Source organism: Rhodococcus sp. IEGM 1307 (assembly GCF_030056915.1).
In the GTDB taxonomy this organism is placed as follows: Bacteria; Actinomycetota; Actinomycetes; order Mycobacteriales; family Mycobacteriaceae; genus Rhodococcus_F; species Rhodococcus_F opacus_D.
This window is the reverse complement of record NZ_JASHKW010000016.1, coordinates 1-57,671: the sequence shown is the minus strand read 5'-3', so window position 1 is coordinate 57,671 and position 57,671 is coordinate 1. Positions and strand designations below refer to the sequence as shown.

The 57,671-nt window shown below is 63.3% G+C and carries 47 protein-coding genes and 6 pseudogenes (1 of these 53 running past the window's edge); 32 read left to right on the top strand and 21 right to left on the bottom strand.

Annotated elements, in window-relative coordinates; genetic code table 11:
- Window positions 1–1,375: the 3' end of an FAD-binding and (Fe-S)-binding domain-containing protein gene (locus tag QM841_RS27665; protein ID WP_179443382.1), read on the top strand. It extends 1,484 nt beyond the left edge of the window; the window shows 1,375 of its 2,859 coding nt (coding positions 1,485–2,859); its start codon lies off the left edge, out of view; the stop codon is at window positions 1,373–1,375.
- Window positions 1,376–1,459: 84 nt separating this feature from the next.
- Here QM841_RS27665 and QM841_RS27660 read toward each other — a convergent pair whose 3' ends face one another.
- Window positions 1,460–2,560, bottom strand: a complete 1,101-nt coding sequence (locus QM841_RS27660; protein WP_095870039.1) for a zinc-binding dehydrogenase — start codon at window positions 2,558–2,560, stop codon at window positions 1,460–1,462.
- A gap of 560 nt (window positions 2,561–3,120) precedes the next feature.
- On the opposite strand from QM841_RS27660, the gene QM841_RS27655 reads away from it, so the two are divergent.
- The 7 genes from QM841_RS27655 to QM841_RS27620 all read left to right on the top strand — a co-directional run bounded on the left by QM841_RS27655 (window position 3,121) and on the right by QM841_RS27620 (window position 12,635).
- Window positions 3,121–4,155 carry an ABC transporter substrate-binding protein gene (locus QM841_RS27655; RefSeq protein WP_095870040.1) on the top strand — a complete coding sequence of 345 codons (1,035 nt, stop codon included), beginning with the start codon at window positions 3,121–3,123 and terminating at the stop codon, window positions 4,153–4,155.
- A gap of 4 nt (window positions 4,156–4,159) precedes the next feature.
- Window positions 4,160–5,101, top strand: a complete 942-nt coding sequence (locus QM841_RS27650; RefSeq protein ID WP_095870041.1) for an ABC transporter permease — start codon at window positions 4,160–4,162, stop codon at window positions 5,099–5,101.
- A 3-nt stretch (window positions 5,102–5,104) separates the two neighbouring features.
- Window positions 5,105–5,908, top strand: coding sequence for an ABC transporter permease (locus QM841_RS27645; RefSeq protein WP_241031764.1), 804 nt, complete (start codon window positions 5,105–5,107; stop codon window positions 5,906–5,908).
- Window positions 5,898–7,040, top strand: coding sequence for an ABC transporter ATP-binding protein (locus QM841_RS27640; RefSeq protein ID WP_095870042.1), 1,143 nt, complete (start codon window positions 5,898–5,900; stop codon window positions 7,038–7,040). Before QM841_RS27645 ends, QM841_RS27640 begins: the two co-directional genes overlap by 11 nt.
- 82 nt (window positions 7,041–7,122) lie before the next feature.
- The gene (locus QM841_RS27635) at window positions 7,123–8,247 is read left to right on the top strand and encodes an aromatic ring-hydroxylating oxygenase subunit alpha (protein WP_095870043.1); all 1,125 of its coding nucleotides are present in this window, start codon (window positions 7,123–7,125) and stop codon (window positions 8,245–8,247) included.
- Between the two features lie 128 nt (window positions 8,248–8,375).
- A complete protein-coding gene (locus QM841_RS27630; protein ID WP_095870044.1) occupies window positions 8,376–9,308 on the top strand; it encodes a PDR/VanB family oxidoreductase in 933 nt (310 codons plus the stop codon).
- A 1,662-nt stretch (window positions 9,309–10,970) separates the two neighbouring features.
- On the top strand, window positions 10,971–12,635 hold the full coding sequence (locus QM841_RS27620) for a CocE/NonD family hydrolase (RefSeq protein WP_164060177.1): 1,665 nt from the start codon (window positions 10,971–10,973) through the stop codon (window positions 12,633–12,635).
- 580 nt (window positions 12,636–13,215) lie between these two features.
- On the opposite strand, the gene QM841_RS27615 is transcribed toward QM841_RS27620, so the two are convergent.
- From QM841_RS27615 to QM841_RS27595, 5 genes are read right to left on the bottom strand one after another with little or no spacing between them, the layout of a single operon-like run.
- The gene (locus QM841_RS27615) at window positions 13,216–14,328 is read right to left on the bottom strand and encodes an alpha/beta hydrolase (protein WP_283334544.1); all 1,113 of its coding nucleotides are present in this window, start codon (window positions 14,326–14,328) and stop codon (window positions 13,216–13,218) included.
- 27 nt (window positions 14,329–14,355) lie between these two features.
- On the bottom strand, window positions 14,356–15,381 hold the full coding sequence (locus QM841_RS27610) for a zinc-dependent alcohol dehydrogenase family protein (RefSeq protein WP_164060175.1): 1,026 nt from the start codon (window positions 15,379–15,381) through the stop codon (window positions 14,356–14,358).
- A 25-nt stretch (window positions 15,382–15,406) separates the two neighbouring features.
- Complete coding sequence (locus tag QM841_RS27605; RefSeq protein WP_283334543.1) at window positions 15,407–16,174, bottom strand: SDR family NAD(P)-dependent oxidoreductase; 768 nt, start codon at window positions 16,172–16,174, stop codon at window positions 15,407–15,409.
- 25 nt (window positions 16,175–16,199) lie between these two features.
- The gene (locus QM841_RS27600) at window positions 16,200–16,709 is read right to left on the bottom strand and encodes a cyclophilin-like fold protein (protein WP_095870050.1); all 510 of its coding nucleotides are present in this window, start codon (window positions 16,707–16,709) and stop codon (window positions 16,200–16,202) included.
- Window positions 16,710–16,746: 37 nt separating this feature from the next.
- A complete protein-coding gene (locus tag QM841_RS27595; protein ID WP_283334542.1) occupies window positions 16,747–18,003 on the bottom strand; it encodes an MFS transporter in 1,257 nt (418 codons plus the stop codon).
- A 168-nt stretch (window positions 18,004–18,171) separates the two neighbouring features.
- On the opposite strand from QM841_RS27595, the gene QM841_RS27590 reads away from it, so the two are divergent.
- A complete protein-coding gene (locus QM841_RS27590) occupies window positions 18,172–19,089 on the top strand; it encodes a helix-turn-helix transcriptional regulator (protein ID WP_095870052.1) in 918 nt (305 codons plus the stop codon).
- 36 nt (window positions 19,090–19,125) lie between these two features.
- Entirely contained in the window at window positions 19,126–19,797 is a 672-nt protein-coding gene (locus QM841_RS27585; protein ID WP_164063596.1) for an SDR family NAD(P)-dependent oxidoreductase, read from the top strand.
- A gap of 63 nt (window positions 19,798–19,860) precedes the next feature.
- Here the strand turns inward: QM841_RS27585 and QM841_RS27580 are convergent.
- Both QM841_RS27580 and QM841_RS27575 read right to left on the bottom strand, forming a co-directional pair.
- Window positions 19,861–20,368: pseudogene (locus tag QM841_RS27580) on the bottom strand (protein kinase domain-containing protein); the annotation flags it as partial.
- Between the two features lie 125 nt (window positions 20,369–20,493).
- Window positions 20,494–20,790, bottom strand: a pseudogene (locus QM841_RS27575) (transposase); the annotation flags it as partial.
- A 65-nt stretch (window positions 20,791–20,855) separates the two neighbouring features.
- Between QM841_RS27575 and QM841_RS27570 the strand changes: the two are divergent.
- A pseudogene (locus QM841_RS27570) lies at window positions 20,856–22,269 on the top strand (IS30 family transposase).
- Here the strand turns inward: QM841_RS27570 and QM841_RS27565 are convergent.
- From QM841_RS27565 to QM841_RS27545, 5 genes and pseudogenes are all read right to left on the bottom strand, one after another.
- Window positions 22,166–22,886 (bottom strand): annotated as a pseudogene (locus QM841_RS27565) (IS3 family transposase); the annotation flags it as partial. The pseudogenes QM841_RS27570 and QM841_RS27565 sit on opposite strands and share 104 nt — an antisense overlap.
- Window positions 22,887–22,909: 23 nt before the next feature.
- Window positions 22,910–23,959 carry an IS110 family RNA-guided transposase gene (locus tag QM841_RS27560; protein ID WP_120661645.1) on the bottom strand — a complete coding sequence of 350 codons (1,050 nt, stop codon included), beginning with the start codon at window positions 23,957–23,959 and terminating at the stop codon, window positions 22,910–22,912.
- 214 nt (window positions 23,960–24,173) lie between these two features.
- Window positions 24,174–24,481, bottom strand: a pseudogene (locus QM841_RS27555) (transposase); the annotation flags it as partial.
- A gap of 86 nt (window positions 24,482–24,567) precedes the next feature.
- A complete protein-coding gene (locus QM841_RS27550) occupies window positions 24,568–24,786 on the bottom strand; it encodes a hypothetical protein (RefSeq protein ID WP_283334541.1) in 219 nt (72 codons plus the stop codon).
- 107 nt (window positions 24,787–24,893) lie between these two features.
- Window positions 24,894–26,119 (bottom strand): IS3 family transposase gene (locus QM841_RS27545; protein ID WP_283334608.1). Its coding sequence is split into 2 segments (ribosomal slippage): window positions 24,894–25,807 and window positions 25,807–26,119, totalling 1,227 coding nucleotides; the frame shifts between segments, so codons are not numbered across the junction.
- A gap of 937 nt (window positions 26,120–27,056) precedes the next feature.
- Between QM841_RS27545 and QM841_RS27540 the strand changes: the two genes are divergently transcribed.
- Window positions 27,057–27,194 (top strand): hypothetical protein, encoded by a 138-nt coding sequence (locus QM841_RS27540; RefSeq protein ID WP_283334540.1) that lies wholly within the window; start codon window positions 27,057–27,059, stop codon window positions 27,192–27,194.
- A gap of 241 nt (window positions 27,195–27,435) precedes the next feature.
- On the opposite strand, the gene QM841_RS27535 is transcribed toward QM841_RS27540, so the two are convergent.
- Window positions 27,436–28,260, bottom strand: coding sequence for a pentapeptide repeat-containing protein (locus QM841_RS27535; RefSeq protein WP_257014859.1), 825 nt, complete (start codon window positions 28,258–28,260; stop codon window positions 27,436–27,438).
- Window positions 28,261–28,517: 257 nt separating this feature from the next.
- Window positions 28,518–29,012, bottom strand: coding sequence for an N-formylglutamate amidohydrolase (locus QM841_RS27530; RefSeq protein WP_095870057.1), 495 nt, complete (start codon window positions 29,010–29,012; stop codon window positions 28,518–28,520).
- Window positions 29,013–29,224: 212 nt separating this feature from the next.
- Here QM841_RS27530 and QM841_RS27525 point away from each other — a divergent pair, with 212 nt between their 5' ends.
- From QM841_RS27525 to QM841_RS27510, 4 genes and pseudogenes are all read left to right on the top strand, one after another.
- The gene (locus QM841_RS27525) at window positions 29,225–29,395 is read left to right on the top strand and encodes a hypothetical protein (RefSeq protein ID WP_179443379.1); all 171 of its coding nucleotides are present in this window, start codon (window positions 29,225–29,227) and stop codon (window positions 29,393–29,395) included.
- A 223-nt stretch (window positions 29,396–29,618) separates the two neighbouring features.
- A pseudogene (locus QM841_RS43490) lies at window positions 29,619–29,693 on the top strand (DUF2510 domain-containing protein); the annotation flags it as partial.
- 67 nt (window positions 29,694–29,760) lie between these two features.
- On the top strand, window positions 29,761–30,339 hold the full coding sequence (locus tag QM841_RS27515) for a DUF2510 domain-containing protein (RefSeq protein ID WP_257014870.1): 579 nt from the start codon (window positions 29,761–29,763) through the stop codon (window positions 30,337–30,339).
- Between the two features lie 826 nt (window positions 30,340–31,165).
- On the top strand, window positions 31,166–32,905 hold the full coding sequence (locus QM841_RS27510) for a zinc-ribbon domain-containing protein (RefSeq protein ID WP_283334539.1): 1,740 nt from the start codon (window positions 31,166–31,168) through the stop codon (window positions 32,903–32,905).
- A 695-nt stretch (window positions 32,906–33,600) separates the two neighbouring features.
- On the opposite strand, the gene QM841_RS27505 is transcribed toward QM841_RS27510, so the two are convergent.
- The 6 genes from QM841_RS27505 to QM841_RS27480 form a co-directional block, all read right to left on the bottom strand.
- On the bottom strand, window positions 33,601–34,362 hold the full coding sequence (locus QM841_RS27505; RefSeq protein WP_283334538.1) for an SDR family NAD(P)-dependent oxidoreductase: 762 nt from the start codon (window positions 34,360–34,362) through the stop codon (window positions 33,601–33,603).
- Window positions 34,363–34,381: 19 nt separating this feature from the next.
- Window positions 34,382–36,178 carry an acyl-CoA dehydrogenase gene (locus tag QM841_RS27500; protein WP_283334537.1) on the bottom strand — a complete coding sequence of 599 codons (1,797 nt, stop codon included), beginning with the start codon at window positions 36,176–36,178 and terminating at the stop codon, window positions 34,382–34,384.
- Between the two features lie 25 nt (window positions 36,179–36,203).
- Entirely contained in the window at window positions 36,204–36,935 is a 732-nt protein-coding gene (locus QM841_RS27495; RefSeq protein WP_283334536.1) for an SDR family NAD(P)-dependent oxidoreductase, read from the bottom strand.
- 39 nt (window positions 36,936–36,974) lie between these two features.
- Window positions 36,975–38,195, bottom strand: a complete 1,221-nt coding sequence (locus QM841_RS27490) for an acetyl-CoA C-acetyltransferase (RefSeq protein ID WP_283334535.1) — start codon at window positions 38,193–38,195, stop codon at window positions 36,975–36,977.
- Window positions 38,196–38,828: 633 nt separating this feature from the next.
- Entirely contained in the window at window positions 38,829–39,584 is a 756-nt protein-coding gene (locus QM841_RS27485; protein WP_095870064.1) for a TetR/AcrR family transcriptional regulator, read from the bottom strand.
- Between the two features lie 96 nt (window positions 39,585–39,680).
- The gene (locus QM841_RS27480; protein ID WP_283334534.1) at window positions 39,681–40,136 is read right to left on the bottom strand and encodes a VOC family protein; all 456 of its coding nucleotides are present in this window, start codon (window positions 40,134–40,136) and stop codon (window positions 39,681–39,683) included.
- 550 nt (window positions 40,137–40,686) lie between these two features.
- Between QM841_RS27480 and QM841_RS27475 the strand changes: the two genes are divergently transcribed.
- The 16 genes from QM841_RS27475 to QM841_RS27400 all read left to right on the top strand — a co-directional run.
- Window positions 40,687–41,493 carry an NAD(P)-binding domain-containing protein gene (locus QM841_RS27475; RefSeq protein ID WP_283334533.1) on the top strand — a complete coding sequence of 269 codons (807 nt, stop codon included), beginning with the start codon at window positions 40,687–40,689 and terminating at the stop codon, window positions 41,491–41,493.
- A complete protein-coding gene (locus QM841_RS27470; RefSeq protein ID WP_283334532.1) occupies window positions 41,490–43,502 on the top strand; it encodes an oxidoreductase in 2,013 nt (670 codons plus the stop codon). The genes QM841_RS27475 and QM841_RS27470 overlap by 4 nt, the downstream gene beginning before the upstream one ends.
- 52 nt (window positions 43,503–43,554) lie before the next feature.
- Window positions 43,555–44,013, top strand: coding sequence for a MaoC family dehydratase (locus QM841_RS27465; protein WP_061045877.1), 459 nt, complete (start codon window positions 43,555–43,557; stop codon window positions 44,011–44,013).
- A 281-nt stretch (window positions 44,014–44,294) separates the two neighbouring features.
- Window positions 44,295–46,325, top strand: a complete 2,031-nt coding sequence (locus QM841_RS27460) for an oxidoreductase (protein ID WP_349307421.1) — start codon at window positions 44,295–44,297, stop codon at window positions 46,323–46,325.
- 38 nt (window positions 46,326–46,363) lie between these two features.
- Window positions 46,364–47,290, top strand: coding sequence for an MBL fold metallo-hydrolase (locus QM841_RS27455; protein WP_283334530.1), 927 nt, complete (start codon window positions 46,364–46,366; stop codon window positions 47,288–47,290).
- Window positions 47,291–47,357: 67 nt separating this feature from the next.
- Window positions 47,358–48,791 carry a phenylacetate--CoA ligase family protein gene (locus QM841_RS27450; protein WP_283334529.1) on the top strand — a complete coding sequence of 478 codons (1,434 nt, stop codon included), beginning with the start codon at window positions 47,358–47,360 and terminating at the stop codon, window positions 48,789–48,791.
- Window positions 48,792–48,945: 154 nt separating this feature from the next.
- Window positions 48,946–49,740, top strand: a complete 795-nt coding sequence (locus QM841_RS27445) for an SDR family NAD(P)-dependent oxidoreductase (RefSeq protein ID WP_283334528.1) — start codon at window positions 48,946–48,948, stop codon at window positions 49,738–49,740.
- A 597-nt stretch (window positions 49,741–50,337) separates the two neighbouring features.
- Complete coding sequence (locus tag QM841_RS27440) at window positions 50,338–50,874, top strand: SDR family NAD(P)-dependent oxidoreductase (RefSeq protein WP_283334527.1); 537 nt, start codon at window positions 50,338–50,340, stop codon at window positions 50,872–50,874.
- Window positions 50,875–50,962: 88 nt separating this feature from the next.
- Entirely contained in the window at window positions 50,963–51,316 is a 354-nt protein-coding gene (locus QM841_RS27435; RefSeq protein ID WP_283334526.1) for an SDR family oxidoreductase, read from the top strand.
- Between the two features lie 3 nt (window positions 51,317–51,319).
- Window positions 51,320–52,150 carry a mycofactocin-coupled SDR family oxidoreductase gene (locus QM841_RS27430; RefSeq protein ID WP_283334525.1) on the top strand — a complete coding sequence of 277 codons (831 nt, stop codon included), beginning with the start codon at window positions 51,320–51,322 and terminating at the stop codon, window positions 52,148–52,150.
- Window positions 52,151–52,277: 127 nt separating this feature from the next.
- Window positions 52,278–52,640, top strand: a complete 363-nt coding sequence (locus tag QM841_RS27425) for a putative quinol monooxygenase (RefSeq protein WP_164063567.1) — start codon at window positions 52,278–52,280, stop codon at window positions 52,638–52,640.
- Between the two features lie 647 nt (window positions 52,641–53,287).
- A complete protein-coding gene (locus tag QM841_RS27420) occupies window positions 53,288–54,628 on the top strand; it encodes an MFS transporter (RefSeq protein WP_283334524.1) in 1,341 nt (446 codons plus the stop codon).
- An 84-nt stretch (window positions 54,629–54,712) separates the two neighbouring features.
- Complete coding sequence (locus QM841_RS27415; RefSeq protein ID WP_283334523.1) at window positions 54,713–55,201, top strand: MaoC/PaaZ C-terminal domain-containing protein; 489 nt, start codon at window positions 54,713–54,715, stop codon at window positions 55,199–55,201.
- 81 nt (window positions 55,202–55,282) lie between these two features.
- On the top strand, window positions 55,283–56,197 hold the full coding sequence (locus QM841_RS27410; RefSeq protein WP_283334522.1) for an SDR family NAD(P)-dependent oxidoreductase: 915 nt from the start codon (window positions 55,283–55,285) through the stop codon (window positions 56,195–56,197).
- A gap of 612 nt (window positions 56,198–56,809) precedes the next feature.
- The gene (locus QM841_RS27405) at window positions 56,810–57,115 is read left to right on the top strand and encodes a hypothetical protein (RefSeq protein WP_283334521.1); all 306 of its coding nucleotides are present in this window, start codon (window positions 56,810–56,812) and stop codon (window positions 57,113–57,115) included.
- Window positions 57,116–57,367: 252 nt separating this feature from the next.
- Window positions 57,368–57,671 (top strand): hypothetical protein (locus tag QM841_RS27400; RefSeq protein ID WP_283334607.1); only part of this gene is annotated, 304 nt, incomplete at its 3' end.

The window sequence follows — 57,671 nt, the reverse complement described above, 5'->3', positions numbered from 1 at the left end:
TGATCCCGAGAACCTGCTCAATCCCGGAATCGTTGTCGATCCCGTTCCGGTGGAGGCCGATATCCGCTACACGACGCCACTGCCCCTGGCGCGCTCCGCGGCGTTCAGCTATCCGGACGACTCGGCCGGTCTCTTCGATGCCGTGCACCGCTGCACGGGCGTCGGACGATGTGTCGCAGCGAACCCGGCACCTGACAGCGTCATCTGCCCATCCTTCCAGGCCACGAGGAACGAGAAGGACTCCACTCGCGGGCGGGCACGGGTGCTCCAAGACGCGGTGTCGGGAAAGCTCGGTCCGAACGGTTTGCAGTCTCCGGAAGTAGGCGATGTGCTGGACCTGTGTTTGGGCTGTAAGGGGTGCAAGTCGGACTGCCCGACCGGTGTCGACATGGCCAAGTACAAAGCCGAGGTGCTCAACGCTCGGTATGCCGGGCGGCTGCGCCCGCGTTCGCACTACTCGCTCGGCTGGCTGCCGTTGTGGTTGCGTCTCGCGCGTCGCCTCCCAGCACTGTTCAACGGCCTCAGCAGCGTAGAGCCTCTGCACCGGCCGCTGATGTGGTTCGCGGGTATCGACGCACGACGCTCCATCCCTCAGTTGGCCGCGTCCACCGACAGGGCCGCGTTCAAGGCTGCGGTGAAGACTGGACCACCGGGTGTCGGAAAGTACACGCCAGGTCGAGAGGTCGTTCTCTTCGTCGACACCTTCAGCTCGAGCTTCAATCCGCGGGTGGTAACAGCCACCATCGACCTTCTGAACGACGCGGGATACGCGGTCCATCTGCCCGCAAGCGAGGTGTGCTGCGGACTGACGTGGACTTCGACCGGCCAACTCGACGGAGCGCGGCGGCGGCTGCGGCGCACGGTTGACGTGTTGTATCCCTATGTACAGCGTGGCGCCACCGTGCTGGGAATCGAACCGTCCTGTACCGCCGCGCTGAGATCTGATCTGGTCGAGCTCGTCGACACCTCGGACGCGGCACAGGTGTCCTCGGCAGTGCGTACCTTGGCCGAACTACTCTCTGCGGACGCCGATTACACCCCGCCAGACCTCTCAGGCCTGGAGATCACCGCGCAGCCCCACTGTCATCACCATGCCGTGATCGGCTGGGACGCCGACCGTGCACTTCTGGAGCGAGCCGGCGCCAAGGTAACGACGGTCGGTGGTTGCTGTGGCCTGGCCGGAAACTTCGGTGCCGAACGTGACCACTACGAGGTGTCCGTAGCGGTAGCCGAGACGCAGCTCCTCCCGGCGCTGCGCACCCTCCCCCCTCAGGCCGTTGTCCTTGCCGATGGATTCTCCTGCCGCACCCAGATCGACAACCTCCACCCCGCCACCGAGGTGCTCCACCTTGCCGAGCTCCTCGCCGGCCGCTGACCTTCACTAAGGTCAGAGACAAACTCTGCCCGCCCACCGAGCCGGTGGGCGGGCAGAGTCAAGTAGTTACTCGAGCTCTGCAGATCAGTAGCAGACGACCGAGCGGAGGCCGCGTCCGACCTTCATCTCCTCGAACGCATGCGGCACGTCGCCGAGCTCGATCCGACGTCCCACCAGCTTGTCCAGGGGAAGCCGACCCGACATGTACAGTTCCGCCAGCATCGGGAAGGTAAGCGACGGGGTGGAACCGCCGTAGCTGCATCCCACGACCGACTTGCCGTTGAGGGTCACGTCGAGCAGGTTCAAAGGCAGGGCCGTACCGCCCGATGGCATGCCCACCAGAACTGCGGTTCCTGCGGCACATGTCATCGACACGCACTGCTCGGCGGTGTCCACCCGCCCCGCTGCCTCGAAGGCGTACTCGACGCCGCCGTCGGTCAACTCCCTAATCTGCTCCACGACCGTTCCGTCGGCGGCATTTATGACGTGCGTTGCACCGACCGCCTTGGCTGCTGCCAACTTCTCGTCGGACATGTCGACTGCAATGATCGGGTTGGCGCCGGCAAGTGCAAGGCCCATCACCACCGATAGTCCGACACCTCCACATCCGACAACCGCGGCGGAACTCCCCGCCGGCACTTTGCCTGTATTGAGCACCGCCCCGATTCCGGTGGTTGCAGCACACCCGATGAGTGCGGCGATCTCGAACGGAAGCTCGGCGGGGATCGTAATGGCGCCGGACTCCGGCACCACCGCGTACTCGGCAAAGCTGCCGACGTTGAGGAAGGCGTGAATGCTGGCACCTGCTCGGCGGATGCGGGTGGTCCCGTCCGCCATAACCGCGTCGTTGGCGGTAGTGTCGCGGCACGCCCACTGCCGACCGCTGACGCAGTACTTGCACTTGAGGCAGGGAGCGAACCAGGACAGTGCGACGTGCTCCCCGACTCGGTCTGGGGATACTCCGGGGCCGACCGATTCAATAATTCCGGCCCCCTCATGGCCGAGAACCGTCGGAACCTTTGAGCCCCAGTCTCCGTTGGCGACGTGCAGGTCGGAGTGACACACGCCGCTGGCCTTCAGCCGCACGCGGATCTCGCCCGGGCCCGGCGCCTGGATGTCCACGACGTCTAGTTCGAGGTTCCCTTGGGCAGTGAACACGAGCGCGTTGGCCGTAATCGAGTTCATGATTGTCCTTCGTCGAGATGGCAGTCGAGGATGACAGGGCGGGCTCCAGAGGGGATTCGGGAAACGATGGCCAACCCTTGCCAATCGTTTGGAACGATACCTGAAGGCCACGCTGCAGTCGATGGTTGAGCATCGGATTGCGTAGCGAATCAACAGCCTTGGATCTTGGGATGTCACACGCGGCTGCAGCTGCGGCAGCGCGCAAATTTCGCGCGGCGTTCGGCTCCAGGTGTCGGTTGTTGCGGACATATCTAAGGACGAAAGTGACGCGCCGGCGAGACTGAGGGCGGGGGAGCATCTGTTGCAGAACTGTTTCATTAGCTCAGCTTCAATTGCGTCCACGTAAACACTCACTCTCGGACTTGTGTGCGACACACATCACAGCTATGGTCGATACCAATCGATTGGCAAAGCGATCAGTGATGAGGATGAAAGCCGCCACACCAGGACAGGCGAGAGTCCGACCAAATTGCACTGCGATGTGAGCATCCCCCAGTAACCGCGGACGCGACGGTCACCCCACCGGCGGGCCATCCCGCAGCGTCGACAGGAGAAGAAACATGAAGAAGCCTATCTCTGCAGCAGCGTTCGCCGGGAGCGTTGCTCTACTCACCGCGTGTGGCGCGTCGCCTGGAGCGGAAGATGCGATGACATTTGTGTCGTGGGGGGGCGACGGTCAGGCGCTTCAGGAGCAGTACTGGACCGATCCGTTCGCGGAGCAGAACGGCATCACGGTGGTTCAGGACTCGCCGACCGATTACGCCAAGCTTCAGGCAATGGTGCAGTCGGGCAACGTTTCCTGGGACGTCGTACAGGTGGCTACCGACGTCGCTGTCGCCAAATGTGGTGAACTGCTCGAACCGATTGACCGGACCGTTGTCGACATGTCACAGATCGATCCGGATCTGATCTTCAGCGACTGCGGGCTGCCGGTGCTGCAGCAATCGTTCGTGATGGTCTACAACGAGGACCTATTCGGCAACAATCCACCCACCTCGATTGCGGACTTCTTCGACACCGCGAAGTACCCGGGTAAGCGGGGGATGTGGGATTATGCAGTGCCAGGACAGCTAGAGCTTGCTCTCATGGCAGACGGTGTCGCGCCCGAGAATCTCTACCCACTCGACTACGAGCGCGCGATGGCGAAGTTGGCCACATTGCGGAACGACGTCTCGTGGTACGGGACGACTGCCCAGTCGACCGAGCAGCTCAACTCGGGCGGGGTTGCGATGGCGTTGGTATATAGCGGCCGGGCGCATACCGCCGCGAAGGACGGCGCACCGTACGCGCCCGTGTGGAACACCGCGATGCGAGCAACGGATCAGCTCACCATCCCAAAGGGGGCTCCCAACAAGGAGGCGGCACAGAAGTTCCTCTCCTACATCGCGACGCCCGCGCCACAGGAGCAGTTGGCGGAAGCAGTTCCGTACGCACCGACCGTCGAAGGCTCCAGTGTCGAACTGGACGAGCTCGGCAGGAAGTTCTCTGCGACAGAGTCCGGCCATCTGGATGACACGCACATCGTAGACATGAAGTGGTGGAGCGAGAATAACGACCGAGTTGACCAGGCATGGCTTACCTGGCAGGCGGGCTGACGCCATGACACTTACAGCTGACGTCGACGGTCGCCACTCCAGCGACGCTCGACCCAACGGCGAAGGGGAATCGTCGTCGCGACCCAAGCACCGCAGGAGGCTGCCATCGGACTGGCTCTGGCTGGCGCTACCGGCGTTGGCGATGATCACGGTGCTCTTCGCCTGGCCGACGTTCGAGGCGCTGCGGCGGGGCTTCACGGATTTCCAGGCTCCCCAGGTCGGCGGATTCGACAACTTCACGTGGTTTCTCGGCGAATCAGTGAACGTCACCATTCTTGTCCGAACTTTGGTCACAGGTGTGGCGATCACGATCGGATGCCTCCTGATCGCCTACCCCTACGCCTACCTCATCACCGTCGCGAAGCCGATGTGGCGAACGGTTCTCCTCGGTGTGGTTCTGGTGCAGTTCTGTTCGTCGCCCGTGGCATTGACGTTCGCCTGGGTGATCCTGTTGCAGGACAATGGACCGGTGGACCAGCTCGGTCGTTCTCTGGGGCTGGAACAGCTGCAACTCTCGGGATCGGTACCCGGCGCGACCATCGCGATGATTCAGGCGATGCTTCCGTTCATGGTGCTGCCGCTGTATGCGACGATGAGCAGAATCGACATGAGTCTTGTGCGTGCCGCACACACCCTGGGCGCTCGTCCTGCCGTCGCATTCTTGAAGGTGTATTTTCCGCTCTCGATTCCGGGGGTTCTGGCGGGAAGCCTCTTGGTCTTCGTCATCTCGCTCGGCTTCTACGTCACCCCGGACCTACTGGGATCGCCCAACCAGGTACTTCTGTCACAGTTCCTCTATACACAAATCAGCACGCTGTTGTCCTGGGGTCGTGGCGGTGCCATAGCTGCAGTCATGATCGTGGCCACCGCGGTTCTGTTGCTCGCAGGAAGACGGTTCGTCGGGCCGGCAATCACGTCCCTGGGCACCGACTCGAGGGAGAGTTAATTCGTGTCGCGCATAGCTCCAAGCAGGTTTCTGCTGGCCGTCTGGGCAGCCATCGTGTTCGTATGGATTGTGGCGCCGATCGTCGTCGTGACGATCGTGAGCTTCACGAGCGCGGGAAGCTTTGTGTTCCCGCCTCCTGGATGGTCACTGCAGTGGTACGAGAACTTTTTCCAGAACGCCAAGTGGTACAACGCCTTTTTGAACTCCCTGCAAACAGCCACCATCGTCATGGTCCTGGCGACAGTCCTAGGCACTATAGCTGCGCTGGGGCTCCATCGGTCCAAGTCGCGGCGTCTGGTCGCAGGTATCCAGTCGATCATTCTCCTTCCCACCGTTGTTCCCGCTGTCGTCGCCGGCATCGGAATGTACTCGATGTTCCTCCAGTGGCGGATCTCCGGCACTGTCCTCGGTTTCGTTCTGGCTCACGTAGTGCTCGTGCTGCCGTTCGTGGTGATCAGCGTGACCTCTTCACTACAGAGTCTGGATCGAAGCCTCGAACAGGCTGCGGCCTCGTGCGGCGCACCGCCGGTGACGACTTTCATGCTGGTGACGCTCAGAATCATCCTGCCCGGTGTGGCGACGGGCGCTTTGCTGGCCTTCCTGGGGTCCTTCAACGAAACCCTCGTGTCGATCTTTCTCGCCTCGCCGCTTCAAACCACCCTTCCGGTCCAGATGTATTCGAGCGTCGCAAGGGACTCGGATCCGACAATCGCTGCAGCATCAGCGTTGGCGAGCGGCGTGACTGTGGCGCTGTTCCTTGCTGTCATCGCCGTACGTATCACAAGGAGTAAGAAGAATGCGGTCTGAAACGCACAGCGGGGCGGGCGTTGCCCTTGACCTCGTAGGCCTCAGCAAAAACTACGGCAAGAATGGCGTGGTCAAGTCGGTCGATCTGTCCATTAAGCCGGGCGAGTTTGTCACCCTGCTGGGCCCCAGTGGGTCCGGAAAGACGACGACGCTCAGCATGATCGCCGGTTTCACTCCAGCGACAGCGGGAGAGATCCTGCTCGGAGGAGAGTCGATCAGCTCTCGTCCGCCGCATCGTCGCAACATCGGCGTGGTTTTTCAGAACTATGCTCTATTCCCGCATATGACGGCATCGGAGAACATCGCCTTCCCACTCAAGCGGCGGAAGATGACTCGGGCACAGATCAAGGAGAAGGTCGGTCTGGCACTCGATCTCGTGCATCTCCGAGAGTTCGGTGATCGCTACCCGAAGCAGCTCTCTGGCGGTCAACAGCAGCGAGTCGCCCTAGCCAGGGCCGTGGTATTCGACCCTCCGATTCTCCTCATGGACGAACCGCTCGGCGCACTGGACAAGAAGCTGCGTGACTCCCTCCAAGGGGAGATCCGCCGCATTCACCGAGAGCTTGGCGTCACCATCATGCTCGTCACGCATGATCAGGAAGAGGCGCTGACGCTGTCGGATCGTATCGCGGTGTTCAACGAGGGCAGGATCGAGCAGTGCGACACGGGTGAAACCCTGTACCGTCGGCCGGCCAGCCGTTTCGTGGCGAACTTCCTCGGTGAGTCGAACATCTTCACCGGACCCGCTGAGGACATCGGCAATGAGGCTGTCGTCGCCATCGGCGACTCACGAGTTCGCGTCGAAAGAACGGATGCTCCGATCGGAGTGTCGGCGTCCTTCCTCCTGCGACCGGAGGTCTGCCGAGTCGGCGCTTCGAACTGCACGAATGCCTCCGACGGATGCTCGCTGCCGGGCGTGGTGGCGGATCTTGTCTACCTCGGCGCCACCCGCCGCTTGGAAATCGATGTTCCGGGGCACGGCCGGATCACGGTGCGAGAGCCTGCGGTGACCGGCGATCAGCTTCGCCGCGGCGACGACGTCACCATCTCGTGGGACTTCGGTGCTGCAACGCTTCTGCCGGATGCGCAGAGCAGCGCGGAGCGGGAACTGGCGACGCCCGCCCTCACCTGACCGTGATCGGGAGAGGGCTCTGCCCCTGATTGGGGTGTGGACCATGAACATACTGCACACTGGTGCACGAAAGGACTGAACGATGACTATTACCGCGTCTTCAGAAATTGCAATCAAGGATCTGCCGAACGTTGGTTTACCGCGTGATGCCTATGTCAGCCCGGACTGGTTCCAGCGGGAACTGGACACATTCTTCCTCAAGCGGTGGCACTATGTCGGGCACATATCGCAGCTTGCAAACCCGGGTGACTTCATCAAGTTCGACTTCGTCGACTACTCGGTGATCGTGACCAAAAATCGTTCCGGTGACCTGAACGCCCTTCACAATGTCTGTCGTCACCGGGGATCACGCCTCGTGGATGCGGAGGAAGGGAACTGCAAGCGTGCCATCGTGTGTCAGTACCATGCGTGGTCCTTCGATCATGACGGAAAGCTCATGTCCGCGCCTCGCATGCATGCTGACTTCGACAAGTCCGCCTATCCGCTAAAGAGGGCAGCAGTGGACGTCTGGGCTGGTCTGGTGTTCGTCAATTTCAGTGAAAACCCGGAAACCACCGTCGCGGAGCATCTCGCCGCAGCAGATCTGAGCCAGTACAGGCTCGAGCACACTCGGGTGGCATGGGACGTGAAGAAGATTCTGAATTGCAACTGGAAAGTGCTGTGGGAGAATGGCTTAGAGTGCTATCACTGTGCTGTGAACCATCCTGAGGTCAGTAAGGTAGTTCGCGTCGAGCGCGACGGGCCGCTCGGGGACACGATCCCCGACGGGGACTTCGACTGGACCGATAACTACCCGCTCCTGGACGAGTCGTTGACGATCGACGGCAAGTTCGGTGTCAAGAAGATGCTCGGCGATCCCGACAGCCCGCCGACCCAAGCCTCGTACGTGTCTTGGCACACGGGTTCGCTGGAGATGGTCGTCCTGCCCGACTTTGTCAAAATTACGACCTACAAGCCACTTACCCCAACGACGACCGAGTCCCGCGTCATCGGCCTTGTGAACGCAGACGCAATCGAGGGCGTCGACTACGACCTCGCGCATCTGCGCGAAGTCGGCATTGTCACCCGTCAACAGGATGACGACCTGTGTGAGTTGATCCAGCGTGGTCTCAAGTCTCCCGCATACGAGCCTGGTCCTTACAACGATGTCTACGAGACCATCAACCGCAATTTCAAGCGGCTATACCTCGAGGCGATTGGGCGATAGTCGTGGCCGAGGCGTGCTCACGCACGCCTCGGCGCACGTCCGTGTCACGTTATGAGAGCGATGGTGAACTGGTGAGCGACAGCGGAGGTGTCACGGTGAAGCCTGCCCGTGCTGACCGCACGTCCGATATGGCGGTGCTGGTGAACGAGCGTCTAGATGTCGCGGACGACGTCATAGCCCTCACCCTTACGCCGGCGCCAGGTACCGACGGGTTGCCGGCGTGGGGGCCCGGCGCTCATATCGACGTCGTTATCAGCGATTCTGTGACTAGGCAGTATTCGTTGTGCGGTGACCCCCGCGATCGCGATAGGTATCGCATTGCGATTCTGCGGGTGGCGGATGGCCGCGGCGGATCGCAACTGCTTCACGATATTGCGGTTCCGGGGCGCGAGCTGATAGTCCGCGCACCGCGGAATCACTTTGAATTGGTTCCCGCGGAAAGCTATCTCTTCGTCGCCGGCGGGATCGGCATCACCCCGATTTTAGCGATGATCGCCAGCGTTGAGCGAACCGGATCAGACTGGAAGTTGCTGTACGGAGGTCGGACTCGGGCCTCGATGGCCTACAGGGACGAATTGGCGGCATACGGCGACCGGGTCGTCCTCCAGCCACAAGACGAGTTCGGACTGCTCGATCTCCACGGAGTTCTGTCGAACACGCCACGGGGTGCGGAGGTGTACGCATGCGGTCCCGAGCCGCTGTTGACGGCCCTTGAGGCGGCATGCTCGCATCAGGGAAGGGCAGCGCCCCATTCGGAGCGGTTCAGTCCCAAAGTCATCGAGAATGCCCTGGACATCCAATTTGAGGTTCGCCTTGAGCGCAGTGACCGCACCGTTATCGTGCCTGCGGGGCGTTCCGTACTGGAAGCTCTTGAGGCGGATGGATTGGCGCCAGCGTTCACGTGCCGCGAGGGGACGTGCGGAACCTGCGAAACCGTTGTTCTGGCGGGGCGCGTCGACCACCGTGACTCACTCCTGTCAAACGAGGAGAAGGAAGCGAACGACACCATGATGATCTGTGTCTCGCGTTGTCACGATACGCGGTTGGTGCTGGATCTCTAAGACTTGGAGTCCTGTGGCGTGCCGGGGTGTTCGATGATCGTCGTCGGGCACCCCGGTGCAGAGGGGCTACTCCCGTGTATGCGGACCGAGCGTCCATCGTCGGGGACGCACGTCGTGTACATCCGGCGAGTTTCGAGAATTGCCCAATTCCGCGCGCGAACTCATGTCACGGATGATTGAGTCTGCACTGTCCAGAACTCGTGTGCATCGACGTCGGCGGCGAGGAAAGTCTCCACCACGATGAAGTTATAGAAGACATGACTGGGCCCCATTCTCAATTCCAACGAATTCCTCGCCTGCGAGGTGTTCCATCGCTGACCGAGGAGCAGGCCCTTGTTGACGATTGGAGGCTCGAGTACAACAGTTACCGACCACAGGGATCGCTCGAGTTCCGATCACCCGAGGCGTACCCCGCTTGAGCACTTCGATCAACTGATTCGTGCTGCAGGACCGAAACGCCTGCGTCGCAAGGGCCTCTGAGGTGAACTCGTCGACGATATGGAGGAACCGCACCTGTCGGCCGTCGACCGTGGTATCGACCTGGAAGTCCAACGCCAACATCTGGTCCGGATCCGTGGCCCGCAACCGTTGATTGCGACCCTCGCCGATTCGGCGTTTCTAGCGAACTTTGACCGGACGTCTCAAGCCTTCCTCGGGCCACAATCTCTGTGTGCGCTTATGGTTCACGGCCAAGCCTTCTGCTCGACATAGGGCGCGGGCTCTGCGTCAGTCCCTTCCGGTAGCTCTCGTGAACGGGCCACCCATGTCTTCGCCCGAGGGTCGCGCGAGCTGTTGCGGGAACCTCTCCGGCGCCGCCGCGACTGGTGAAGCCACTATCAGACAACCGCCCAAGCGTTACCGTGTCGTCGTCGATCGCGAGTTCGGAGAACCGACGCAACAGTGGTACCAACTCGGGCAGTGTCGGTGCCAGGCGCTTGCCGGCGGGCATTCCCAGAAGAATACCAGCGCCGCAATGACCTTCGGTCCGTATTTTGCGGGCCGAGGTGCGCGTGCTGTGACGACGCGAGGGATCAACACCGTATGTAGTACCTATGCGAGCGTGGTCACGGTTCCAGCCGGTCGTGCGACACAGTTCGTCGAGGATGATTCCCTGGCGACCTTGTCGGCCCGCGTGTAGCGGGTCGCGATCGTCTTCGGCACAGCTTTGCGCTCGGCCCTCGACAGTCCCATCATCCGGCCCTACCGCCACCACCCGAACTCCCGACCGACACGCCGCTACGCGGGCATTATCAGGTGAGGCAACGAATGGACCTACGCGGGATTTCCGATGAGTCAACGCGGAGCCTTGCTGCGGGCGCCTTTGCGGCGGTAAAGTCGGCACCAATCGATTGGCAAGATGCGGCTGATGCCCCTCGGCCTTCCGGTTTTCCACGCTTCAGTCGTTCCTCGACATGCGCTCGACCGCCGTCGCCGGAATCGGCTCGACCGACACATCAATCGCGAGAGGATCGCCGAGTGAAATTCCCCAGTCTGCGGCGTATTAGACTGTGTCTCAGTGTGGTTGTCGTCCTCGCCAGTGTTGCCGTAGGGTGCACTGCGGAATCCTCCGAGGGCCCCCTCAAGACGCCTTCGTCTGGAGAAGGTTGGGAACTGGGCCCTGCGACGTACGGACAGGTCGTTTCCGACAACATTCCGGTGCGAATGGATGACGGTGTCGTCCTCGACGCGACCGTCAAATATCCAGCAGATGTGGCTACCGGAGAACGCGCTCCGGGAACTTTTCCCGTAATAGTGAATATTACGCCGTACGCTCCCGATACCGAGCCGTATGCGGTCGAACACGGCAAACTATTCACACAGCATGGATACATCTTTGCCAGTGTTTCGATCCGAGGTACCCAAGACTCGGGCGGTAGTTTTGGACTCTTTTCCGGGCGCGATGCTGCCGACGGTGTGGAGATCGTCGAGTGGGCGGCGCGAAAATTGGACGGCTCTAATGGCGCGGTGGGCGGCTACGGCTGTTCCTACCCTGGCATGGCACTGATTGCCACAGCCGGCATGGTTGGTAAGGGCTCGCCTCTAAAGGCCATCATCCCGGCGTGCACTGGATGGGACTACATTCGCGAGATGTCGCTCGTAGGAGGTATTCCGACAGGTGATTCGGTCCTTTATGATCAAATGGGCGAGTTCGTAGGGAACCAGCCTTCCGCCCGAGATGCTTTCGGTGTAGTGGCAAACGATTTGCGCACGGGTGGGCCGGCCGCCTACAACGAGTTCTGGCAAGAACGCCAGCCGATTGGCTATGCAACAAAGATCGTCGATAACGACATTCCGACGCTTTTGTGGACGGGCTGGAGTGATGTCGGGCGACGTGGAGCCTTGGAAATGTATGCGGCAATGCAGAATGCAGCTGTCCGCGTGGAGTCAACCAACGGTCCTGCTTTCTCTGACTCGGCATCGGGAAAGTACCAGCTGATCGTAGGCCCTTGGCACCACACTGAAGGTCTGGACCCTGCCGTCATGCTGAGATGGTACGACACTTGGCTCAAGGATGAGGCGACTGGCATCGACCGCACGGAGCAGCCTATGCATCTGTACGAGCAGGGAAGCGAACGCTGGATTAACGCGGCGTCCTACCCATTGGACTCCGATTATGACCCGTTCTACCTTGGCCCAGCCGCCACCTTGGCGAACGGCCTCGCGACCACCCCGGGGCGCGAAACGATTGCTTGGACGCCACCAACCGAATCTGATGGAGTTCTGAATTTTACGACAGCACCATTCACCAATGGCGTGACTTTAGCCGGTCCCTCAAGTGTCGAGGTCTTCGCCCGAACCAACACCACGAATCTCGCACTGATAGCGACTCTTTTGGACGTCGCGCCAGACGGCACTGAAATTCCGATCACTTTCGGTGTCGTTCTCGGCAGCCAGAGTGCTCTAGATTCCGATCACACGTGGCGCGACAGCAACGGGACACTCATTCGGCCCTACGCCACCCAGTCTCAGGATACGTACCTGACGCCGGGACAGCAGCAACTGTTCAGTATTCCGTTGCACCCGAATCTTTGGTCGGTCGAGCCTGGGCACGCTCTGCGCATCCGATTCACCACTCAACCCTCCGCCCAGGATTGCGACATCGACGGCGGTGTGGGAGTGCTACTCCCGTGCCGGCCGAATGATCCTCAGCGGGCTTCGCTCGCTGGTGGCATCTTCGACATCGAGTGGTCGGCGGATGACCCTTCTGCGGTTAACCTTCCTCTGCTCCCTTATCGATGTTTTGAGACATCAACTGCAAGAGCAACGTCAGGCAGTCACGGCGCAGTCATCCCGGTAGAGTGGTCCTCCTCTGAGAATCACTGCTAGGGCATGTCGGGGGGCGACCCCGACGACATCTCCCTCTTTCACCGATGACGTTCTCCCCGATGATGACGCTGTCTCCGTCGATGCTGGTGTCGGCGTCGCAGCCGAACGAGTTGACTCGGAGCCAGCCGCTAGCTGCACCCCGTGTAGCGGACTACTTGCGGCCTACGGTGCCTTGCGTAGGCGAGAGCCTGCTAAGGCTCGGGTCGTGAGAGGGCCGACCTGAGCAGTCAACAGGCCAGTGCCTCCAGGTAGGTCAGGAGGGCGGTGATCGCGATGGCCAGTCCGATCGCGATCGTTCCCGCTCGTTCATTGTTGTCGGCACCGTTCCCAGTCATCGGTGTCCTTCCGTCCGTACTTCGTCACCCCGGTTCGGCAACCGCGGTGCGGTGCGGGCGTGTCGTCGCGAGAAGGGTTTTGTCCGTGCACCTGTGGATGTGTCTCGGTGTCCCTGCCGTCACGCGTCGAGGTTGATGGTGATAGGGACATGCCGGCGTGCGTAGTCGGTGCACGCCGGCATCTCGGTGGGTCCTCTGTGGGGGTACGAGCACTCAACCGGGTCCGGTCACTGCCCGCCCACCCGTTAGGTAAGGTTCTGGGTGTAGAACTCGGTCAACTTGTCGAAGGGGATCATGTCGACCCGGTCGTAGAGGTCGACGTGACCGGCACCGGGCACGATCATCAGTTCCTTGCGGTCACCGGCGAGGCGGTAGGCCTCTTCGGTGAACTCGCGTGAGTGCGCGTTTTCGCCGGCGATGAACAGCATCGGGCGGGGCGAGATGGTCTCGATGTCGTTGAAGGGGTAGAAGTTCATGAACTTGACGTTGCTCGACAGCGTCGGCTGGGTGGTGGTGTCGGGGCTGTTGCCGCGCGCGGTGCGGTAGAAGTCGTAGAACTCGCGCTCGATCGGGCCGGACTGATCGGTCAGCTGTTCGGGTGTGCCGCCGGTGTATTCGGTGGGTCCGCCGGTGAATTCGATGTCTCGCTGGGCTGCGGCTTGCGCCAGGGCGGCGTTGCGCTGATCGAGGGTGACCGAGTGGCCCACCCCGTTGCGGGTGGCACCGCCCATGTCGTACATGCTGACCGTGGCGACGGCCTTGATGCGGGGGTCGATCTTCGCGGCGCTGATGACGAAGCTGCCGCTGCCGCAGATTCCGAGCGCGCCGATGCGTTCGGTGTCGACGAAGGACTGGGTGCGCAGGAAGTCCACGCCGGCGCTGAAGTCCTCGGTGTAGATGTCGGGGGCGACGGCGTTGCGGGGCTCGCCGGCGCTGTCACCCCAGAACGACAGGTCCAGCGAGAGCGTCACGAAACCCTGCTCGGCCATCTTGGTGGCGTAGAGGTTGGCGCTCTGCTCCTTGACCGCGCCCATCGGGTGCCCGACCACCATGGCGGCGTTCTTGGTGTTGCGGTCGAGGTTTTTGGGGACGAACAGGTTGCCGGAGACGTCCATCCGGTACTGGTTCTTGAATGTCACCTTCTCCATGGTGACCTGGTCGCTGGTGTAGAAGTTGTCGGCACCTTGGGACAGATCACCGGAGGCCAGGTTCGCGACCGGCGAGGCAGGAGCTGCCGATGAGGTGGGCGAGTCGGCGGCCGAGCAGGCCGAGGCGGCCAGGACGGCGAGCGTGGCAATACCGGCGCCGGCCAGCTTCATTGAGCGGTGAGTGCCTCGCCGTGTGCGGGGGGTGTTCATCGTTGTTGTGCTCCTTGTGGTGTCGTGTCAGAGGGTGAGCAGCGTTTTGATGGCGCGGCGCTCGTCCATCGCCTGGTAGCCCTCGGCCGCCTGGTCCAGCGGGAGGGTGAGGTCGAAGACCTTGCCGGGGTCGATCTCGCGGCGCCAGATCAGGTCGATCAGCTCCGGCAGAAAGCGGCGGACGGGTGCGGGGCCGCCCATCAGGTGAATTTCGGCGAAGAACAGTTGGTTGGCGGGCAGGGTGACACCGTCGTGGGAGACGCCGACGTAGCCGACGTGCCCGCCGGGCCTGGTCGAGCGGATGGCCTGCAGCATCGACTCCTCGGTGCCGACGGCTTCGATGACGCTGTGTGCGCCGAGCCCGTCGGTGAGTTCCTTGATCGCGGCGACGCCCTCGTCGCCGCGGGATTCCACGATGTCGGTGGCACCGAATTGGCGGGCCAACCCTTGGCGGTCGGCGTGCCGGGACATGGCGATGATCCGTTCGGCGCCGAGCTGTTTGGCGGCGAGCACACCCATCAGGCCGACGGCACCGTCCCCGACCACGGCCACGGTCTTGCCGGGTCCGGCCTCGGCGGCGACGGCGGCGAACCAGCCCGTCCCGAGGACGTCGGAAGCGGCCAGCAGCGAGGGAACCAGGTCTTGGTCCGGCTGACCGGGCGTGGCGACGAGCGTTCCGTCGGCGTAGGGGATGCGGGCTTTCTCTGCTTGGGTGCCGATGTCTCCGGCGACGAAGGAGCCGTGTACGCAACGGGATTGGTAACCGGCTCGGCAGATCTCGCAGGTGTTGTCGGAGACGGCGAACGACCCGACGACGAAGTCGCCGACCTTCAGGGTCCTCACGGCCTCACCGATTTCCTCCACGACGCCGACGTACTCGTGTCCCATCAGGGTGTGGTCGACCGGTTCCACACCCCGGTATGGCCACAGGTCGGATCCGCAGATGCAGGTCGCGGTGATCCGGATGATCGCGTCGGTCGGCTCGATGATCTTCGGGTCTTGCCGCTCGACGACGCGAACATCGCCGGGGGCATACATCACTACTCCACGCATGGTGGTCCTCTTCTGTCGTTGGGGGTCAGCGGGCGGTGTAGCCGCCGTCGATGGGCAGGGCGACGCCGACGACGAAGCTGGCGCCGGGGCTGCACAGCCACAGCACGGCGGCGGCCATTTCGTCGGCGGTGCCCAACCGGCCGATGGGTTGGTTGGCGGCGGCTTCGTCGGGGTCGAGGTCGCCGGAGGCGATCATGTCGGTGACCAGTGGGGTTTCGATGGTGCCGGGACAGATCGCATTGATCCGGATGCCGCGGGGCGCGTATTCGAGTGCGGCCGAGCGGGTCAGACCGATGACACCGTGCTTGGCGGCGTGGTAGGCGGCCCGGCTGGGGAGCCCCACGAGGCCGCCGAGGGAGGAACAGTTGACGATCGCGCCGGAGCCTTGGGTGCGCATGTGGGCGAGTTCGTGTTTCATGCAGGCCCACACCCCGCGCAGGTTGATGCCGGTGACGCGGTCGAAGGTTTCGGCTGGCTCGTCGGCGGCATCGGTGGCGGGGGCTTGGATTCCGGCGTTGTTGTAGGCGAAGTCCAGTCGACCGAACGTTTCGACCGTCGAGGTGACCGCGGCGGCGACCTTGGTCTCGTCGGAGACGTCGCAGTGCACGGTCAGGACCTGGTGCCCGGTGTCACGCAGCTCGGTGGCCGCGGTGTTCAGCGCGTCGTCGTCGACATCGGCGAGAGTCACCGCGGCACCGGATTCGGCGAACGCCCGCGCTGTGGCACGTCCCTTGCCGGAACCGGCGCCGGTCACGAAGGCGACCTGGCCGGTGAAGTCGTACGTCGGGTTCACGATGATGTTCCTTTCATTGGGGTGGTCAGGCTGCGCTGATGGTGAGGGTGTCGGTGCCGTCGGCGCGGATGATGGCGTCGAGTCCGGTGTCGATCTCGCCGATCATCACGATCCCGGGATCGGGAATCGTGAACCCGTCTTCGCGGTAGTAGATGGCCAGGTCATTGCTGGGTGCCCAGTAGCCGAGTTGTCCTGCGCGGTAGCTGCTCTGGCCCGCACCGTCGGCGAGCTCGCGAGGCAGCGGTCCGGCCTTCTCGCGACCGCCGAGGTCGTGCAGGGTGATCGTCACTGGTAGCAGGGAGGCGAAGTCTCGTGCGGCGGCGTTGTCGTAGAGTCGTGCGGTTGCCTCCGTCGCGCCGATCCTCAACCGAATCTGCATGAACGGTGCGTCCTGACCAGGTTGTGACGTCGCAGGTTGCGCTGTCGGTGACGCCGGCGTCGCACTGTGCGCGGCGGGGTCCGATGTGCTTGCGCAGGCGGTCAGCCCGGCTACGGCTGTCGCGAGGACGACCAGCCCGGTGATCCTGGGGCGCATGGGTTTTCTCCTCTCGATGCCGGTGTTCAGCCGCGCTCTAGCTCACTGACGTGGGGACCCGCAGCGTCTCGTCGGAAGGTTGGGGCGGCGGGTTACCGGCGGCAGGACGCGCCCGGTTGGTCGCCAGCAGTGCGATCGGTATCAGCGCGGTGGCCGTGATCGCGGCGCCGAGGACCGCCGGCCCGACCACACCCAGTGACGTCGACAGGGTGGTCGCGGCTAACGCCGTTCCGGCGGCGGTGCCGAGGTTGAAGGCAGCGGTCGCCAGCGACGAGGCCAGCCGTGAGCCATGTCCGGCGAATCGCATGGTCTGGGCGATCAGCACCGGGTTCGCCCCGAGCCCGGAGGCGCCCAGAACGACGATCACACCCACCACGATCGCCGAGTGGCTCGCGGTCGCTGCCAGGACGAGCAGCAGAACCGAGGTCACCGTCACCGCCGCGGCGATGGTCGCCAGCGGCCACCTGTCGCCGATCCGACCGGCCAGCGCGGTCCCCACCAGGGCACCCACACCGAACCCGACGAGTACCAGCGGCACCAGCGCGGCGGAGATGCCGGCGCGGTCGGTCAGCAGGGGGCTGATGAAGCTGTAGGCGCCGAGGAATCCGGCCTGCGCCAGCATGATCGCACCCAGCACCGCCCACACCCGCCACGGCCGCACTGCCGAGACCTCCGAGCGCACCGACACACTCACCGTGTCCCCGGTCGCGGTGCCCGGAGCGAACCGAACGACAGCGACGATCGCCGGAACCGCCAGCACGGCCAGCATCCAGAACGGACCCCGCCACCCGGTGAACTGGCCGGCGAAGGTGCCCAACGGGACACCGGCGACCACGGACAGGCTCAACCCGCCCGACATCACCGCCAATGCCCGCGCGCTCGCCCCGGGGCCGACGACCGCGGCCGCCACCACCGCACCGGTCGCCCAAAACGTGCCCGTCGCCAGCGCGGTGAGGACGCGGGAGGCGGTGACGACGGTGAACGAGTCGCTGACCGCGGCCACCACGTGCCCGGCGGAGAACACCATCAGCGCCCCGATCAAGGTGGCTCGGGCGGGCAACCGCAGCGTGGCCAATGCCATTACCGGTGGGCCGATGATCATGCCGACCGCGAACGCCGTGACCAGCAACCCGGCCCGGGCGATATCCACACCCAGATCCGCGGCGACGTCGGGCAACAGTCCGGCGACCATGAACTCGGTCGTGCCCATCAGGAAGATCCCGGCCGCCAGCACATACACCAGCACAGGCAGGGGAGTGCCGGTGTTCGGTCGGACAGGCGTTCGCGTGGTCATGTCACCTCGTCGATATCGAAGGATTCGGTCTCAGAGCACCTCTGCGCTCGCAGCACCCATGCAACGCCGTCAGCTGCCCGCGTGGGAGGCGAGGATTAGGGGGGTGCTGGCAGCACCCCCCTCACAGCACCTGGCATCGGCCGACGCGCGGGTCGTAGCCTCGTTTGTATGGAGTCCACCAACCGAGTCGCCGAGATCGGCCAATTCCTGGCGTCACGGCGGGCCAAGATCACCCCTGAACACGTCGGGCTGCCCGTCTACGACGCCGCCAAACGCCGCGTCCCCGGCCTACGCCGCCAAGAGGTCGCCACCCTGGCCGGGCTCTCGGTCGACTACTACACCCAGATCGAACGCGGCAAGGTCACCGGCGTCTCCGAGTCCGTGCTCGATGCCATCGCGCGTGCCCTGGAACTTGACGACGCCGAACGCTCCCACCTGTTCGACCTGCACCGCAGTGCCCTCACCAGCCCGCAACGAGTTCGCTCACGCCGCACCACCAAGGCGGTGCGTCCGATGGTGCAGCGACTCCTCGACGGCTACAACGGGCCCGCATTCGTGCGCAACGCCCGCCACGACCTCGTCGCCGCGAACCGCCTCGCCTACGCCTTCTATTCGCCCCTGTACCCGGACCAACTGCACCCCGATCCCAGCAAGGCGGTCAACTTCGTCCGGTTCTGCTTCCTCGACCCCCGCGCCCACGAGTTCTATCCCGACTGGGACCAGATGGCCGACGGCGCGGTCAACCTGTTGCGCACCGACGCCGGCCGCGACCCCTACGACCGCGGCATCTCCGACCTCGTCGGTGAACTGTCCACCCGCAGCGACGAATTCCGGGTCAGGTGGGCCAAACACAATGTGCGCCTGCACTACACCGGCACCAAAACCTTCCACCACCCCGTCGTGGGTGAGATCACCATCGGCTACGAAACAATGCCGCTGCCCGCCGACCCCGGCCTGGTCCTGACCCTCTACAGCGTCGAACCCGGCAGCCCGTCCGCCGACGCCATGACCCTGCTCGCCAACTGGGCGGCCACCACCCTCACCGCCACCGCAGCCGACCACCCGGCCCTCACCACCGGCGAATAGCGCTTCGGCGACTCCGACCTTGTCGAAAGGACAATTATGACGACCATCGCAATCATCGGGGCCGGCCGAGGGCTCGGCGCGGCAACGGCCAGACGTTTCGGGCGTGACGGATTCACTGTCGCACTGATCTCGCGCACCCAGGACAACGTCGACCGAATCGCGGCCGAACTCGCCGAGCACGGGGTGCAGGCGGGCGGATACGCCGCAGACGTGCAGGACCGGCCGAAGCTGGCCGGCGCGCTCGATCGGGCAGCCTCCGAACTCGGCCCGATCGAGGTACTGCAGTACAGCCCGGTCCCGCGCAAGGACTTCCTGCGCCCTGTCCTGAAGACGACGGCCGCCGACCTCGCCGCGGCCGCCGACTTCTCCATCCTCGGCCCCGTCACCGCCGTCCAACAAGTGCTTCCCGGAATGCGGCAACTGGGGCGCGGGACGATCCTTCTCGTCAACGGTTCCAGCGCAGCGACACCGAACCCCAACGTGGCGGGCACCTCGATCGCCTTCGCCGGCGAATCGGCCTATGGTGCAATGCTCCACGAGGCGCTCACACCTCAGAACATTCACGTCAAACAGCTCATCATCCCCGGCGCAATCGGAGGCGGGGACCCGCTCTACGCCCCCGATGCCCTGGCCGATCAGCTCTGGAACATCCACGCCCAGCCTGGCCCCTTCCGAGCCACCGTCAGCGGAATCGGCCTGACCACGTGAGTATTCCACCGAATGACCGATAGTGGCGACTCAGCGCCGCGGGTGAGATCACCAGGCGGTCGGCGATGCCACCTCATCGACCAGTGATGACCCGTCGCGCAGCTCATCCAACTCGACGAGGCACACCGTCGGCGTAGTCGCGCTGCACAGCGGACGCGACCCGCATCGCCAGCCGCGTCTTGCCGACACCGCCGATCCCGGTCAACGTCACCAGCCGAGACCCGGCCAGCAGATTCTTCGCCTCGGTCAACTCGTGCCGGCGGCCGACGAAACTCGTCAGCTCCTGGGGAAGACTTCCCGTCGCGCCCGGCGTGGAGGAAGGCTGCGACAATCGCCCGCCGCGCCAGGTCGGTTGCTCCCCGTTCCCCTGCGCATCGGCCTCCGCACGAAGTGCCATCTCGTCGACCGGGAAGCCGTGGTCGCGTTGCAGCCCTCGCAGCTGTTCCCCGAAGTCGGCGGCAGTGGCCGGGCGCTGACCGGGGGTCCGGGACATCGCGCGGGCGATCACCGCGGACACTTCGTCGGGGATTCCGTGCTCACGCAGGTCGGGCACCGCCTGCGTGGTGATCCGCCGCGCATCGACGTACCTTCCTCGGGGACTGTACTCACTGTGGAATTGCTCTTGGGGGTGTGCGAGCTGGTGGTGCGTGGAACATGGTTGTTGTGAGGTTGCCCCTCGGGAGTGGACACCGGATTTCATGCGGCGACTGACAGCGTAGACGACGCGATCAGTCGTTGTTCGAACTCCACTGGGGTGAGGTATCCGAGGGCGGAGTGACGGCGACGTCGATTGAAGTACGAGAGCCACTCGAACAGCTCCAGCCGTGCCTGCGACTTCGACGTCCAACTCCGTCCGTGCAGCCACTCCCTCTTGAGTCCTTGGAAGAACGACTCGGCGAGAGCATTATCGTAACTCGAGCCGACCCGTCCCCGACTCTGCTGGATCCCATGACGGCGGCATACATCGACGAAAGCTGCTGCGGTGTACTGGGCGGGCTCAACCGGTCGATGCAACACCTCGATCACGGAGGTGTGCGATGGGATGGGGCAGCAAGCAGATGTTTCGGGCGCCGGTGGGTGCCAGGCGGCAGTGGGCGGCGGACAGGGCATTGCGACCTCCGATGCGTTCACCGGGCCGGCCGGAGCCCTCTCGTGCGGTGCAGCGGGACTTCTGGCGGCGGATCGCATCGGGAGTGACGACGGTCGAGGCCGCGGAGGCCGTCGGCGTGTCGTGGCCGGTCGGGTGCCGTTGGTTCCGCCACGCTGGCGGCATGCCGCCGATCAGCCTGGACGAGCCCACGGGCCGCTACCTGTCGTTCGCCGAGCGTGAGGAGATCGCACTGCTGCGCGCCCAGGATGTCGGCGTGCGCGACATCGCTCGTCGGATCGGACGTGACCCGGGAACGATCTCACGCGAACTGCGCCGCAACGCAGCGACCCGGGGCGGCAAGCCGGTCTACCGGGCACTGGTGGCGCAGTGGAAAGCGCAACAGGCCGCGAAGCGCCCGAAGACGGCGAAGCTCGTGGACAACGACAGGTTGCGAAAATACGTGCAGGAGCGGCTCTCCGGCAGCGTCCGCCGACCCGACGGCACGATCGTCCGCGGGCCGCAGACGCCCGCGTGGAAGGGACTGAACAAGCCGCATCGGCAGGACAGGCCATGGGCGACGGTGTGGAGCCGAAGAACAGATCTCGCACCGGCTCAGGATCGACTTCCCCGATGATGAGTCCATGCGCATCAGCCATGAGGCGATCTACCAATCGTTGTTCATCGAGGGCCGTGGCGCGCTCAAACGGGAGCTGGTCGCGTGCCTGCGCACCGGGCGGGCGCTGCGGGTCCCCCGAGCGCGGTCGCAGAACAAACCGCAAGGGCATGTCACCGAGGACGTCGTGATCAGCGAACGCCCCGCCGAAGCCGCCGATCGCGCCGTCCCGGGGCACTGGGAGGGGGATCTGATCATCGGAACCGGCCGGTCCGCAATCGGCACGCTCGTCGAGCGCAGCAGCCGATCGACGATTCTCGTGCACCTGCCTCGGCTGGAGGGTTGGGGCGAGAAGCCACCCGTGAAGAATGGTCCTTCCCTCGGCGGCTATGGCGCCGTCGCGATGAACGCCGCGCTGACGACATCGATGACCACCCTCCCCGAGCAGCTCCGCAAGACCCTCACCTGGGACCGCGGGAAGGAACTCTCCGGTCATGCCCAGTTCGCCCTCGATACCGGCACGAAAGTGTTCTTCGCCGACCCGCACTCACCCTGGCAACGACCGACGAACGAGAACACGAACGGCCTGCTGCGCCAGTACTTCCCGAAGGGAACCGATCTGTCCAGGTGGTCCGCCGAGGACCTCGAAGCCGTCGCCCTGGCGATCAATAACCGGCCCCGCAAGATCCACGACTGGCGAACCCCGGCCGAGGTCTTCGCCGAGCAGCTATGCTCACTGCAACAGCCAGGTGTTGCGACGACCGATTGAATCCGCCCTGTGATCCGCGGTCACTGTGGAAGATGACGCCACCGACGTCACCACCTCGGGTGCGCACTGCCATCTCGATCGCGTCCGTGACGAGATCGGTGCGCATGTGGTCGGCGATGGACCAGCCCACCACCCGGCGTGAGCAGATGTCGATCACCGTGGCCAAGAACAACCACGAGGATCCCACGGGGATGTAGGTGATGTCCCCACACCATTTGGTATCGACAGCCGTAGCGGTGAAGTCTCGCATCACCAGATCCGGCACCGACGGAGCCGACTTGTCCGCGATGGTCGTGCGCTTGCTGCGGCGCAGGTGCCGGCCGACCACGTGGTGGATTCGCATCAGCCGGGTCACCCGTTTGCGGTTGATCTTGCGTCCGCGGGAGCGGAGTTCGGCGTGAACGCGCGGGGCGCCGTAGGCGCTGCGGTGCTCGGCATGGATGGCGCGGATCTCGGCGACTGTCGCAGCCTCCTCCGCCGCGTGCTCGGCGCGAGCATCCTCGGTGGCCAGGTGCCGGTAGTAACCGGAGCGGGAGGTTCCCAGCACCCGGCACAGCCGCTGCACGGAAGAACTCGGCGCGATGGTCGGAGATGAAGTCCCAGCGGCGGGTCTTCACTTAACCTCTTTGATGCTTCTATGTCAAGCCGCCGCCGAAAGCGATGATTCCGAGGCGTTTCCGGTCGCGGACTCGTGGACGCGCAGGACCTGAAACACCCGGTCGGAAACACGTCGGCGGAGCAGGCGCACTGCTTCCCGCTTCGTCTTCCCGGCTGCCTGCAACTTGGCCACGTAGTCCTTGCCCGGCCCGCCGCGAGCGACCTGCGTAGTGGCGATCGCGTGCAGCGCGGCGTTCACGGCACGGTTGCCACCGCGATTGAGGCGGACCCGCTCGTGGGCCGACCAGACCGGGATCGGGGCGGTGCCGTTGAACTTCGCGTAGGCATCTTTCGAGTGGAACCGTCGAGCGTCGGCTGTCTCGCCGATGATGACCGCGGCGGAGAGGACTCCGCACCCGGGTATCGCGAGCAGCGACGGCGCGATCCGCCGAACGCGGTCACGGATCTGGCGCTCGAGATCGTTGACCTGCTCGGTCAGCTGCCGGCACCGGTCGAGGAGTTCGCCCGCGATCTGGGCGACCACACCGGTGAACGCGGTCAACCGTTCGGCGAGCTCGTCCATGACGCGATACCGCCGGATCCCCCGCACGGGAATCACCAATTCGGGGTCCAGTTCGTGCAGGTGCCAGCGAAGCCTGTTGATGAGTTTCGTTCTCTCGCAGACCAAGTTGCGTCGGTGATCGGACAGGAGCTTGACCTCCCTGGTGGATTCGTCCAGTTGGGCGATCGGCAGATTCTCCTCACGCAGCGCGGCCATCGCCACGGCGTGGGCGTCGATGGGGTCGGATTTTCCCGGCTGGCGGGCGCTGCGCCGGTGCAGGGCCATCAACTGGGTCTTGACCCGGACCACCGCGTGGCCCCGGGACAGCAGATCCGATTCGAGCCGCCGAGTCACATGGCGGCAGTCCTCGAGCGCGAACTGCACCTGCGGCCACTGGGCGGCCCACTCGATCGCCGACAGATGACCCTCGGTGGTGGCCTTGACGGTCCGCTGCCCGACCTGACGGCCGATGTCGTCGACCGCGACGAGGGTGTGGGTGGATTTGTGGGCGTCGACTCCGATCACGATCAACTGGCGACTCCAATCCGGTTGACGGGCTGTAGGCGTCGGATCGGTGCGTTCGCGGGCAGGCCTCAATCGGGCATCAGCGGCAGGCTTCTATCAAGCCACACGAACGACCCTCCGGGCCCGGTGGGACCGCACATCAAGACAAGCCACCAGGCCGTGGACCGGGGCAGCAAAATACCGAGCGAATCCCACCGGACCTCTCCAGGATGACATTGACGCGAAATACGCGGCTGCCCGGCGCAGGATGTCGCGTTCGAGCTGCCATTCCTTCTCGGCACCGCGTAACCGGGCGTTCTCTGCCCGCAGCCGCGCGAGCTCGTCCGCTTGGGTTTCCCCACCGGCGGTGCTGCGGGCCTCCGGGCGTCCATTGCGGGCGGTGGCCTTGCGAACCCACGTCCGTAGCGTTTCGCCACTGATGCCCAGGTCCGCGGCGACCGCCGCATATGTGCGCTGGCCGTCGGCCGCGCGGTACAGCGCGATCGCGTCTTTCCGGAATTCCTCCGTGTACAGAGACTGGCGTCCCACTTCGACATCCCTCCTGGCTCTCCTAGAACCATTGTCAGGGGTGTCCACTCCAAGGGTGCAACCTCAGTTGCGCTTTCTAAGGCTCTCTAGCGACCACGGGTGGGGCCGGCAGAATCCGCGGCGGTGGGCGTGGCGCCGGGATCTCTACGGGCCATGTGGCTAGGGTCGGGCAGGTGAGCGGCAGCGAGCGGGTGGTGATGTTCGACATCGACGGCGGCCTGGCGGACCTGTCGGCATTCACCCACCTCCTGACCGGCCAGCCGGAGGGGAGCCGTCGACAGGCGTGGCAGCGGTTCTTCGACCATGTCGGGCAGGCGGCGGTCATCGAACCGGGCCGAGATCTGGTGGAGGCGGTGGCCGGTCTGGGGTTGGTGGTGGTGGGGCGTTCCCCCCGAGATGTGGACACCAGTTCCTATGCGGCGGTGGCCAGCCTAGCCGATCGCTGCTCGTACTCGATCGGACAGATCTGGCCGAGAGTGGAATGCCTCCTTCTCGTGTTGTATCGCGTGATCCAGCGGAAGACGGCAGCGCGCGCCTCACCCGAGCTGTTCCAGCGCTTCCGCCCCTGCAACGTCTCCCGTTTCAACGTCGCGTTCAGCGATTCGGCGGCGGCATTGTCCGCCGACGTCCCGACCGCACCCCGCGATGTCGTCACCCCCAACTCGCGGCAGAGGTCAGCGAACTCAGCCGATGCATATTGAGCCCCGTTGTCGGAGTGGAAAATTGCCCCATCGAGACCGGCGGCGCCACGACAGGCGGCGGCCGCCCGCAGCGCGTCGGTGACCAACTCGGTGCGCATGTGGTCGGCGATCGACCACCCCGCCAACCGCCTCGAGTGCAGGTCCAACACCGTCGCCAGATACAGAAATTCACCGTCACCCACCGGAAGGTAGGTGATGTCCCCGACGTATCTGGTGTTCGGTGCGCTCGCGGTGAAATCCCGCCGGATCAGGTCCGGAACCGGGGCCGCGTCCGGGTCGGGGACGGTGGTGCGCACCGGTTTGCGCAGGTGCACGCCGACGATCCCGTTCACGCGCATCACCCGTTCCACTCGCTTGTGATTGACCTCGATCCCGGCATCGCGCAGCTCGGCGGTCACCCGCGGTGCCCCGTAGGTGCCGTCGGAGTCGTCGTGGATGGCGCGGATCCGCTCGGCCAGCTCCTCGTCGGCGGAGGCGCGGGCGGCCCGGGCCGGGGCGGCGACCCGCCACCGGTAGAAGCCCGAGCGGGAGACCTCGAGGAGCTGGCACAGCCACTTCACCGGAAAGGTGTCGCAGTGGTCGTCAACGAATTGGAAGTGGCTGCTCACCAACTCGTCTCCCCGGCGAAATATTTCGCGGCCCTCCGCAGGATCTCCCGCTCGGTTTCGAGCTTCCGGATCTGGGCCTTGAGCTGCCTGTTCTCTTCCTCCAACACGGACTCGGACGATACCTTGCCGGCCGGTCGTGACGGCCCCTTGGCTCCGCGCTCGGCCGCGGGAGCGCCGGTGCGTTTGCGTTCGGCGCGCACCCAGTTGCGCAGCGTCTCGCGGCTGATTCCCAGATCCCGGCCGATGCCTTCGAGCGTGTGGCTCGGATCGGACAGGTACAGCGCGACGGCATCGGCCTTGAATTCCGCCGAGTACGACTTCATCACCATCAGTGACATCTCTTCCTCTGGGTCTTCACGACCCAGTGTCCAGGATGTCCTCACTCAAGGGGGAAGCCCCGTGTATTCCACGACCCGGCCCGTCTCCTGCGCAGGTCAGACCCGGATATGGCTCGGGCATAACGGTTTTCCACCCGGCCGGGCGCTGTTGTGCCGCTCCCGCAATGACGTCCGACCGGCGGTCGAGGTCAAGGCCGGCCACTGCCGAGCCGTTGGGTCGTGGTTGTCGGCATTCGTCGACGACGACCCGGAAGCCGTGGACGCACTGCGCTCCGGCGGGGTGCGGGCGCACTCGTTCGACGAGTTGTCGGGCCTGCGAATACGCGAGCTCAAGACAGTGCTGGCCGCAGGGCGTCCCGCCGCGCGGACCGGCAACGGGACGAACCGGCGACGGCGTCACCGCACCACACCGCACCACCGACCGGGGCAGGTGGCACAGAGATCGCCCTCAGCCGGGACTTGACCAGACTCCGGTGATCGGTGTTGCAGCGACTCCCGAGACTTCTTACTCATGCTGACTGCCTGGGGCGATGAGAGCGGATCGCAGCCCGACCGCGACCCCGACACGTACCTGATCGCGGCAGCGTTATGCGACGAGGACGATGCCCGGACGTCCGCAAAACAATGGAAGCGCTCCGCCTGTCCACGGAGAAAAAGGTCCATTGGCACGGCAGCAGCGCCGACCGCCGGCACGACCTCATCGAGGCCGTCGCAGCGCTCCCGCTGGCAGGACTCGTCGTCATTCACACCGAAGCCGCCGTCTCCGACCGGTGCCACCGCAGAAAATGCCTGGAGTATCTGCTCCCCAACCTGGCCGAGATGCCGTGCAGCCACATCACACTCGAATCCCGCAGCCACCTGGACGCCAGCGATGTCGACATCCTGCAGAAAATTTCGAGCCCCGAAGGTGATCACCTCATCGCTGCGGGTGAATCACGCAGTCGGCATGGTCGAGCCGGCGCTCTGGGTCGCGGACATCGTGTGCGGAGCGGTGGTCCAATCCCGGGTCGGAAATCCCAGCTACCTGGCGAAACTGGCAGGTGCGGTCGACCTGCGCCAGATTTGATCCGGAAACGACGCGAGCCACAGGCCTCGTCGTCCGGCGAGTAATCCTGTGGCTCACTTCCAGCCCCACCTCGATGGGGTGGCATCACCATGGAATATACCGTCACCGAGGCGGTCAGTACCCGAGCTCGCGGTCCAGTCCGGGGCCGTTCGCCTCCACAACGCCGGGGCGCTGCCTGAGGGGTCCGGATTTCGGGCCGGGTGGGGCGGGAGGGCGGATACCCGCAACCTCGGCCGTTCATTCAACTCCCGAACAAGCTCGATCCCTCACCGGGCTCAACAATCGGCGGGTTGGGCGTTTCAGTCGGTGGAGGATTGACGTGCACCGAGAACGTTCCGGTTCCGCGACCACCGGCACTATTGACCGTGCAATTAACCAAGGTCTGCCCGACCGGGAATCGGTCGCCAGAGGTGCGGTCGCAGCCCTCGAAGACGGTTCCGGGCAGATTGGCGGGTGCGGGCCATGTAACCGCGGCGGTGCCCGATTGGTCCGCGTCGGTGTAGATGACTGAGGGCACCAGCAGGGTGCTGGTGAGATTGGCACCTGACAGGTTCGCGCCCGTGAGGTCTGCGGCTGCGAGGTTCGCGCCGGCAAGGTCGGTGTCGGTGAGGTTCGCTCCGACGAGTTTGGTGTTGGACAGGTCAGCTGCGAGCCAGTAGCCACGAGTGATGTCTGTGCCTGATAGATCGGCGGAATGGAGAACGACGGTGAGACCGTATGAATCCTTGAGGTTGACGTTGTTGAGCTTCGCACCGGACAGGTCCGCTAGATGGATGTTCGCGCCTTCGAGGTTTCCGCCCGAGAGATCCGCGCCCTTCAGGTTGGCTCCGACGAAGTTCACTCCGTGAAGGTCCGCACCCCTCAGATCCGCACCGGGGCAGGAAGTCAGCGGCTCGAGCGGCCACGGATTCGGCACCCTAATCGTGCACGTCCCAACCACCGTGTCCGCCAGAGCAACAGGGGCTGTGATCCCAACTCCAGCCACCCCCGCAACCGCGACACCGAGCCAGGAGATCGCATGCCGCCAAGTGCGGCGCGGTCGGAAACGATGCACAGCAAGACTCATCTTCACTACAGGTTCTTACCAACCCCACTGAGTTGAAGGTATCCGCTGCGCGAATGAATCTCAGAGGGTTGAGGGACCCAGGACCTTAGACGCCGGCGGCAGATGTCGCCGAGGACGGCACCGCTTACCACGCCGCCGCACTGAACACAATCAACGGAATCGCCTGCAATACAAGCACTCCACCTGCACGACGGGGGCGACCACCACCGGTCAGCCGGGCAAATCCTGCCATGGGGGCCACGATAGCGCAGGGCAGCTCACGCGGTCGTGGGAATGGCGATCTGCTCTCTCCCGTCGATGGCAGAGAGCAGATAGTGCGGGGAGGTGACCACCTGTCGAGGCACGGCAATCGCCTGCCGGTCGGTGTCGAGGTAGAGGCGGTATGCGAGCTGTCCGTCCCGGTGGCCGCCGGTGTCCGGGTCGACAGCACCGAGGAAGTATCCGTGCGAGGCGCCGGCGGTGGAGAAGATCGCGCGCGCCCACTCGGCGGGCTCGGCGGGCGGCAGATACCGTGGCCGACCTGTCTCGGCGTCGAGGGTGTGCACGAGGACCGTGACCGCGAACCCGGCCACGGCCGGGAACCACTGCTCTGCCGCGACGTCGAACGGTGCGATGGAGGTGTGGATCCGCAGTTCGATGTCCTGTCCGGTGCGCGCCGACACCGTGATGAGGTGCGGATCCGCTGAGATGTCACCGGTGGCCAGAGACGGCAGAGCCTGGTCGGCGCTGGGGTTTCCGGTGCTTGCGGACATGGGACAAAGGGTACGGGGGCTTCGGCGCCCGGCTGAGAGGGCGACCGGGAGTTCGCATCGCCGACGACAGGACCGGCTGAATGTTCCATTTAGCGGAGACGACATGTCCCCCTGAAGGATTTTTGGCCGAACATGCACAGCGCCGGCCTTCGTCTCGACGTCGCCGGGTGGCACAGTTCGGATCACCGCCCACCCCGGGGCAGGATGAGACCGTGAGCGACCGAACCACAGCAGACCTTGAGCGTGAACTCGCCATGCTCGCCTACGTACGCGACCGTCTCCGGGCTTCGGAGGGCGAAGGCTTCCGTATCCCGACCACCGCCGTCGACCAGGTTCTCGATGAGCTCAACAGTCTCGAACGATCGCCGTGGGATCCGGCTTGATTTCGTCCGCGCAGTCCGAGCTACTTACGGATGCGCAGCGGTTCACGGGCGGCTCCCGAAGTGCCGTCGGTGCGGACCTCTGGCCGGCCAGGATGTAACGAAGACAGCTGACCTCGCGAACCAGACTGCGGTGCCATTCCCAAAACCTTCGGGATCCTGATGCCCCCGCCTGAACCTCCTGGGATTGGGGGGTCCTCGACACGGACTGATTGGAAACCCCGCAATGACTTCCCCGACAACGCCGCCCGGCTGGCATCCGGATCCGGTTGATCCGAACCTCGTGCGTTACTGGGACGGCGCTCAGTGGACCGGAGACACCCGGCCGAAGGCCGGTCAGACCCCGAATCCGCCTAAGAAAAAGGGGGGTGTTCGGGAAGGTGCTGCTGGTCGTTGCCGCTGTGCTGGTGGTCATGGCGATCCTCGGGACAGTGCTCGGTGGGAACGACAAGAAAGACGACAGGCCCGCGGTAGCGGCTGCGGCGACCCTCGCAACCACTACCACGACCGCGGCACCCACGACCTCGAAGGCAGCGGCGTCGACGTCCGCACCGGCTACGACGCCCCCGGTGACAACCACCCAGGCGCCGGCCGCTGCGCCGAGGCCCGCGATTCCGGCATCGGACCCGAGGTGCGCCCCGGCGAACGAATCACTGGTCGCCATGGTCGAATCCGGCTTCTCGGCTTCCGGGCTGTCGCTGATCAACGGCACGGTCATCGACTCCGGACCGTACACGTTCCTGGGCGGCACCACCGTCGACACCACCGGCAAGGTGAAGAACCGCTCCGATGTCTGGGTGATCTCGAACGGCGCGGTCTATGCCTCGACCGGCGGCGCCCGCAACACCACAACCTGGCCGAAGGCCAGTGCGGCACCGCTGCAGATCTCACCGGGTGACGAGATCGTCCAGGCGCTCGACACCTGCGTAGTCAACCTGACCCGCTGATGGCCGGAGTTGTCGTCGCTCGTGGGCTTCGCGGATAGCGCGGTTGCGGTGAGTTGGACGACGGAGCAGGTGGCTGCCTCGAACTTGGCCGTACCTGCGGATACGGCGCTTTTCGGCGGTACTGCAGAGCAGTCGGGACGGACGACTGGGTCCGCCCCGACTGCGTGCGAGCACTCCGAGCTAGCCGAGCAGATTGCTGAACCATTCCAGCAGTTTGCTCAAACACTCCCACAGTTCAGGGACGTGCCGGAGCGATACCACGGTCCGAATGCCATTGAACAGCAAATGGATTCGCTCTGCCCGTGTCATCTTATTCTTTACTTCACTATTTGATTGTTCTCTATCTATTTCTCTTTTAATTTCCATTTTAGTTATTCCTTCCGGTGATCCATCACCTTTCTTTGTTGTCCGAAAAATGGCATAATACGATCCAAGGAGTAATTCTCTGGAGTGCTCGTCGCCGCCATTCTTCGGTGTCGAGGGTCCCACATTACAGGATGCGTCACCGCAGGTCTAGTGCCCATGGCGTGTATTTTTCTGCGGATTGGGAATTGCGTATTCGGGTATTAATAGCCCCGCAATAGTCAAAGCTAAATGGAAATTCCGGAGTAATACTTATATCTGCACTTAATATTGTTCGCCCACTCTGGCAGCTGGCTGGAACCCTGAAGGTGAGTCCTCGGCTCGGAGTTCCTCCCCGTGGATGAGTGCGGAGGCCGGCTGATGAGTTGGCGCGACTATCGTCACGACTACCTGCGAGCAGGGCTGTGGCGGGTGGGAAATCGGTGCGAGCAGACGGGGCCGTTCCATGGAAATGTGAGGAGCGATGGTGCCGACTCAGGAGTGCTCGACCACGGACTGCGGGCGGCCAGCTGCCTTCGCCACCCGCAGCGAACCCGCCTGGTGCCTCGACTGCATCGACAACTTGGTACGCGCTGGTGGCCTCGAACCGGCGGAGCCGTTCACCAAACCGAGCACGTGGCGGCTCACCACCTGCAGCACCTGCGGGGTGCAGGCCCACTACCTGCTCAAGTACATCGTCGGCAACAACGCGGCCGGGATCGCGACCTGTCGGGCATGCCACTGGAAAGCCTGGCCGGGCAACCGAGGCCCTCGCCCGGGAGCCACTCCCGATCGGGAGAAGATCGCCCGCCGACTCGACGAGTTCGGGTACAAGCTGATCGATCCGCTCGACGAGGTCAGCGACGACGGCAATGGCCCCCTCGTGGCCAAATGCCGCCAGTGTGGGCGTATCTGGGCCGCCCGCATGGCGGACTTCGGATGGCACTGCAACTGTTCCCGCAATTCCCGCTCCTCGAACCCGGCAAGCCCCCGTGCTGGCCGGGTGCTGCTGTCCGAGTCGGACTCTCCGGCGCTGCAGTGGTGGGACCACGAACGCAACGACGAGGCGACGTTTCGCACCGTAACGGTCCGGGCCACCCGAGCGTGTCAGTGGCGGTGCCCGGAGTGCGGGCTGCGATTTGAGGCGAAGCCGGCGACGATGACCGACCGGCCGACCTGCCCGGACTGTTCGACCCGCCGGCAAGAGGAATGGGAGATCGAATACGCGCAGTGGAGGACGACCCCGATCGCTGACGTACCCGAGCTGGCGGCAGCGTGGGCGGACGACGCCGACCCACGAAAGGTGATGGTGGCCAATGGCACACAACGGCGGTTCCGTTGCCCGAAGGAACACTATCCCCGGCTGACCCCGATACGGTTCCTCAAGGCAGGGTGTCCGCAGTGTCGCGGCGCGAAGACGGCGACCGCGAAGAAGTGGCTCGCCGACACCTCGCCTGAAATCGCCAGCCAGTGGCATCCGACATTCAACGGCACGCACACTCCACAGAACGTGGTGTGGAACTCGCAGCGCACAGTCTGGTGGCGGGCGGACTGCTGCGGCCACGAATGGCCGGACACAGTCCGGGCGCGCGACAAGTATCAGCGGCTGAGGTGCCCGGCCTGTCGCACCTTCCTCGGCTCGCTGGCCTGGCACGACCCAGGGTTGGCCGCGGAGTGGAGCCCGGCGAACCCGATCACCGCATGGAACGTGCGCCCACACACCTCCACGCCATTCGTGCCGGAGTGGATCTGCGCCACCAACCCCGGACACACGTGGCAGGCACCGCTGAGCAGCCGCTCGAACGGCGCCGAATGCCCGGACTGCCGCGAGGCCGGCAAATCGCGAGTGGAGCTGGCTCACCACGCCGCCGCCGAGGAGCTGTTCGGCAACGCGCGCTCCGGGGTGACCATGAAGGACAAGGCCTTCACCACCCGGAAGTCGTGGACCACCGACATCAGCGTCAGCGTCAACGAGCACACGCTGGTGATCGAGTACGACGGCGCGTACTGGCATCGCGCGCCGGCGAAGGTCCTCGTCGACGAACGCAAGAGCCGAGACCTGCTCGCGGCCGGATTCTGGGTGGTGCGGCTGCGCGAAGACGACCTCCCCGCTCTGGGGATTGACCATCCCCGCTACCGGGAAGTGCGGGTGCACTCCAGCGTTGCGCGACCAGGACCCGTCATGGAGGACATCCGCGACTGGGTCACGGACCTGACCGCGTAACTCGACAGGAAAGTGCCCCTCCTTGAGGACATCCGAGCGGTGGAACGGAACAAGGACGCCCTCGAGCAGGCGGCACGGTCTGCGTGAACTCCCCGGATCCGCTGCGCGGCAAGGTCGCCGCGCAGCTCACCGCCATGTCTATGCCCGGTGGTCCGCTGCACACCAAATCCGACGCGAGCACGATGATCCGCTTCGCGGCATCACCGGCCTGGCTGCGGTTTCGCCGCACCGTCATCGACTGGTGTCTGGCGCGGGAAACCCCACTGCGCGAGGGCCGGGTGGCCATTCTGATGGCCGGTCCGCCCGGTGCCAGCAAATCCACCGCCCAAGCCCATATGGTGGGGGAGCACCTGCAGGGGTGGCGGCATATGGATGCGGACGAGTTCGAACTTCGCCTCCTCGCGGCGGCTGACGCGGACGGCTTGCTGCAGCAGTTCCTGCCCGAGGAGCTTCGATCAGCTTCCGGGCAGCCGAGCCGCTTCTATCCGAACGACCTGTCCGCACTGGTCCACATCGAATCGAACTTTCTGCTCGAAACGGTGGTCACGCAGTCGTTGAGGGAGTACGTGATCATCGACGGCACGAGGGCCTGGAAGCCATGGGTGCCCGAGTTGGTGACGCGACTCGGGCGGGAGCAGTACACGATCGGTGTCGCCGACGTCGAAACCCCCCGATGTAGAAAGGGTGCACGCTGCTCAAGTGATGGTCATGCCGCCGTCGACGACTATCGTCTGTCCGGTGACGTAGCCGCCCGCCTCGGATGCAAGCCACACCACCGTACTCGCCAACTCTTCTGGTTCGCCGGTTCGTCCGAGGAGCATGCGCCTGTCCAGTTGTTCGATGTGGCTCTTTGGGTATTTCCTGCTGATGGCACTCGTGAAGACGCCTGGAGCAATTGCATTGACGCGAATGCCTTTTCGGCTGCCCCATTGTTGTGCGAGGTCGCGGGTGATGCCGGCGATGGCAGCCTTGCTCGCGCTGTAAGCAGCTTGCGGCAGGCCCGTGTTCGTGATTCCCAGAATGCTCGAGATGTTCACTATCGAGCTCCCCGGTTGCATCACTCGCCCGCATGCCTGTGCCGCCCAGTAAGAACCGTGTAGGTTCACATCGATCACGGATCGGAATTCGTGAACGCTCTCACCGATCGCAGGTCCTACGGACACGAGTTCGGCGTTGTTGACCAGGACATCGACCCTCCTGAACTTGTCCAGTGTCGCTTCGACCAGAGCAGTGCAGCGGCCTGGATCCGTGATGTCGGTCGGAACCGTCAGTACACGTCGACCTGATCGGCGGACGATGTCGGCCGTTTCGTGGAGTCCGTCCGTGCGAGGAGCGGCGAGGACTAAGTCTGCACCCGCTTCGGCCAGTCCTTTGGCCAGGGCCGCGCCTAGCACCGATGAAGCGTCGGTGACGATCGCGACGCGGTCGTCGAGGCGAAATCTGTCGAGGATAGTCATCCGTCTGCGCTCCCGCGGATCAGAACCACGCGGGGTTCATGTCGAGTGTCGTTCTGTCCAAGCTCGCCAACAACTCCACCTGCGGTCCGACCTTCGGCAGTTCGTAGGCGTAGAAGTACCGGGCCGCTTGCCGTTTTCCATCGTAGAAATTGCCGGCCTGACCATCCGCGGCGATGACTTGCTCGAGCCACATCCATGCGATGACGGTGTGCCCGAAGGCTTCCAGGTAGATGGTCGAGTTGGCGAGTGCAAGTGAGGGGTCACCTGATTCCCAGAGCGCGGCTGTCAGGTCCACAATTCGTCTCCAGGTAGAGGCCAGTTCGGCCGCATAACGCTCGGCGTCTCGGCCTATCGCCTGTGCTCGTTGCACGGTCGCCGCGATCTTCGAGTTCAGTAGCTTTAGTCCAGCGCCGTCCTGCATTGTGACCTTGCGGCCGAGCAGGTCGAGGCCCTGTATTCCGTGAGTACCCTCATGAATCGGATTCAGCCTGTTGTCGCGGTAGTACTGTTCGACGTCGTAGTCCCGTGTGTAGCCGTACCCTCCGTGAACTTGTATGGCGAGGTTGTTCGCCTCCAGGCACCATTGTGACGGCCAGCTTTTTGCGATCGGGGTCAATACGTCGAGCAGTAACGTCGCGTTGGAAGCATCTTCCTTGTTGTCGGCGCTGTCGTGTTCGTCCACCAAGAAGGAGCAGTACAAGCCGAGTGCCAGCGCTCCTTCCACGTAGGACTTCTGCGCCAGCAGCATGCGGCGCACATCGGCGTGTTCGACCAGGGCGACTGGAGGCGAGGACGGATCTTTCGCGCCCAGTGCCCGGCCCTGTGTCCGCATCTTCGCGTACTCGACCGACTTCAGGTAGCCGACGTAGCCTAGGGCGATGGCCACGAACCCGACGCCGATCCGCGCCTCGTTCATCATGTGGAACATATAGCTCAGCCCACGATTTTCTTCGCCGACGAGAAAACCGATCGCCCCGGCGTCGCCCTCCGGCTGATGCGTGCCGTCACCGAAGGCAAGGAGCGTGTTGGTGGTTCCGCGAAAGCCCATCTTGTGATTCAGGCCGGTCAGCGTCACATCGTTGCGGATGCCGGGTTCTCCGTCCGGGCCGGGTAAGAATTTCGGGACAATGAACAGCGAAATTCCTTTCACCCCAGACCCGCCGCCGGGAACCTTTGCCAAGACGAGATGGATGATGTTCTCGGTCAGCTCGTGGTCGCCGGCGGAGATCCACATCTTGGTACCGGTGAGTCTGTACCGGCCGTCGTCCTGTTTCACGGCACGAGTGGTGATGTCGGCCAACGACGAGCCGGCCTGCGGCTCCGACAGACACATGGTTCCGAAGTATCTGCCCTCGATCATCGGGCGGACGTAGTCGTCTACCTGCTGGTCGGTGCCGTGGGTCGAAATCAGATTCGCATTTGCGATGGTGAGGAACGGGTACGACGAGGTCGAGGCGTTGGCGGCCTGAAACCACGCCATCGCGGCGCGGGACACCGTCGTCGGCAACTGCATGCCCCCGACGCGCTCGTCGAACTGGCCGGCCAGTAGTCCAGCCGCGGAGTAGATGTCGAGCGCCTGCTTTACCTCCTCGATCATCTCTATCGAACCGTCTGGCGACATGGTCGGCTCGTTCGCATCGGACTTCTTGTTGTGCGGTGCGAAATGTTTGTGGGCGATGTCCGCGCTGAGTTCGAGCACGGCGGCGAACGTGTCCGTCGAGTGCGCGGAGAACCGTTCGCGCGATGTCAGCGAAACCACATCAAGCCACTCGTACAGCAAGAAGTCCAAGTCGCGTCGTGACAGTACGTCGGTCATCGAGATCTCCGAATCCTGTGCAACATCACATCGACACCCCGCCGTCGACGGGAAGCACGACGCCCGTGATGTACGCGGCTTCCTCCGACGCGAGGAAGCAGATGGCGTCGGCCATCTCGGATGGGTCCGCGAGCCGGGCGATCGGACCGGTGAGCTCGGAGAGCTTCTCCTCCGGGATCGTGGCGGTCATGCGTGTGGCTGCATTGGGCGAGATCGCATTGACCGTAACTCCGAAGGCAGCCAACTCTTTTGCAGCAGTCTTGGTGAATCCGATGATCCCTGCCTTCGCTGTTGCGTAGTTCGCCTGTCCGCGGTTGCCTCGGAGCCCGGTGTACGACGTGACGTTGATGATGCGCCCGAATTCTTGCTTGCGGAAGTGGGGGACCGCTGCGCGGGTAAACCGAAAAGTACCTCCCGCGTGCACCTGCAGGACCTGATTCCAGTCGTCGTCGGTGAGCTTCCACAGGACTTTGTCGCGCAGGATTCCTGCGTTGTTGACGACGATGTCGACGCGGCCGGTCTCGGCGACAACGGTCGAAATGACGTGTTCGACATTGTCGGTATCGCCGACGTCCGCTGGGATTCCGATTGCACCGACGTCTGCGGCCGAGCTGGCAAGTTCGTCCTTGTCGAAGTCGACCATGAACACGGTCGCTTGTGCCTCTACGAAATGTCTCGCGATCGCCTGCCCGATGCCGCGGGCCGCGCCGGTGACGATGACGGATTTGCCTGTGAAGTCGTACGTGATGTTGCCCATTGCGTTTTTTGCTTTCGGTTTAGTGTTGTCAGGGGGTTGTCACGACAGGCGTTCGAGAATCATGGCCATTCCTTGGCCGCCGCCGACGCACATCGTCTCCAGGCCGAACTGTTTGTCGTGAAATTCCAGCGAGTTCATCAGCGTGGTGGCGATGCGGGCGCCGGTCATGCCGAAGGGGTGACCGAGTGCGATCGCGCCTCCGTTGGTATTCAGTCGGTCGTCGTCGATGCCGAGTTCACGAGCCGACGGAATGACCTGAGCCGCAAATGCTTCGTTGATTTCTGCCAAGTCGATATCACCGATGCTCATGCCGGCGATGTCGAGTGCGCGCCGGGTCGCTTCGACGGGTCCCAGACCCATGATCTCGGGTGAGAGTCCCGATACGCCGGTCGATACGATGCGGGCCAGGGGGGTGAGCCCGAGCTCCTTCGCCTTCGCGTCCGACATGATGACCAGTGCTGCCGCGCCGTCGTTGAGCGGGCATGCGTTGGCTGCGGTGACGGTTCCGTTCGGACGGAATGCCGGTTTCAGCTTGCTGACGACGTCGTATGTCGTTCCGGGCCTGGGGCAGTCGTCAGTGCTGACCACGGTGCCGTCGGGGAGGGTGACGGGTGTGATTTCGCGGGCGAAGAAGCCCTGCTCGATTGCGGCCTCGGCGCGATTGTGGCTGCGGACGCCGAATTCGTCTTGTTCTCGGCGTGAGACCCCACTGTATTCCGCGACGTTCTCGGCAGTGTGTCCCATGGTGATGTACAGATCGGGAAGTGCCCCGGTTGTTCGCGGATCCATCCACGGGTCCTGGTTGCCACCAGCGCGCCGTTCGGTGAGGGACTCCGCGTCGGAGAACACGGCGTTGTGCGTCTCGGGGTTCTCGTCGGCCATGCCTTTGTTGAAACGGCTGACAGTTTCGACTCCGGCGGAAATGAAGATATTTCCTTCGCCTGCCTTGATCGCGTGCAGCGCCATCCGGGTGGTCTGAAGGCTCGAGGAACAGTAGCGGTTCACGGTGACGCCTGGTAGATGGTCCATTCCGGCGAGAACGCTCACTGCCCGTCCGAGGTTGTATCCGCTCTCGCCGGCGGGCTGGGCCGTGCCGAGCATGAGGTCGTTCACCGTTCGGGGATCGACCTCGGGCACCTTTCCCAATGCGGCGAGCACCATCTGTGCTGCCAGGTCATCGGGGCGCATCTCTCGGAGGGAACCCTTGACTGCGCGGCCGATCGGAGAGCGGGCGGTCGCGACGATAACTGCTTCAGGCATAAATCTCGTCCGTTCATGTTGTCGACCAGTGGGTCGAATATTCGATCTTGCGGTCTACTTCTCGCAGTATGGCTGTGCCGGGAGTGGTGGTCAAGTAGGCCTGTCGTAAGCCGAGTGCGGCGTGCTTACGTAACGGCCGCAGGCGAATACGCGGTCTTGGGTGTGTGGTGGGGCGGCTTGTTCGGCGGGTTTCGACGCGTATGACTCGACCGCGAGCGCCGAATTTGCAGTCTGCGCCGGTTCGGCTGGCCGGCTTGGGGCGGGTCTGCGTCCTGTCCTGCGGACGACGAGAACAGATGCGTCTCTCGAACAGGTGCCCGCCGGAGGAGTGCAGCGCGCGGAAGAGCCGTGCGAGTCGGCCGCAGCGGCTCATAGTCTGCTGCCGTAACCGCTCCCACCGCGGCGCCAGGCAAGTCTGGAGTGATGGTCCTGGTCGGGGCTGTGCAGTGTGGGCGCACCCCTGTGCTGCCCCAGTCCGACAGTGGACCATTCGCGTGCCGGACGTCGCCTCATTCGCCGACGAGTGGCACCCCGGTCATCCGGGGATCCGTCTAAAGGGCGTGTAGTACCCGACGCTCAGAGAGGGTCAGAGGGCGTACCTCGAAGAAACCAATCAAGGCGGCGCGCTGAAATTTACCGATTCCTCAACAAGAGTTCGAGCTGGCTTGTGTGATGCCGTATCTCGCGGGCGTGGTAGGCAAGCGCCCCATCCACGCCCTGGACGTCTTCGGGCCAGCCGGCGGATGCCGTCGACGTGGTCGTCATGACTCCGCGCAGAATCAAGTGGGCGAAGGTCTCGGCGATGTCGTCAGCGGGTTTACCGTCTTCTCCCGGGCGATACCACTTCCAGATCCAGTTGCACATGCCGTCGATCGCAAATGCTGCCAGGGTTTCATCGATTGGTTCGAAGATGCGAGCCTCTACGCCCTCTCGAATGATCTGCCGGATCAGCACATCATGCTCGCGCTTGGCTGCCCGGAACTCGTCGCGGACGTCGTCGGGAAGCTCGCTCTCTTCGCGAAAAGTCAGTGAGTAGAGATCCAGGTGATCGACCAGGGAGTTCAGGTGGAAACGAATGAAAGCGGTGAGCTTGGTAGCTGCGTCGGCATCCGATGCAGCGATCACCCGGGCTTTCTCGACCTCACCCCTTGCCCAGTCACCGAAGACGTGCCGGAGCAGGTCGTCTCGGTTTTCGTAGTAGTGGTAGATGGACGCCTTCGACAACCCCACCTCCGCAGCGACTTCCTGCATGGTGACTCCGTTGATCCCCCGGGCCTGGAAGAGTCGGGCCGCACCCTCTGTGATGCGGTCACGCATCACGGAATTGCGTACCGAACCACCGGCGCTCTTCGCAGCCGCCGCGTCCGCACGATCAGAAGCCGTTGTCATAGCTTCCGAGGATAGACACCGCCGCAGCCAAGCCGGTACCGGTGGGCACTGCAATCAGCGCGACGACGGCGTTAGTGCAGCTACGCGCCGCGTTGTTCATGCATGCTCGATCAGTTCGAGCTGCACGCCGTTGAGTGCTCGGGGGTGGTAAAAGTTGACCGCCCCGAAGTCTCCGCGGACGGCCTCGTCGAGCAGAGGCGACAATCCCTGCTGCTTCAGCTCGTCCGTAGCGATGTCGAGGTCGTCTACTTTCGCAGAGAAGAGAAAGACGCCTTCACCGTGGCGCTCGAGAAAGCGCGCCACCGACGTGCCCTCCTGGGTCGAGGCGATCAAACTGATGATGAAGCCCCCCACGTCGAGCTTCGTACCCTCGAGGCCGGGGAACGCAAATCCGTCGGGGCCGACGTGCTCGCCCCGGACATCGAACAGGCGTTCGTAACGCTCGGTCGCGGACGCTAGGTCGCGAACGGCGATGTTGATTCCATTGACTGCGAGGCTCATCTTCGTCTCCTGTTGTTGCGTTGTCGTGTAATTCGCTGTCGCGCCGGACATCTGCACGGGGACCTCGCCGCAGCGGGCGTGCACTGGTAGGTGGACGCGTACAGAACGCTGACCTTCAAGGGTCTGCACCGAGACAGTACCGACCCGAGGGTCGATAATTCAAGGAGTCGGTCGGATTCGTTCGGCGAGCCCGCGGCAGCGGAACCGTAGTGGCACGCGCGCAGGACGCGACATCACGCCATCTGACCGAGGCGACGCGACTGTCACCCGGGGGTCGAACCGAACGCCTTCGACGCACAAATCGTCGGGATGCCTGGAATGCGCAGCAGAGGGGTGGTACAACTTGTGTCGACTACACAGTCGGGTTTTCAACCATCGGGTAGGTTTGGTCGTGCACGCAGCAGTGGACACCGGCGCGGCTTCCCGCGGAGTGGACAACGGCGCCCACGCGGTCGGTGACGAGCGTCGATGCGGCGTTCTCCGTCGCCATTTCCACGGCCGTCAAGCCGGGAACAGACCAGCGAAACGTCCCATGTCGAGGTGAGGTGGAGGAACGATGGCACAGGCCGATAGTTATGCGCATCGACGCGCACAGGTAGTGGTGGTCGGACTCGGCGGCATTGGCGGTGGAATTGCCCGTCGCATGGCCGAACAAGGCCGATACGTCATCGGCATGGACGTCGACGGGGTCCGTGCGAGCGAATGGCAGGAGCAAACGGGAAGTCGGGCGGTGTCCTCGTTCGATGGTATCGACTGGGGCGAGGTCCGGTGCATGTTCATCGCGGTGCGAACGGTGCAACAAATCGAAGCGGTGTTGTCCGACGACAGCGTGCGCTCGGCGATGGACGACGGCGCCAGCGCCTTCATCATCACCACGATGACTCCGTCGGACGCCCGCCGCGTGGTCGACGCGCATCGAGCGTGGCGTCTGTTCGAGCTGCCCGTTTCAGGCGGCGAGGTGAGGGCGCGAGAAGGCGAACTCACCGGTCTGATCGCAGGCCCGCAACCCGATGCCTTCGAAGAAGCCCTGTTACACGACGTCTTCGCGAGACTGTTCCCGCTCGACACCGTCGGTCAACCCTCGTTGCTCAAGTTGATCAACAACACCCTGGCCGCCCGCAATGTGCTGAGTGCGGCAGTGGGGCTTGGTACCGCACACGAGCAGGGAGTCGACCCGTCGATCGCAAGCGAAGTCATCCGGGCGTGCTCAGGATCGAGTGCGGCCGGCGACGCCCTGGCCACCCTTTCGGACAATCAAGTCGACCTCCTGCTCAAAGACACGCGGTTACTCGGCGGTGAGTTGCCGTCGTCGCCGTTCGACCGCGCGTCCATGAATGACATCACCTCCACCGTCAGCGCTGCCCGGGGGCTACTCGGGGCTGCCGATCCAGAAAGGACACGGTCATGATCGAAGAGTGGAAAGACGGGATGGCATTCCCGCACCTGACAAGTTCGGTGCGTATCGGCTCTCGAGTAGTGAAGAACCGCATCGTCTCACCCCCGCACGGCACGTACTACGCGTCCAACGGAATGGTCACAGAACAGCAAATCGCTTACTACGCCGAAAGAGCGGCGGGCGGCGTGGGCATGATTGTCGTCGGAAACATGGCCGCATGGGATCGGTCGAAGACCGGCGGAGGACAAAACTACGCCTTCTCCTCGGAGGCGGTCGAGGGCCATCGCAAGCTCGCACAGGCTGTCCAATCGCATGGTTCGCTGCTATTGGCGCAGCTCTGGGACGGCGGCCGCCAAGGTTCCTCACGGCTGAGCCATCTGCCGCTTCTGTCAGCGTCGCCTCTGCCCGACCCTGTTGTTCGGGAGATACCCAAGGAGATTGAAGCAGCGGAGATCGAAGACATGATCTCGAGCTTCGCTCGGTCCGCGGCGCTCATGGAGCAAGCCGGTTGGGATGGAGTCGAACTCCTCGCAGCGCAGGGTTACGGACTCGCCCAATTCGTTTCTCCCCAGATGAACCATCGCCACGACGAATGGGGTGGCTCACACGAAAACCGCGCACGCGTCGTGTGTGAGATTGTCCGACGTATCCGGTCAGTGGTCTCCGCGGACTTCCTGGTGGGTGTGCGCATCAACGGCGACGACATGATTGCCGGCGGTAACACCCCCAGCGACGCCATCATCACGGCGACACTGTTGGAGCAGACCGGTGGGGTCAGCTATCTGAATGTCAGCGGCGCAAGCAACGAAAACTATCCACTGTGGATTGCCGATATGGGGCACGACACCGGACTTTTCGTCGACGCCGCCCGAGCGATCAAAGATGCGGTGTCCATCCCGGTCATTGTCGCCACGAGAATCAAGGATCCGCTTGTCGCCGAGTCGATTCTGGCGCAGGGCTCTACCGACATGGTGGGGATGAATCGGGCGTTGATCGCAGACCCATCCATGCCGGCCAAAGTCGCATCAGGCCGTCTCAGCCAGGTTCGACCATGCATCAGCTGCAACCAGGGTTGCGTCGGCAAGACCGCTCAAGGCGGACAGATGGAATGCACCGTCAACCCTCGGGTCGGGTTCGAGTGGTCGAGTACCCGGGGGCAGGTCACCCGACAATCGGTCGTGGTCGTCGGTGGTGGCCCGGCAGGCATGCAGGCAGCGGCAACCTGCGCCGAACGCGGCGCCGACGTCGTGTTGTTCGAAACCCGCGAGACGTTGGGTGGCCAAATCGAACTGGCGTCACGCACGGCAAGTCGATCGGAGTTTCGACTGCTGATCGAACATCTACGTCGCCGACTCAACACCTTGGGTGTCGAGATGCACCTGGGTACCACAGCGACCGTCGACGACCTCTCTGCCTTCGATCACGTCTTTCTCGCAACAGGCTCGAGGCCGTGGACGACCGGCTTCACCACTCACCGACCAGATGCCAGGGCCGTACCAGGACACGACTTGCCGCATGTCGTCACATCATGGGAAGTGTTCGACACGACCGCGACAGTGGGGAACAGAGTTCTCGTCGTCGAGGACGACTTTCAAGGGCACGCGACCACGGCTGCCGAATACCTCGCAGAGAACGGCCACGAGGTGACCATCGTGACGAGATCGACCTCGGTGGGACTCTGGAGCGGGGCCGGCCAGGAATTCCTGTACAAGCGGTTGCGCAATGCACGGGTCGAGCTACGGCCCCACACCTGGATCGACACCATTCGAGATAAGACAGTCGACGCTTACGATGTATTCTCCGGCGTGCCCGTCGAACTGGGCAGCTTCGACACCGTGGTTCTGGCAACCGGTAGCGCCGTCGACGACACCCTGTACCAGCAGCTGGGCGATGACCATCGTGTGGTTCGCATCGGCGACTGCTTGGCACCCCGACGTCTCGACAATGCCATGTGGGATGGCCTGCACGCCGCCGACCGGCTGTCCGCAGTGGGCACAGCTTTGAAATTGGCCACCCCATGACGGGTGCGTGTCGCGACCGGGCCGGTTCATCTCTGTAGGAGCTTCAGCACCCATGCGCATCTTCACATCACCGGATCAACTGAAAGCCGCTATCGGAGAGGACTTGGGCACCAGCGACTGGCTGCACATCACGCAAGAACGCATCGACACCTTCGCCGACGCCACGGGGGACCATCAATGGATCCATGTGGACGTCGAACGTGCGACACGCGAGAGCCCGTTCGGAGCCCCCATCGCTCATGGGTTCTTGAGCCTGTCTCTCGTGTCGTTGCTCAACTGGCAGATATACACGATCGAGAACACAACGCTGGCGATCAACTACGGATTGAACAGAGTTCGATTCGTCAACCCGGTGAAGGTCGAGGCCCACGTTCGTTTGCGGACGACGTTGAACTCTGTCGGGGACGCACCCGGAGGGGCCCTTCAGATCGTCACGACAAACACCCTCGAGATCGCAGGCGAAGAAAAACCGGCCCTGGTTGCAGAAACCGTCGGCCGCATCATCTTCTGAACTGCCCCCGCCAGCCTCCGAGCGACCGCGGTGATCGATCGCCCGCTGCCGCCGGGCCGCGACCGACCCCGGAGGCCGCGGGGCGTATCGGTCCACCGAATACACCAGCAACGACAGGACGCTTCAGTGGAGCGAGCCACACGGCCAATGGGCTACCGGAACATCGTTGCGCGGCGGATTCCGATCAGGTGAGCCACACCTTATTGACAAGCCTGTGTGACCTACGCCATTATCGCATTTGAACAATCGGTTGGGTTTTCGACTCTCCGGTCAGCCCCCGGATGGACAGTCGAGCCGCGACGAGACGAGGAAACATCATGACCAAGCATCCGGCGCTCTGGCAGCCCATCGAACTGGGCCCGGTCAGTGTCAAGAACCGCATCGTGGTCACCGCACACGCGCTGATGTACGGCGACAAAGACAACCTGATGACTCAACAGAGCATCGACTACTACGAGGAGCGGGCGAGGGGAGGGGCGGGGCTCATTCTCACCGAGGCTCAAGCCGTGCATGCAACGAGTCGCGGACTGGGGTACCGCACCCACCAGGGATGGCCCACCGAGGTGATACCGGTGTACGAGCGACTGGCGAAAGCCGTGCACCGCCATGGAGCCAAAATTTTCGTCGACCTTTCACACTTCGGCGTGGAAGACTACAACGGAATGTTTCTCGAGAACTGGAGGGCGCTCTGGAGTCCCTCGGGCCTGCCCTCGACTACCTACGGTGAGATCGGCCGCTCGATGTCGCACGCCGACATCGAGCAGCTCGTCGCGGGATTCGGCCGAAGTGCACGCAACGCACGGGTTGCCGGTATCGACGGAGCCGAGGTACATGCCGCTCACGGGTATCTCCTGTGCAGTTTCCTCTCCCCACTGACGAATCGTCGCACGGACGAGTACGGCGGCAGCACCGAAAATCGATGCCGCGTCGTTCGCGAGTGTGCCGAAGCGGTGCGCCGAGAGGGAGGACCCGACTTCGCGGTCGGCGTGAGACTATCGCTCACCGAATACGTTCCGGGCGGTATCGACGAGGCCGAGGGCGAGAAGATCGCCAAGAACCTGGCGGACTCGGGATTGTTCGACTACTTCAGCATCAGCGCCGGGAACGCTTCCACGTTCGATCGCGTCGTCTCTCCCATGAGCCTGCCCGGCCCCCAGTTGGTCGACCTGGCTGCCCGCGCGAAGAAGGTCGTCGGAAACTATCCGGTCGTGACCGCAAACGGAATTACCGAGCTGTCGGTCGCCGAACAGATTGTGACCTCGGGTGACGCCGATCTCGTCGCTATGACCAGAGCACACATCGCAGATCCCTTCCTGGTGCAGAAGGCGCAGACCGGACGCGAGGACGAAATTCGGCATTGCGTCAGGGCCAATCAAGGCTGTATCGGCCGGATGTCCAAGGGCTGGGAGCTGACCTGCACGCAGAATCCAGCTGCTGGGCGCGAGAAAGATCTCGGCAGCGGAACATTGGAGTTGGCCTCCACCCCCCGGAAGGTGCTCGTCATCGGCGGCGGCCCCGCTGGAATGCGGGCAGCGGAAGTTGCCGCATCGCGAGGGCATGACGTCGTATTGATGGAGCGCGGCGACACGCTCGGCGGACAAATTCGCTATGCCGCCAAGTTGCCCACGCGTGGCCGGTGGTCCGTCATGGTCAAAGACATGGAGCGCATGCTCGAAAAGTACAAGGTCGATGTCCGTCTCAATACGACCGCCGACATCGAGAGCGTGCATGAAGTCGGTGCGGACCACGTCATACTTGCATCCGGATCGACCTGGCGCACCGACGGGTTCTCCGCCGTCCTGGCCGCCCGCCCGGCAATCCCGGGGTTGGAGCGTATCCGCGTGCTCAATCCGCTCCAGGCCATCGAGGATCCCTCGGCATGTGGGGAGAACGTGGTCATCATCGACGACACGGGCGAGTACCTCGCGCTGGGACTGGCGGAGCTTCTCGCGAATGCGGGCAAGAAGGTCGAAGTGGTGTCCTCGAAGCTGTTCTTGGGCGACAACACACTTTTCAACCTCGATGTCGGGCATCTCTATCCGAGGCTGTATGCGCAGGGGGTGACACTGACACCGCAACACATTGTCGCCGAGGTGAATTCGGACGGCGTCGTACTGAATCGCATCTGGGATGGTGCCGCCAGAGTGGTGCCGGCGCAGTCTCTCGTGACCGTCATGCTTCGCGATGCCGATACGGCCCTGCTTCCCCAACTGGAAGCGCAGTTCGACGTGACGGCCGTCGGAGACTGCTTGGCACCCCGCCGGGTGGACGAGGCGATCTACGAAGGCGAAATGGCCGGACGCGCTGTCTGAACAAGCACCACACACACTGAACGAAAGAAGGAAACCCCATGGCTCCTAGCTGGCAGATCGGTGATGTGAAAATCACCCAGGTAAACGAAATCGCGGTCGAGGTCGGTGAGCTCGACGGACTGATCGCAGAGGCAACGCCGGATGCGGTCAAGGCCGTTCCGTGGCTGTACCCCGACTACGCCAACGAACACGGGCAGACACTCTGGAGCGTTCACTCGTTCGTCGTCGACACCGGGTCGTCTGTCGTCCTCGTCGACACCGCGTGCGGAAATCACAAGGACCTACCGCTGATCCCGGCCTGGGGTGGCCTGGACACCCCCTATCTGGATCGACTGGCGGATGCCGGCTACAAGCCCGAACAGATCGACTACGTCGCCATCACACATCTGCACCTCGATCACGTGGGATGGAACACCGTGCTCGACGGTGACCGATGGGTGCCGACCTTCCCGAACGCCCGGTACACCTTCGTTCAGGACGAGTTCGAGTACCACAAGGGACTCACCGAGGGCGGTACCGTCTCCGACGACCTCGGGCATGCCGTCACGTACAACGGAGCGGACCCGGACATCCACCGGCAGACGCGTCTCGTGTTCGCGCAGTCGATCCAACCGTGTGTCGATGCTGGACTCGTCGATCTGGTTCCGGTCAACCACACCATCTGCGAGGGCGTGCGGTATACATCCACGCCCGGCCATACCAAGTCCCATCACAGTCTCACCATCGAATCTAAGGGTGAGACCGGTTTCATCACTGGTGATTTCGTGCATCACCCGATTCAGGCCGCCCATCCCACGTGGAGTTCGCGAGGTGACTGGGACCGTGAGCTGTCCTCCGCTCGGCGTCAGGAGTTCCTCGCGTCGGTTGCAGACCGTAATGTTCTTGTGTTTGGCACGCACTTCGCCGGGAACAGTGTCGGTCGTATCGTGAGCGACGGCAACGCCTACCAATTCGTCACTGCTTGAGCCGAGTACTTCTACAACACCACCGGCGCACACACTGCCGGCATTAACGACAGCTTCAGGAGCATTGATGTCGAAGAACGAAATTCCCTACTACTGGTCGAGCATCGACTGGCGTCAGCTCACCGAGGACTACCCGCCGCCGCCCCTGTTCAACTCCGTCATGTCGGCACGGTCCGACGACGAGATGCGACAGATTCAGGAATCACGCTTTCTTGCACGGGTGGCCGACGCTTGGGCGGTCCCGTTTTATCGCGACCGGTGGTCGGACGCCGGTTTGCAGCCGGGAGACATACGTGGCCTGGACGACCTCGAGAAGATCCCTACGTTCACCAGTGAGGACATCAAGCACTCGATCGAGGAGCACCCGCCGTTCGGAAACCATCAGAACTTCGCACTGGACGCGATGCGAACACCGCTGAAGATTCAATCCAGTGGTGGCACCTCAGGGCTGCCGCGGCCGACACTGTTCGATCCCGTAGCGTGGGAAGTGCAGGCAATTCAATTCGCCCGAGCTTTCGTTGCGCAGGGGGCCGAGGTCGGGGACATCTTACAGATCACCCTCACCAACAGTTTGGCCAACACCGCATGGTGTTCGTCGACCGCCGCCATGCACTGGTGCGGCATGATCCCCTTGACCACCGGTTCAGGGGCCGTCACCAGTTCGGCAAGGCAACTCGAGCTGGCGCGCTCCTGGGGAACAAGTGGTTGGGTCGCCTTCGGCGAGTACCTCAAAATCCTGGCGCAAGAAGCTGATCGATCTGGCATCGACCTCAAGAAGGATCTGTCCACGCGATTCATCCATACCTATCTCGGGGTGGATACAGAAGGACACCTGCGCGACTTGCTCGAAGATGCATGGGGTGTTCCGGTCTACGACAACTACGGAACCCATGAAGTCGGCCTCATCGGATACGAATGCGCTGCAAAAGATGGGTTGCACGTCAACGACGACACCGCCATCGTCGAGATCGCCGACAGCGAGACCGGACGCATCCTCGGCCCAGGGCACGACGGCGACATCGTGGTCACAAGCCTGCATCGCTCGGTTCCACCCATCATCAGATACGACCTCAAAGACCGCATGCGTAGTTCCGAGCGCGCAGCGTGCGCGTGCGGCGCCCGGACGACCAAACTGTCCGGGTTTTTGGGCCGCCTCGACGAAATGGTGAAACTGAGAGCGACAAGCGTGTATCCGCGGTCAGCACAGGACGTCGTCCAGGGCGACGCGCGATCGACGGGCGAGTTCCTGTGCGTGGTGGAGAACGTCGGCGAGGGTCTCGGTTCCCGTGAACGAATGACCGTGTTGATCGAGCAGGCGAACGACGAAGACACAGCACCTCTCCAGGAAGACATGAAGCATCGTCTCAAGTCGACCTTCGGTGTCTCGGTCGAGGTGACGATCGTCCCTGCTGGATCCCTCGCTCCTCAGACTGGACTGGGAGGAGAGGGGAAGGTCAAGCGTCTTCTCGACCGCCGTGGTCAGGCCCCCTCACCCGTCTGAGCACTCCCAATAGTTGGTCAATAGACGGCCCCGGCTCCAGCTGTCGACAGCGGTAGCCAAACCTCGAGAGTCGACGAAACTTTCAGCAGAGTCGGTCGGTACGGCGTAAGCCGTCGATATCCGGGTCGGGGCTGACTTCGAAGAGGGAAGTGAAATGCACGAACAAGAGGCGGCCGACAACCTAGGCGCCTTCGCGGAAATGTTTCGCCTCGACGATCGAGTCGCGATCGTCACCGGGGCGTCAGCAGGTCTAGGCGTATCGCTGGCCACGGCCATGGCCCGCGCCGGAGCCCACGTAATCGTGGCATCGCGCAGGGTCGACCGCTTGGAGGCAACCGCACAGGCGGTACGCGGGTACGGGCGCGAGGCCCTGGTACAGAACGCCGACGTGGCCGATCCTCGACAGTGCGTAGATCTGGTCGAGGCGGCGATGGCACGGTTCGGTCGTGTGGACATCCTCGTCAACAATGCCGGCATGGCGAGCGCAGTCCCGGCTACTCGGGAAAGCCCCGATGCCTTCCGGGCGGTAGTAGATGTCAATCTCGGAGGAAGCTATTGGATGGCCCAAGCCTGCGCCGAAGTGATGACGCAGGGGAGCTCGATCATCAACATCTCGAGTGTTCTCGGCTTCACTACTGCCGCACTGCCCCAGGCGGCCTATACCGCAAGCAAGGCCGGCCTCGTTGGACTCACTCGTGACCTCGCGTCGCAGTGGGGCAGAAAGCCGGGAATCAGAGTAAACGCGATTGCGCCGGGCTTCTTCGAGACCGAAATGACGGAGTCGTACTCCCCAGAGTATGTGACCGATTCGCTCGAGCCCCGGTTCCTGTTGGGAAGAGCGGGCAAGCCCGAGGAACTCGCCGCAACCGCGGTCTGGCTCGCATCGCCCGCAGCGGGGTACGTCACCGGCCAGACCATTTTGGTCGACGGCGGGATGTCGACGACGTGAGAGTTCAGCCTGCTCCGCCGTTGTCAGGACCCACCGAAACAACTCCGCGGGGAAACCGCTGAGCTGCAACAGCTCCCCGCGGAGACGTCGAGCTGCAACAGCTGCTGCGTAGGCTGATGGCCAACGTCGCTGTAATTCGAACCATGACAGTATCCTCGTCGCCAGAAACTGATCCCCAGCCGCGGTAGGTGACAGTCAACGCCGGACGAATCCACGCATGCGAGAATATAACTCGCGTGTGGGACTCGTCCGGCGTTTCAATACTGCAGCTGCTCTGCCCAAACCGGCGTGTAGATCCGGACACGGGCAGGGCACCTCGCCAGATCTGGACGTCTGTGACCATTGACACATCCATGCGCTGGAACTAGGTTACTAACCAGTGGGTCGATATTACGACTCAAGAGTCGGATTCAATGTCCGGTGAGTCGCACACAAAAAGATATCCTGTGCCACCGGTCAGCTCACGTATTCGACAGTGCCTGTACTGCAATTGGTTTCGATAGAACACGGGCACCGAGCGGTTCTTCGATACACATCACGCGTACGACACGCATAGATACCTCCAGTCAAACGTCGAGAACAGGTGAGTGATAGAGCATGGGGAAGCTGGATGGAACGGTTGCACTCATCACCGGCGGAGTAAAGGGCTCAGGTCGATCCCACGCTCTGACACTGGCACGCGAGGGGGCGGCCATCGCACTTGTGGACAACTGCGTTGCCGATGTCGCGGGGCAGAACTACCCAGGCGGCTCCGAGGAGGAGTTGGAACAGACCCGCGCCATGGTTTCCGACGTGGGACGTAAGTGCATCAGCATCGTCGCGGATGTTCGCGATGACGAAGCTATGGTGGACGCTGCGCGACAGACGATCGATGAACTCGGACAAATCGATCACCTGCTGAACAGTGCAGGTATCATCCTGAAATTCGGCAAGCTGGCAGACATCTCGCCCGAACAGTGGCGTACGGTCATTGATACCAACCTGACCGGCGTCTTCAACGTGTGTCGCGCCGCCCTGCCGCACATGGTCGCGAAGCGCAAAGGCAACATCGTGATCACCTCGTCCACCGCAGGCCGCGCCGCCTACCCCCACATCTCGGACTGCGGCGCCTCGAAGTGGGCAGGATCGGACTGATGAAGACCCTAGCAATGGAATACGGCGAATACGGTATACGCGCCAATTGTGTGGCCCCGACGAATGTCACTCCGGTGACCTTCCCTCGATGAACAACAACGAGGAAGCCTACAAACTCTTCTGCCCGGACATCGAGAACCCGAAGCGCGAGCAGATGATCGAACGAATGAAAACCATGCATCCGCTCGACCTCGCAGGTGTGGACTGCCAGGACGTCTCCAACGCCTACCGGTACCTCCTGTCGGACGACGCCCGCATGATCACCGGCGAAGTGTTGCACGTTTCTGCCGGGCTCTCGCCAACAACATTGCGTGAACCCTGGGGAGTACAAACCGCAAGGAACCGAACGGGTAACACCGAACGGCTCCGCGGCAACAATATCTATTCTACGACAACAGATCACGAGAAGACCGACCTGCGAGTCGATCGGACGGGGAGATAGAGAATGCATGACCTGACAGGCAAAGTCGCTCTGGTCACCGGGGCGGCCCGAGGGCAGGGCCGTTCGCACGCCACCTTCCTCGCTGAGTCGGGCGCGGACGTCATCGTGCTCGACATCTGCAGACAGGTTGCAACCGTGCCATATCCGACGTCGACGGCAGAGGACCTCGACGAAACGGTCGGTCTTGTGGAGAAGTACGGACAGCGTGCTTACCGCCTCGAATGCGATGTGCGCGATCCGTCCGCGGTTGCGGAGGGTGTCGAGAGGGCGGTACGCGATCTGGGGCGACTGGACATCGCGGTGCTCAATGCCGGCGTATGCGAAATCACCGCGGCAGAATCGATCACGCCCAAGCAGTGGAACACCGTGGTGGGCACAAACTTGTCCGGCGCGTTCTTCTCGGCGCAGGCCGCCTCGAAGCATATTGTCGATGGTGGACGCGGTGGATCGATGGTATTCATAGGTTCGGCCAGTACCCTTACTCCCGTTGAGTCGATGGTGCACTACATCGCCTCGAAGCACGGTGTTGTCGGTGTAGCAAAGGCTTTGGCCAAAGAACTGGCACGCCATCAGATTCGGGTGAACGTCATCCACCCGACCAATTGCGATACCCCGATGATCCAGAACTCGATGATCTACGATCTCTTCGCGCCGGACGTGGATCAACCCACGCGCCACAGCGTCGAACCCGTGTTCCAGACACTCGCTGCACTCGATACACCGTGGGTGGACCCGGCCGACATCTCCCGCGCCGTCCTGTACTTGGTAGGGGAGAGTGGCCGATTCGTCACCGGAACCCAGCTGGAGGTTACCGCTGGATATCCGCTTCTGTAGTTTTGCGCACCTGTTGTGCACCGTCTTCGGTGGTCAGGAAGCTGCGATGGTTCGCCACCCCAGGTTCGATTCGAACCCGCGCTCGAGGGCGTTGTTCGCTCGATGCGGGCTGATAGGAAGGTATGCCGTGTCAGAGATCGTCCCCGCCGAGTTGTTGTCCAGCGAGACACCGGTTGCGTTTTACGGTTACGCGCGAGCCAAGGAAGGAACACGCCACATCCTGATGGAGCGGATGCTCTCCCTGGGAGACCCGAGTCGCGCCGAGCCCGGCATCCTTGTGTACGAGATCCATCATGATGCATCCAGGCCCGACAGCATCGCATTCTACGAGCTCTACGCTAACGGTGCCGCAATCCGTGAGCACCTCGAAAAACCCTACATGAAAGCATTTTTCGCCGATAGTACGACATTGCTGCAGTCGAACCTCGAAATCATCCCTCTCCAGCCCATCCGCTCCGTGGCAGCAATCTCGACTGACTGCCCCGGTTGACCCTACGTCCCTGTCCTATGAGTCTTCTGACGGCCGTGCTGGTGCAGAAGGTAGCATCGGACCCTCCGTGCGAGGGGTATCCCGTTCCCCCACTCGGCATCGCGCCGCAAACCTAGAAGGCCTCCCAAATGCCGTTGCTCATCATTCATGCTGTCATTGCATGTGTCAGTCTGATCACACCCCGCCGCGCCACCGAATCGATCCAAAGAATCTTTACAAATATCGCTCTTGCACGAGCCAATGCAAGATATTTAGCCGTGGCAGCGAGCGGCACACAACACGAGCCGTCTAGCCGTCAGTCATTCACCGATGCCCCGGCCGAGGCGAACCGCGCAACCTCCTAGCCCAAGCATTCCGGGCCGCAGCCTCCGCCCGACCCTCCGTCGAATTCGCGGAGACAACTTCGGGGTCCAGCGGGCTTACACGCTCAACAACCACTGTCAAACTACTTCAACCAATGTCGGGCTAGCGCTCCACGCGTGGGGATCCAGGCAATGAACCGGTGACAGTGCTTCAGCGACCGCCGAGACCAGACCGTCCGATTCCGGGCGATCAACACATCCGCCCCGTTCCCCGAGACTCCCCGTCGACGGCATCTCGGGGATTCAACCAAGTCGGATCAACCCGTGACTCGAGAAGGAGTCGGCATGACCCTCAATGGGGCTCGCTCGATGGCGTCCATGACGCCGTATCAAATAGCGATCGTTCTAGTATGCTCGCTCGTCAACCTGCTCGACGGCTACGATTTGTTCATCATGGGGTACGCCCTTCCCAACCTCCCCGAGGGGTACGCAACAGCGTCCGACAAGGGCTACTTGATCAGCGCAGCCTTGGTGGGCATCGGCGTCGGGGCCTTCTTCCTGGCTCGAATGGCCGACGTCCATGGGCGTCGCCCGACGTTGCTCGGCGCGCTGGTACTCAACACCGCCGGCCTCCTTGTTTCCTCACTGGCCCCCAACTACTCGGTGTTGATCGCATCCCGATTCGTTACGGGAATGGCAATCGGTGTGCTCGGCGCAATCTCTATGGTCATCGCCCAGGAAATGTCTCCACCATCACGCCGCAGCCTCTCGGTGGGCGTGGTGCTCTTCGGTTACCCCCTGGGAACTTTCGTCGCAGGCCTGGCAGGTGCCTCGGTAATCGAAGCCGCAGGCGGATGGAAAGGGTTGTTCTGGGTAGGGTTTGCCCTCAGCGCAACTGTCACCGTCGTTGTCGCCGCTTTCATCCCAGAAACAGTGGCCTACCTTCGACGGTCATCGGACGACACGGCGCAGGAGACGGCCGAGAAGTTGTCTACGCGGGTCAACCTGGAGGAAGGACTCCTCAATGGCGGTGTTCTAGCCGACGAGGCGATAGTCGATCAATCGGATACGAAACTCCTCGGACCAGGACTGCGGGTAACCACCCTGCTCCTCTGGCTCGGTTATGGATTTTGCACTGCCGCGTTCTATTTCATCGGTTCCTGGACCCCTCAGCTGATCAAGAATGAGACCGGAGACACCGGCAGCGGGGCGCTAGTGGGCATCATGTTGTCGGTCGGCACGATGATCGGGGCCATCCTGTACGGATTTCTTGGCCTCAAGCGGCCGTCTGCCCAAATATCCTGGATGTCGATGGCCCTGGGCATGGCTGCCCTGGTTGCCTTCGCACTGACCCTGCAGGGCCCCTTCGCGCTGACCATGGCCCTGCTGCTGGGTCTGTTCGTCTTCGTCTCACTGACGGCCTTCACCGCGATCGCAACCACCGTGTACCCAATACGAATACGAGCCAAAGGGTTCGGCACGATGCTAGGCGTCGCCAGAGTCGGATCGATCGTGTCGCCCATCCTCGGCGGCTACGCAATCGGCTTCATGTCACCGAAAGATCTGTACATCGCAGTACTGGTGCCCTTGGCAATCGCTGGGATGTGCTCGTACGGGCTACTCAGAGCAACGCGACCAAAGACCGCGACCGGCCAACATCCCGCGCGGCACACCGACTTCGTGTAACCGCACGGGAAGACTGGCAGGGGCGTCGAAGTCACCCGCAATCACTGCGCAGAGCGCCCAGCCGTAGCAGGGAAGGAAGTCGGAATGAACCATGCCGCACCTGATGACGGCGAACTGCGATATGCCGAGGACCTCGCCGTAGGAGACGAGTACGACCTCGGGGAGTACCTCGTCACAGCGGAGGAGATCATGTCGTTCGCCGACCACTGGGATCCTCTGCACATACACACCGACGTCGCACTCGCCGAAGCAAGCCACTTCGGCACGATAATCGCGAGCGGCGTCCACACGCTCGCGGTATTCCAACGCCTCGCTGTCAACCGAGTATTCGGAAACTGGCACATAGTCGCAGGCCGAGCACTGCGTGAGGTGCAGTTCCGCGCACCGGTCCGTGCCGACACCTACCTGCGGGGTACTTTCAGCATCACCGCAATCGGTAATACCCACCCGCACTGGGATCGGGTGACAACCATCGGAACCCTATCGTCACGAGACTCGCAGCCTGTCATGACGCTTCAAATGGAGATGTACGTTCGTCGCCGTCCGCGTCCGAGCGAACACAGCGCCCTCTAGTTCACGGGCGAGAGGCGGCACGCGGACGGGTTCTATTCATCCACGAGTGTCCGAACAAACTGACTCGACAAGGAGATCACTATGATCGGTCGTCTGGAGGGCAAAGTCGCCGTAATCACCGGTACCGGCCGCGGAATGGCGCGGCAGGTCGCGTTGCGGTTCGCAGCCGAAGGAGCGTCGATCGTCGGATGCGACATCAACGCCGAAGCCGCCGAGGAAACGCTCGCAATCGTGCGCGCGGCCGGCGGACGGATGGAATCGCTGCACCCGATCGACCTCTCGAACGAGGAGGAAGCGCACCAGCTACTCGAGTTCGCCGCCGGGAAATTTGGCGGCATCGACGTCCTACACAACAGCGCGATGCAGTTACGATTGGGAACAGTCGAAGACTCCAGCCTCGCGGACTGGAAATTCACCCTCGACCACACACTGACCGTTCCCTTCCTGGTCTCTAAACACGCCATTCCTCACCTACGCGCACGCGGCGGCGGCAGCATCATCTTCATGGGCTCGGTGGCCGGTTCCGATATAGGAACGGGATACCCGGGCAACCTCCCCATCATCCAGGCCTACTCAGTGGCCAAAGCTGGTGTCATCCGATTGGCAAGCTGCCTGACGAACGAAGTGGCCAGAGCAAACATCCGGGTCAACACGATCTCACCAGGCTGTGTGGCAACCCCGAACGGCCTCCTGTTCTACGGCACGGAAGGCACCGAACAACGCCGCGTTACGCTGACACCGAACCTGATTCCGCGCCTGGGGGAGCCCGAAGATATTGCAAGCGCGGCTGTCTATCTGGCCTCAGACGAGGCCTCCTGGGTTACGGGGCTCAACCTGGCCATCGATGGTGGTTCTTACGCATCCGGCGGAGCCGGCCTAGCGCGCCCCGACGACATCGCCGCCTACGCACCCGGGATGGCCGAGATGTCCGAGGTCGACCACTGGGCGACGAGTGGGCAACGCACGCAATCGGGTGGTACCCCTCTTCGTCCGTAACAGTCGCGCATGCCACGCCGGAAGCCGTCGTCTCGACGTCGCCGAGCGGGCACAGTTCGGAATGCCAGCCGCTCGGGGCGGGGTGAGGCAGTGAGCGACCGAACTGCAGCAGACTTCGAGCGCTTAACTCGCCATGCTTGCCTACGTGCGGGACCACCTCCGGGCGTGGGAGAGCACAGATTTCCGGATCCCGACCACAGTCGTCGATCAGGTTCTCGATGAGCTCAACAGTCTCGAACGATCGCGTTCGGATCGGAATTGGTGCGCGCCGTGCAGTGGTGTGGGTGAACGACCGTCCGCCGCTGCCGGCAGTCGCCGCTCGAATGGAAAGAGGGGGTACATGTAGCGGCCACCGAGCTGGTATCCGCCGATGTCACCGCGTTCGCGTAACCGGCTGCCGGGGTTGCGTCGGTTGCTGTCGCGCGAACGCAGCACGTCGGTTGTGTGCTGAGTGCATCTGGGTGGCCACCGACCGCACGATGGCAGCCGACTGCTTCGGCGGCGTTCCCGATCGTGGGTGGTGTTCGTGCAGGTCGGGTCGCGGACCGGGCCGGGCCGGGTGGTGCTTATGCTCGATCTCGGGAGTGTCGCCGAGCGGAGAGGTGCATCAGCATGGTCCGAAACAGCAGCAATCGGCCGGTCGGTGGTCCGGAGTTGACGGTCGGTGTCCGGGTGCTGGTCCGCAGGAGTGCCGGGGCCGATCTCACCGGTGAGGTGGTCGAGGATTATGCGGCGGTGACCGACCCTGGTGGTGGTGGGCACGCGTGGGCGCCGGTGCATCGGTGGGCGGTCGCGCTCGACGACGGGCGGCTGGTTTTTGCCGACACCGAAGACCTGACTATCGATCCGGGCTCCTACCACTCCGCCCCGGACCGGGATTCGGCTGTGCGGACACCCGGCCGACACCGGGGAGAGTGATCGGCGGTAGCCGCGTCGTGGCCGCTTCTGGGCGGCGTCATGCATCGTGCCCACGAATTGCGCTAGCAGTCAGTTGATTACATGACTGACGCGGATGAGGTCCTGAAGGTGGTACGTCGATTTCACCGCACGATCTGTCGGGGTATGCCTCAGTCGTGGCATAGCCGCACCGGACGTGTCTTGCGCTGTGGTGCTGTTCGGAACTGATGTTGCAGGCTTACCGTGTCCCGTATGAGAGGTGATGAGGCGCGCGTGGCCCGGGACTTCGCGGGGTGGTTGTCATCTCAGGGCTGGACGGTGCGAACGGATACGGAGTTCGTCGACATCGTTGCCGAGAAAGATGGACGCCGGCTCTACGCCGAGGTCAAGGGTGCGACGACCGCGCCGGGGTTGGATGTCGATACCGCGATTGGTCAGCTGGTGAGGCGGATGCCGAGCGAACCGGATCAGTCGGTGTCGTTTGCGTTGGTCGTGCGGGACGAGCCTGGTTCGGTGGAAGCTGCGGTGCGGGCACCTCAGCGGATTCTGGATCTGTTGGGGATGGCGCTGTATGCGG

What these genes read in the sequence shown, in the direction of transcription:
- QM841_RS27660 (WP_095870039.1), bottom strand. Translation starts at nt 2,560, where the DNA reads ATGAACTCGATTACGGCCAACGCGCTCGTGTTCACTGCCCAAGGGAAC.
- QM841_RS27655 (WP_095870040.1), top strand. Translation starts at nt 3,121, where the DNA reads ATGAAGAAGCCTATCTCTGCAGCAGCGTTCGCCGGGAGCGTTGCTCTA.
- QM841_RS27650 (WP_095870041.1), top strand. Translation starts at nt 4,160, where the DNA reads ATGACACTTACAGCTGACGTCGACGGTCGCCACTCCAGCGACGCTCGA.
- QM841_RS27640 (WP_095870042.1), top strand. Translation starts at nt 5,898, where the DNA reads ATGCGGTCTGAAACGCACAGCGGGGCGGGCGTTGCCCTTGACCTCGTA.
- QM841_RS27635 (WP_095870043.1), top strand. Translation starts at nt 7,123, where the DNA reads ATGACTATTACCGCGTCTTCAGAAATTGCAATCAAGGATCTGCCGAAC.
- QM841_RS27630 (WP_095870044.1), top strand. Translation starts at nt 8,376, where the DNA reads ATGGCGGTGCTGGTGAACGAGCGTCTAGATGTCGCGGACGACGTCATA.
- QM841_RS27620 (WP_164060177.1), top strand. Translation starts at nt 10,971, where the DNA reads ATGGATGACGGTGTCGTCCTCGACGCGACCGTCAAATATCCAGCAGAT.
- QM841_RS27615 (WP_283334544.1), bottom strand. Translation starts at nt 14,328, where the DNA reads ATGAACACCCCCCGCACACGGCGAGGCACTCACCGCTCAATGAAGCTG.
- QM841_RS27610 (WP_164060175.1), bottom strand. Translation starts at nt 15,381, where the DNA reads ATGCGTGGAGTAGTGATGTATGCCCCCGGCGATGTTCGCGTCGTCGAG.
- QM841_RS27600 (WP_095870050.1), bottom strand. Translation starts at nt 16,709, where the DNA reads ATGCGCCCCAGGATCACCGGGCTGGTCGTCCTCGCGACAGCCGTAGCC.
- QM841_RS27595 (WP_283334542.1), bottom strand. Translation starts at nt 18,003, where the DNA reads ATGACCACGCGAACGCCTGTCCGACCGAACACCGGCACTCCCCTGCCT.
- QM841_RS27590 (WP_095870052.1), top strand. Translation starts at nt 18,172, where the DNA reads ATGGAGTCCACCAACCGAGTCGCCGAGATCGGCCAATTCCTGGCGTCA.
- QM841_RS27585 (WP_164063596.1), top strand. Translation starts at nt 19,126, where the DNA reads ATGACGACCATCGCAATCATCGGGGCCGGCCGAGGGCTCGGCGCGGCA.
- QM841_RS27550 (WP_283334541.1), bottom strand. Translation starts at nt 24,786, where the DNA reads ATGGTCGAAGAACCGCTGCCACGCCTGTCGACGGCTCCCCTCCGGCTG.
- QM841_RS27535 (WP_257014859.1), bottom strand. Translation starts at nt 28,260, where the DNA reads ATGAGTCTTGCTGTGCATCGTTTCCGACCGCGCCGCACTTGGCGGCAT.
- QM841_RS27530 (WP_095870057.1), bottom strand. Translation starts at nt 29,012, where the DNA reads ATGTCCGCAAGCACCGGAAACCCCAGCGCCGACCAGGCTCTGCCGTCT.
- QM841_RS27510 (WP_283334539.1), top strand. Translation starts at nt 31,166, where the DNA reads ATGGTGCCGACTCAGGAGTGCTCGACCACGGACTGCGGGCGGCCAGCT.
- QM841_RS27505 (WP_283334538.1), bottom strand. Translation starts at nt 34,362, where the DNA reads ATGACTATCCTCGACAGATTTCGCCTCGACGACCGCGTCGCGATCGTC.
- QM841_RS27500 (WP_283334537.1), bottom strand. Translation starts at nt 36,178, where the DNA reads ATGACCGACGTACTGTCACGACGCGACTTGGACTTCTTGCTGTACGAG.
- QM841_RS27495 (WP_283334536.1), bottom strand. Translation starts at nt 36,935, where the DNA reads ATGGGCAACATCACGTACGACTTCACAGGCAAATCCGTCATCGTCACC.
- QM841_RS27490 (WP_283334535.1), bottom strand. Translation starts at nt 38,195, where the DNA reads ATGCCTGAAGCAGTTATCGTCGCGACCGCCCGCTCTCCGATCGGCCGC.
- QM841_RS27485 (WP_095870064.1), bottom strand. Translation starts at nt 39,584, where the DNA reads ATGACAACGGCTTCTGATCGTGCGGACGCGGCGGCTGCGAAGAGCGCC.
- QM841_RS27480 (WP_283334534.1), bottom strand. Translation starts at nt 40,136, where the DNA reads ATGTCCGGCGCGACAGCGAATTACACGACAACGCAACAACAGGAGACG.
- QM841_RS27470 (WP_283334532.1), top strand. Translation starts at nt 41,490, where the DNA reads ATGATCGAAGAGTGGAAAGACGGGATGGCATTCCCGCACCTGACAAGT.
- QM841_RS27465 (WP_061045877.1), top strand. Translation starts at nt 43,555, where the DNA reads ATGCGCATCTTCACATCACCGGATCAACTGAAAGCCGCTATCGGAGAG.
- QM841_RS27460 (WP_349307421.1), top strand. Translation starts at nt 44,295, where the DNA reads ATGGACAGTCGAGCCGCGACGAGACGAGGAAACATCATGACCAAGCAT.
- QM841_RS27455 (WP_283334530.1), top strand. Translation starts at nt 46,364, where the DNA reads ATGGCTCCTAGCTGGCAGATCGGTGATGTGAAAATCACCCAGGTAAAC.
- QM841_RS27450 (WP_283334529.1), top strand. Translation starts at nt 47,358, where the DNA reads ATGTCGAAGAACGAAATTCCCTACTACTGGTCGAGCATCGACTGGCGT.
- QM841_RS27445 (WP_283334528.1), top strand. Translation starts at nt 48,946, where the DNA reads ATGCACGAACAAGAGGCGGCCGACAACCTAGGCGCCTTCGCGGAAATG.
- QM841_RS27440 (WP_283334527.1), top strand. Translation starts at nt 50,338, where the DNA reads ATGGGGAAGCTGGATGGAACGGTTGCACTCATCACCGGCGGAGTAAAG.
- QM841_RS27435 (WP_283334526.1), top strand. Translation starts at nt 50,963, where the DNA reads ATGAACAACAACGAGGAAGCCTACAAACTCTTCTGCCCGGACATCGAG.
- QM841_RS27430 (WP_283334525.1), top strand. Translation starts at nt 51,320, where the DNA reads ATGCATGACCTGACAGGCAAAGTCGCTCTGGTCACCGGGGCGGCCCGA.
- QM841_RS27420 (WP_283334524.1), top strand. Translation starts at nt 53,288, where the DNA reads ATGACCCTCAATGGGGCTCGCTCGATGGCGTCCATGACGCCGTATCAA.
- QM841_RS27415 (WP_283334523.1), top strand. Translation starts at nt 54,713, where the DNA reads ATGAACCATGCCGCACCTGATGACGGCGAACTGCGATATGCCGAGGAC.
- QM841_RS27410 (WP_283334522.1), top strand. Translation starts at nt 55,283, where the DNA reads ATGATCGGTCGTCTGGAGGGCAAAGTCGCCGTAATCACCGGTACCGGC.
- QM841_RS27405 (WP_283334521.1), top strand. Translation starts at nt 56,810, where the DNA reads ATGGTCCGAAACAGCAGCAATCGGCCGGTCGGTGGTCCGGAGTTGACG.